Raw genomic sequence first — 55,371 nt, 5'->3', positions numbered from 1 at the left:
CGTAATGTGGGGCGAAATCACCCTATAATAAGGATCGAACCTTTTTCTGTAACTGTTGGCAAACTCATTAATCTCTGCAGATGGAAGAATGGCGATGCCGTACATCATATGGAATCCCTCCCTAAATTATGGTCGACTAGTTCTTATTATACCGTGTTTGCAGGCTCCTCACAATTTCATTTTAAGGCGATACATTGTCCGCGGGCGCCCATACCCCATCTTAATTGAAGTCATATACTGAACATATCGTGAAAGTTTAAGGGGAGAAGACCGTGAGACGACAAGTTCACAGCCGGGAGATTAAAAAAGTCGTGCTGCAAAGGCTGGCCGACCGGGGAGCGGGCCTGGAAGACATCGCAGAGATCGTATACGCCATGCAGGCGCCCTACCACCCCGGTTTATCGATGGATACGTGCATGCAGTCCATTAAGGCCGTTCTGGGCAAAAGAGAGCTTCAGCACGCGATTCTGGTCGGAACCGAACTCGATATGCTGGCTGAGCAGAAAAAGCTCACAGAACCGCTTCAATCCATTCTGGAAACGGATGAGAGTTTATTCGGGTGCGACGAAACGCTCGCGATCGGTTCCGTTTTCGGCTACGGCAGCATAGCCATCACGACTTTCGGCTACCTGGACAAAGAAAAGACCGGCTTGATCAAACGGCTGGATACGAAGAGCGGGGGCGCCGTGCATACCTTTCTCGATGATCTGGTAGCCGCCATTGCCTCGGCCGCTTCGGGAAGAATTGCCCATAGAAGCAGGGACGAAAACGAAAAAGGCGAACCCGGTGAAGACAACGAGTAGGTGTAAATTGCACACCTTGCTTCTTTTTTATGAAAAATCCCGCTGACGGTGTTGGCCTTCAAATAAGCGAATGCCTTTTTGGATATGCTATTTCTAGGCCAATAACATCATCAACGGAGTGAGGACCATGCAGTGGGTATATTGGGTAAAACTTTATGACAGTAAGTTTCAGGCAGGTGTCCTTGCCAAGCGGATGGAGGAAGACTGGTGGATTTACGGGTATGAATGCCCGTCCGAAGTCGAAGTTTTCAAGTCCAAAAAAGGACGTTTCGGTGTCAGGTATTCGGTTTATTAAAAAAGTCTTGACTTAACCGTACTTTGTATTGTATATTTATTTTTGTCGCTATACGACATTGCTAATTACTGACGCGGGGTGGAGCAGCCCGGTAGCTCGTCGGGCTCATAACCCGAAGGCCGCAGGTTCAAATCCTGCCCCCGCAATATATCAAATTTTTTTTGCCTGTTTTCAGCCTTACATTACATATCCGGGCCCTTAGCTCAGTTGGTTAGAGCGGTCGGCTCATAACCGATTGGTCGGGGGTTCGAGTCCCTCAGGGCCCATTATAAGCCGGAGTGGCGGAATTGGCAGACGCACAGGACTTAAAATCCTGCGGTAGGTGACTATCGTACCGGTTCGAGTCCGGTCTTCGGCATCATGGCAACAACGTTTAAACGAACAGAAAACTCCCTTCTTTCACTTATGCACACCGCAGAATGAGACAAGGGAGTTTTTTGCAGTTTATTTTTCCTGTTAACAAATGGTTGTATAACGGGTAAGGGTATTAAGTAGACAAATAAGTAAATAAGCGGGGAGGCGTTACCATGGCGATACCGTTTGAGATCGTAATGGATCAGAGCAATGTCATTCGCGGAGATTTTTATCCGGCGTCTTCTATAGCAAGGGGCATTCTCATTGTCTCGCACGGCTTTAAGGGATTTAAGAACTGGGGGATGTTCCCTTACGCGGCGGCGAAACTGGCCCAGGATGTGGATGTCATTACCTTCGATTTTACACATAACGGAGTGGGAGAGGACGGGCAGTCGTTCAGTGAACTGGAAAAATTCGCGAAAAACACGTACAGCCGTGAGCTGGACGACTTGTCGACCCTCATTTCCGTCTTGACGGATGAGTGGGATTTTAAAAACAAACTGCTGAAATCCGATCGGGAGAAGCCAATAGTTTTTTACCCTCATCACAGCAGGGGGATTAATCTTTCCAGTGAGGAGCATCAGCATAGAGGCTCCGCCAATCCGGTCAACAAGCTGCCGGTCTTTCTGCTCGGTCACAGCCGCGGGGCGGGCGTAAGCTTGATCTATGCGCTGGATCATCCTACGGAAATTGCCGGAGTTGTCAGCTGGAACGGAATTACGCAGGTGGATATTTTCGACGAAGCCGCTAAGGAGCAGCTGCGTAGGGAAGGGCGCACATATATCGCTAACGTGAGGACCAAGCAGCAGATGCCGCTCGATAAGGTCATCCTGGATGATATAGAGGCCCGCAAGGAGGAGTTTAACATTCTGGAACGGATGAGGGGGGCCGCTTTTCCGGTTGTGCTCATACAGGGTGAAGAAGATCACGCCAACCTGAGGGCAGGGTCGGAAAAACTCGTCGAGAACCAGCCGAAAGTCCAGTGGATTCAAATTCCCGGCGCCAATCATTCGTTCAATACGGTTCATCCGTTTGCAGGCACTTCCGCGGAGTTGGAGCAGGTCATCGAACATACGCTGCAGTTTCTGAAAAGCAGGGTAGTGCCGACAGCGTAAACGAGTAGAGGTCCCGGAAGGGACCTTTTTTAATTGGGTAATGGGGTGGAACGTTTTTTAAAAACAGCCTATAAACGGCAAAAAACCCTTACAGAGTAAGGGTTTTTCTTGTATGACCTGAGCCGGGCTCGAACCGACGACCCCCACCCTGTCAAGATGGTGCTCTCCCAGCTGAGCTATCAAGTCATGTTTGTAAAATCTTCAGTTGTCTTAGTGACAAGTAGTATAATACCAAGGATTCTCGACACTGTCAACACCTTTTTTATAAAACATTTACATAGTACAAAATAAACACGAAAAGTCGTCTGAACAAAATATCAGTAGTGACTTGATAAATATGAAGATTATCAATTATTGAAAAGATTCTAATGCTGAATTTTGGTGACGATTCTCTTACTGCCAATCACGGAATGACAGACTGAGTTTCCTCAGTCCATCGTATCAAAGACGGCATTCATAAAATAGGCGACCTCCAGCTCCGCCTCGGCAGCATCAAAACCAATAAAAACTAAAAAATTTTTGTACCGGTTATAAATATCCGGATCATTGTCAATACCACGGTGCTGGCGGTCATAGATCAAAAAATTATTGGTCATATTGCTATACATGGTTATCACCTCCGGTTTTATTATATAAAACAGATTTTGGTATGTATAGATAATTTAAGTTATTTTGGATATTAAAACTACAGGATTACATGGGAAGGTGTAGGGGGACCGCGTCCTGGCTCCCTTTACTCGCATACTGGTGTTTAGGAACGGTGGAGAAAACGAACACAGATGCAGGTGATGAAAAAGAAAGCAGGGGACAGCAGCCCCTGCTTTTTATACTACGAAATTGGCTATGAAAACCTAGAAGTGGTTATTAAACGATAACTTGAGTGAACGTTCGATTTCAAGGATAGAGGTTGAACTTGTTTCTGACTAAAGTTTAAATCATCTGTTATTGTCTGATTACCAAAATATCGCGAGGAGGAATACCGGTACTTTGGATCTCTTGAATTTGCGAGTTAGTAAGGTTACGTCCTACTAAAATGAGGGACGAAGTCAGATTGTTGAAGCTCCCCAGATTGGACACACTTTGACTTCCGCGAAACACGCGAAAAGATCCTTGGAAGTTAATCCGCGAAAATAAAACGAGTGTCACTGAATCCGTGGTAGACACATTTCTAAGACGAAAGCTGGAAAGGATGTTATCAAAACGAAACGCGCCTAAATCCCGAATCGCTACACCTCCACGTCTAAAAACAATCCGCCGATTTGTAAAATTAATGCCGGAGAATAATTGAAGCCTTACATCTTTGTTTGCCAAATCTATCACCCTTCCTTTTGAGATGATATATTCTATGTTATTTACGAGGAAAGGTGTGGACATGTTGAAGGGCGAAGCCACCATTTACGGGGAACCCTTTATCAAGTGCCGCTACTAGCACTGATTTATGAAATGTGCGATACTTTCGGACATGCAAAAGAAATAGGATTGATTATGAAGATGAGGTGATTTAAGCTGAAAACAGCGATACGATGATTAATTCGATTAATTAGCAGAGGGAAGGCTTGAAAAAATCTGTCTTATCAGATTGAATATTGACTTCTCAAGAGGTGAGAAATGAAGCGGATAATATCTTCCAGGCTGGCAGGCATTCTCCTGCTGGTCATAAATGCAGGTATGCTTTCGGTTCACGTTCTGATTCTGCTTAGGATTCTCCCTACTCATTTTATTTGGGGCGGACGAATAAATAACAAAACCGAGCTGATTATGCTGGAAAGTATCTCCCTTCTTATGCAGATCGTATTTATCGCCTTAATCGCTCTAAAAGCCGGCTATGTGCTGCCTGGCAGGTTCAAAAAAGCGGCACGGATCGGAATGTGGGTGCTGTTCGGATTCATGCTGCTAAATACGGCCGGCAATCTGGTCTCGATCTCCGGTGCCGAAAAGCTGTTCATGACGCCGCTCACCGTTGTGCTTGCCCTTTTATCGCTTAGATTGGCGGTAGAGAAATAGGCGGCCTGGAACACGGCCCGATTTAGATGGAGAAAGGAAGGAAAAAGGATGGAACGCTGGGAATATCAGACGTTGAAATTTTTTACAAAAGGTTTTTTTGTAGGTGGCAAGTTGGATCTGGATGAGTTTGATCAAGACCTTAACGAAATGGGGGCGCAGGGCTGGGAGCTGATATCCTGCTTTGATACAAGCCAGCATCAAGGATCTTCCAAAGAAGTAATTTGTGTTTTTAAAAGAAAGCTGTATTAACATGGAATTCCTGCTTCTCACAAAAAGCCCTCCTGCCGCTTATACGGTTTTGGAGGGCTTTTTGTCCAATCGGGAAGAGTCCGCTGCTCAGTCAATTAACGCTTATTTGACGGTTTTTCAGAAGAAGGACCGGTCGGATGCTCGCCGGAAAGATTGTCCATAATCTCTTCGACGACGTCGCTGACGGGATCGGTTGCGGCTTTGTCCTCGCGGTCAGGAGGAGTATTGATGCCGCCCGCTGTATTTGAAGTTTCATTATAGATACCGACATCATCGTTCGATCGCTTGTCCATGTGGAAAACTCCCTTCGAAATAAAGTAAGCGTACGTTTCTGACGTGACAGCCGGGTAACCGGTTTCGTCTCTTTAAGTTAACCGTTCCGGAGCTAATTTAAACCGTCACCGTATAATTATCTAAATTTTCAGATAATTTTGTTGCAAAGATTAGAAAGGTATTTTATAATGAAAACAGAAGGTAGAACAAGAGAAAGGGTGAAAACATATGATAATGATAGTCTGGTCTGCTGTAATCGTCTTTATTGTCCTTAGATTGGCCACAAGCGTGTATAACCCGCCAAAAAAGCGCAAAAACAAGTATCATTCTTCCGATTCCGGCAGCAGCGGTTATACGGATTCCGGATGGAGCTTCTGGGGCGGGAGTTCGGATTGTGACAGCGGCAGCGGAGGAGGCAGCGATTGTTCCGGAGGCGGAGACGGGGGAGGCGGCGGTGGCGATTGAAGCGCACCGGGCGCTTTTTTTAATGTGTAGGGACTTTTATTTAACGGGATATCAAAAACTTCTGAAGAAACCGCTATGAAAAGAAGCGGCTTTTTTGTGCTGCGTAAAATAACGGAAAATATAAGGAGCAAAACTTGCTTCGTCCTTTGTTTTGTCCCAAAATAAAGACAGAAAGAAGTTTGTCATACCGAGAGGAGCAGAACAAATGGCGGTTACAAAATTGGAGCATGTAGGGGTTATGGTTACGAACATGGAAAAATCGGTTTCGTTTTACGAATCCGTCGTAGGCTTGAAGCTGAAAGATACTGTGACTAACGGAGCGATGAAGCTTGCGTTTCTTGGCTTTGACGCTAAGGGTGAAACGGAAGTCGAGTTAATCGAAGGTTACGGCGGAAGTTTAACCGAAGAGGGCCGGGTCCATCATCTGGCTTTTACGGTTGACGATATCGAAGCGGAATTGGAACGGATCCGGAAGACGGATGTCGTTATGATCGATACGGAAATTACTACGCTGCCGAACGGATCGCGTTATTTCTTTTTTCACGGGCCGGACGGGGAATGGGTGGAATTTTTTCAAAGCACGCGTGGTTGACCACCGTCATGTGACTCCGAGCAACGCGCGGTGTGGAAAGGCTTGAATCTTCCATGCCTGTCCTGATTCATTAACGGCAGTCTGCGGAAATCGGAAGGTGGAGTTAATGTTGACAGCGTTTTTATTACGCGTTATGCTACAAGAAAGTTAATAACTGTGACGGAGACTATGGAGATTCATACGAAGCATCGGATTTTGCAATCCGGTTGGTTTGTCGTGAGTCTCTTTTTTTGCGGCGTCGGCCGGCGGTCTCTGAAGCTTTGCGCAAGCGTCGCGGCCCCGGGCCGACGAAGATTATTCTCACAGCAGGCAGGGAGGAGCGGACTCATGTCATCCTATATTATGTCCATCGATCAGGGGACCACCAGTTCACGGGCGATTCTGTTTAATCACGAGGGTCAAATCGTTCATACCGCCCAGCAGGAATTTACTCAGTATTTTCCCCGGCCGGGATGGGTGGAGCATAACGCCAACGAGATTTGGGCGTCGGTTTTGGCAGTCGTGGCAACCTGCCTGATCGAATCCGGAGTAAAACCGGAGCAGGTGGCGGGCATCGGAATCACCAACCAACGGGAAACCGCTGTCGTCTGGGATAAAGCAACGGGCGAGCCCGTGTATAACGCCATCGTCTGGCAGTCCAGACAAACCCAGCAAATTTGCGACGAACTCAAGCAGCGGGGGCTGGAGCAGAAATTCCGCGATAAAACGGGGCTTCTGCTGGATGCCTATTTTTCGGGAACCAAGGTAAAATGGATTCTCGACCATGTGGAAGGCGCCAGAGAGAAGGCGGAACGCGGAGAGCTGCTTTTCGGCACGATCGACACGTGGCTCATCTGGAGGCTGACCGTGGGAGAAGCCCACGTAACGGACTATACCAACGCATCGCGGACTCTGATGTACAACATCCACGAACTGCGCTGGGACGAAGAACTGCTGGAGCTGTTGACGATTCCGGCGGGCATGCTGCCCGAAGTCAGGTCTTCCTCCGAAGTTTACGCATATACGAGCGAGTCCCATTTCTTCGGCGCAAAAGTGCCCGTTGCGGGCGTCGCGGGAGACCAGCAGGCGGCTTTGTTCGGGCAGGCCTGCTTTGACAAGGGCATGGCCAAAAATACATACGGCACCGGCTGCTTTATGCTCATGAACACCGGAGAGCAGGCCGTTACCTCCAGTCACGGGCTGCTGACGACGATTGCCTGGGGTCTGAACGGCAAAGTGCAATATGCTCTCGAAGGAAGCATATTCGTTGCCGGTTCGGCCATCCAGTGGCTGCGTGACGGGCTGCGGATGATCAAATCGGCCAAGGATACGGAAACTTATGCGGCGCGCGTAGAATCGACGGACGGCGTATATGTGGTCCCCGCTTTTGTGGGACTGGGGACTCCCTACTGGGACAGCGACGTGAAGGGAGCCGTTTTCGGCTTGACGCGCGGAACGACCAAAGAGCATTTTATCCGCGCGACACTGGAAGCTCTCGCCTATCAGACGAAGGACGTGCTCGCGGCGATGGAGGCGGATGCCCGCACGAAGCTGAAGAAGCTGCGCGTGGACGGCGGGGCCGTGTCCAACGATTTCCTGCTTCAGTTCCAGAGCGATATGCTGGGCGTGCCGGTCGAGCGGCCGTTCATCAATGAAACGACCGCGCTCGGAGCCGCTTATCTGGCGGGGCTGGCCGTCGGGTACTGGAAAGATTGCGCCGAAATCGCCGCGCAGTGGTCGGTCGGCGGCACATTCGAACCGGGTATGCCGGCCCGGCGCAGCGAACAGCTGTACGAAGGCTGGCAGAAAGCGGTGCATGCCGCCATGGCTTTTAAATAAAGATCCCTTTGCGGTTCACATCAATAGGTCCTCCGGAGTCAGCTTGACAGATTGCGACACCGGAGAGACCTATTTGTGCGGGTGCGAAAACGCCTCCGGGGTCCGGCAGCAAGGACCAATTTCCTGTTTTTTACCAAAAACGTTTGATCCGAAGGTCATTACGGGTAAGAAAAAAGGAAATTGCCGCGTTTAGGCAGCGGCTTGTTGGCATATCCTAAATTATCGGATCAGGAGGTTTCATAATGCGAAAACCGATTCTTTCCCTGCTGCTTTCTGCGGCCGCCATAGTGGCGATCACCGGCTGCGGCAGCGGCAACAACAAAAACGCGGACCCGAACTCCACTATACCGCCGGAGGCGTTACCTACCGCCGCAACGGCGCCCTCCGCTTCGCCGGGCGCAACACCGTCCTCTTCGCCATCGTCCTCGTCCGGAGTCGAGATTGAGCTCAAGGACGGGCAAGGAAGCGTGGTCGGCACGGCAAAGTTTACCCAAGAGAACAAAGGGGTCCGCATCCAGGTTCAGGCTACGAAACTTGCTCCCGGAGAACACGGGATCCATGTTCATGAAAGCGGCGTATGCGCCGGACCGGATTTCAAGACGGCCGGGGGACATTTTAACCCCGACTCCAAAATGCACGGGATGGAAAATCCCCAGGGTCCTCACGTGGGGGACTTGCCGAATCTGAAAGCGGAAGCAAACGGAGAAGCCAAATTGGATACGGTCTCGGAAGCCTTTACTCTGGAGAAGGACAAGCCGAATTCGTTGTTGAAGCAGGGAGGAACATCGCTGGTCATCCATGAAAAGCAGGATGATATGAAGTCCGATCCGGCCGGAAATTCGGGTAACCGCATCGCATGCGGAACGATATCCGAAGGCAAATAGGCGATTAAGCTGGATGGAGGCAAGCAAGCATGATCAAGACCCAGGAACTTAAGCAGCAGATGGACGATCTGTCCAAGCAGAACGATATGCTTCTTGTGGAATTTGAACAATTAAAAAAAATGATTATGAACGGCGGATCTCAAAATTCCGGCGATAACTCCGGCGGTTCGGGCGGCGGCCAGCAGGAATCGGGCCAAAGTGAGGACGACGGACAGAAACAAAGTCAGCAGCAAGACGAGAATCAGGATCAGGGGGGAGCCGGAGGCAGCCACTCATCCAGACGCAGCGCTTCTTCGGGTAGGAGACAGCAAGCGCAGAACGGCCAGGGCCAGCAATCCCAAGACGGGCAAAGCGGGCAGGATTCTTCGGCCGGCAGCGGAAATGAGCAGGCTCAAAGCTCTTCCCGGCAGCAAAACGGCAATTCCGGCAATAACGGAAGTCTCCGCCGCCGTATCGGAAATGGCGGACGATCTTTATGTCATCAAAAACATGGTCGAACAGCTTGAGAGAAAAACGTCCCAGTATGTATCCGAGCAGACGAACCAGTCCTTGACGGAGAAGGATGTCGTGAATCTGATCTTATATCTGATGAACGGAATGATCGACTGGACCAGTGAATTTGTGGAAAAAAACCAGTCCTCATCGGGTTCTTCCGGACCTTTGCAATAGCGTGAAAGCCGTGAGAACGGCTTTTTTTCTTGCCTGAAAACGGGGAGGGCCATTGATTCATTCTTTAGAGAATTCGACAAGATACACTTATTTACAGTTCCCGGAAGTCCATATAAAGTAATGATAGTGTTGTTTACTTACAGAGGCTTGACCCGCAACAACCGGACTATTAGAGAGGATGAGCAGGGAGTATGAGAAACATCGATATTCGAGTCATGAGCAAGCAGCTTGGATTTGGTACCGGATTCTTGGATTCTTGGCTGGCCCAAGAGCGGCAGCAGGAACCGGAAAAACAGCCGGCTTACCATCCGGAAAGCCTCCGTCCTTGTTACGAGAACAGGCCGACGGATGAGTTTGTCTCTCTTTCCGTTTAACACGGATGTCAGCAGGATTCGGACCTCAATCTTCTTACTCTGCCACCTTCCTTCCTACAAACTCCCCCCGTCTTAATACATATCCGACTTCATACAAAAAGCCTCTCCGGGTAGGAGAGGCCGCGAACATCTTCAACCCGCAGCTTGCCGCTAAACGGGTGCCTGAAACATTTGTTTGGCACAGTATTCGATAATGTCACTGCGGCGCACAATTCCGATGAAATTACCTGCGTCATCCACGACCGGTACAAAGTTCTGCACCTTGGCAAGATCGATAAGATCTTCCATGTTTGCATGAATGTGTACCGGTTTATTTCTCATCCGGAGGGGAACTTCCTCCAGCGTATGCCGATGAGCGTTATCGAAGGTGATACCCGGAGAGTTTTTCAAAAACCAGAGCAGGTCGCCCTCGGTTACCGTTCCCATATATTTGCCATCCTCCGTAAGAATAGGAACCGCCGTATAGCGGTGGTATTCCATTCTTTCCAGGGTTTGTCTTAGTGTGGCATCAATCGTCGTTGTGATCACTTCGAGTTTGGGCAGAAGAAAAAAGGCAATATTCATGAATAATACTCCTTTGCGTAATAAGCGCAATTTATCATTTCTCACGATCTATTATACTATATCGGGGAGTCAGAAACGAATCCGCAGAGGGGAAAGTTTGGGGAGGCACCGGATGAGCCGGGCGGAGAAAAGGGCCGGATGCCGGGGATGTTCCGTCTGGACAAGGATGCGCGGATAAGCTATCATATCTCGTATCGTTTGGACGAAAGGGGAACAATGGCAGATGGAAATTATTCGCGTTACGACGGACGAACAGCTTAAAGAATGCCTGAGCGTCCGCAAAGAAGTCTTCGTTGACGAGCAGAACGTGCCGCTGGAACTTGAAATAGACGAGCTGGACGCATCTCACCGAAGCGGGCATCATTTTCTCATCCGGGAAGGGGGAAAAGCGATCGCGGCCGCCAGGTGGAAGCCCTATGAAGAAAACCGGGCGAAACTGCAGCGCATCGCCGTGCTCAAGGCGAACCGGGGTACCGGCCTCGGATCCGTTCTCGTGAAAGCGATGGAAGCCCACGCCAAAGAACTCGGCTATAAGGGAGCGGTTCTGGATGCGCAGTGCCAAGCCGAGCCTTTTTACAAAAAAATAGGGTACGAAACGATTCCCGGGGAGCCGTTCGATGACGCCGGTATTCCTCACGTAAGGATGGTCAAATCTTTATAAGCTTCACACCGCGTCCTTGCGGCAATTAAGCGGATAGCAGGAGGACGATTCGGACTCGGCTAGGGGGAAGGTCATAATAAACGTCGTGCCTTTGCCGATGAGGCTTTCCACTTCGATCGTACCGTTGTGATCCTGGACAATTTTGTGGCAGATGGACAGGCCGAGCCCCGTTCCGCTGTCTTTGGTCGTGAAAAACGGATTGAAAATCTGGCCCAGCTGTTCCACGGGAATCCCGCTGCCCTGATCTTCGATTTCGAGCACAGCATGGTGATCTCGCTCATAAAGGCGGATCGCCATTTTTTTATTGTCCTCCATAGATTCATACGCGTTTTTGAAGAGATTAATGAGCAGCTGCACCATCTTATCCTGGTCCATCCGAATATTCAGCGGTTTTTCCGGAGGATGATACACGATTTCATGACCCAGCCGGGACGTCTCGGATAAGGTCAGCGAAATGACGCGCTGAATGCACACTTGCATCGACTGCACCCTGAACTGTACGGCGTGGGGTTTGGAGAACTGCAGAAATTCGGCGGTCAATTCGCTCATTCTGCTGATTTCGTCCATAATCAGGGGGTACCAGGTTTCGATGTTGTAGCCGTTCGATTTCGAGATTTGCAGAAAACCTTTGATGGTCGTCAAAGGATTCCGGATTTCATGCGCCATGCCGGAAGCGAGTTCGCCGACGATTCTGAGCTTTTCCGAGCGGAGCATGTGTTCTTCGCGCTTCAGCCACATTTCCCGCTTCATGCCGAACAGGCTGTTTTCCGCAAGAAGCACGAGATCGTCCTTCGAAGCCCCGCCTTCGGGCATCACCGCAATCCCGTAGGTGATTTGGATCCCCGTCAATTTGGGGAGCTCCGAGCCGAGCTGCTGGTCGACATAGGCGAGCATCGTTTCTTTGTCTTCGTAGGTGACGGCTATCGCGAATTCGTCTCCCCCGTAACGGGAAATGAATGCCGCCTGGGAAAATTTAGTTTTCAGCAGCACCGTAATCTGCTTCAGGATCTGGTTGCCCGCGTGGAAGCCCTGCGTTTTGTTCATCGCTTTCAGATCCGTGCAGTCAATCAGGATAAACAGCAGCCGGGTTTCCTTGTCGACCAGGTTATGAAGCATCGCGTGGCACGCTTCGAAATTGGGGAGGCCGGTCAGAGAGTCGTGGGTCATCAGCTGTCTTCTTTCCACGGCCAGTTTGTCTCTTTGTCTGAATGTGTGGAATACGGTAAAGGCGAGTCCCATAAAGATGACGAAGTTGCTCAAGTAAAGCAGAACCATCCAGAAAGGCGGATACATGGAAAAAGCGGGTGCGGTAATCAGCGCGATAACCGGAAAGGTGATGAGATTGAGCGTTACCAGCATCCAGACGGTTTTGCGCGACTCGGACTGGTACACTTCCGAAGCGAGCAGGAGCAAATAAAGGGTGAAACACCAATCGGTCTGGCTGCTCCAGTGAAACAGCGTAAACAGCAGCAGTTTGACGGCTGAGAAGGTGACGGAGGATCTTTTAAGGCCGAGGACGGCGGCGGCGAGGAACAGGAGGCTTAACGGCAGCCACCCGGTAACGGATAATCCGAGGTTCCACGAAGCGATACTGATGACCGAGGCATAGAAGATAACGAACCATTTGTAAATCACACAATCCACCCCACTTGAAAAAGGCCGTGCCGCGCAGCGGGAGCCGGCGAACGGACCGGGCTCACAAGCGTGAAAGGCCAAAGTTTTTGGATTAGTACTTTAGTCCCGTCTTCATAAAAAACACGAAAACCAGGCAGGTCACCTGGTTTCTTAAAATGGATACGGCTTATAACGTATAAATTTGATGCTGCTTGATAAACGACATTTTTCCCGTTTTACCGACATAAGCGGGCATACTGTCCCCATAGTGCATAAGCCGGATCCTCGACTGGACCGACTCGGGCAGCGTGAGCAGCTCTTCGAGCGCCGCGTGAACGACGCCGGGCCCTTCCAGCTGGCAGTCGTGGAATATATGACGGCAGTCTCTTTTCCCGACGACTTCGTTTAAAAGCAGTTCGGGCTGGAAGATCATATCCGCGCTGTAGAAAATGGAGTCGTTAACGAACAGGGAAAAGCTGGGCTTGCCGCCGATATGTGGCGTCCGGATAATTTCGATCGAGAAGCCCGGATGAATTTCCAAGGGCCGGCCTTCTTCAAGAAGTTCGACGTCGAAATAATCGGCCAGACGGTTTAAATTTTCTCCTGTGTTCTCCATTCCGCCCTTGAGGGTGTGCTCCCAGATAGGAGCCTCCAGCGCCGCGGGCAGCAGCAGTCTGAGCTTGCGTCCGTATACGTAACGCATTTGCAGGGCCAGCTCTTCAAGCCCGCCGACGTGATCGGAGTGAAGATGTGTAATCAGGACAGCGTCCAGTTCATCCGGCTTCATATTCAGCTCGTGCAGAGCGCGCGGCGCCGTATTCCCGGCATCGACCAGGAGAGTAAAACCGCCGCAGGTCCAAAGTGCATTGTTGTTGAAATATTTCTTGGCGAACGCACTGCCGGTTCCGATCATTTGCAGTCTGCAAGCTCACAGAATAAGCCTCCGATCTGTAGAGTAACGTACTACCCACACTCTAGCACGGAAAAAGTTGGATTTCAACCGCTTTCATCTGCGGAATCCATGAGAGTTTGGAGTAAAACGGCTTCTTCCCAAAGCGAAGGAGTGGTATAATAAAGGATGAAAGAAAGCAGTTATGTGACGGAAGGAAGGGGAAGGAGTTGGCTTTCTCAGTGGGTTCGAATTTACAAGCGATTTCCCTGTTCGGAACGCTCGGCATGGCGCTTCTCGTAATCGCCATCCGGATGAAAGCTTCCAAACGGCCGGTAAACGCGATGAAAATATTAATGCCGCCCATCGGCATGAGCACGGGATTTCTTATGTTTGTCGCTCCGTTTACGCGGATACCGGTCTCTTGGGGGTTAATCGCTTTCGCGGTGGGAGCGGTTGTGTTCGCTCTTCCGTTAATCCGGACATCCGGATTTTCCAAGCAGGGCGATCATGTGTATCTTCATCGTTCCAAAGCGTTTTTGATCATCTTGATCGTCCTGCTCGCCATCCGTTTATTTCTGCATTCGTACGTGGAGGAATACATAACGGTGTACCAGACGGCCTCCGTATTCTTTATTCTCGCGTTCGGAATGCTGCTTCCTTGGCGGGTGGCCATGTACGTGCAGTACCGCAAACTGATGAACAGCTGAGTCGGCGAGCCGCTTCACGGCCTGAATAAGGTTAGGAGGCGGCCCGTTTTTTCATTCGTTCCACGATGAGGCCGTCGAGCTGCTGGCTGACTTCAACGACACGCGGATGATTTAATTCGTATTTGTATTGCGCGGCCATATAAGTCAGGACGCTTTTGAGGTATTCGATTTCCAGGTCAAGTGATCGGTTCATGGACATGAGCATGGGATCTCCTCCTGCATGATCGGATTTTTGTATAGCCGGACAACAGCGGCTGCAAACTAGATAGGTACGGAGAGTGAACGTATTGATATGGATCGTATGGGGCGTCCTTTTGCTCCTTTTAGCCGGGTTACTTGCTTCGGTCGGCATTGCCGCTTATGTAGGCTGGCAGCTGACTCATCCGAAAAGACAGCCTGTCGACGACTCGCCGCGGAATTACGGGCTTGTTTTCGAAGAGGTGGAGATAGGGAGCCGGACGGGCGGCATTCTGCTCAGCGGCTGGCATCTTCCTCCTCCGGATAAGGCGGTCAGGAAGAACCCGATGACTGTCGTTATGTCTCACGGATACGCCGGAAACCGGCTCGAACGCGGCCTTCCGGCACTCGCGTTAGCACGGGATCTCGTTACGGCGGGCTTTCGCGTGGTCATGTTCGACTTCCGTAATTCCGGGAACTCCCAGGGAAGGATGACCTCCGTGGGCTATTATGAAAAGCACGATCTGCTGGGCGTCATCGACTGGGTAACGGAGACGTACTCCGGTGAAGCCATAGGCCTTATCGGGTTTTCGATGGGAGCGACGACTTCTCTTTTGGCGGCTGCCGAACATGAGAAGGTTGCCGCGGTAGTGGCGGACAGTCCGTTTCATCATCTCAAAAAATATTTGAAAACCAATTTGCCGGTATGGTCGGGATTGCCGAACATTCCGTTTACTCCGCTTATCCTGCTGCTATTTCCGCCTCTGCTCAAAATCGATCCCGAGGGAGTCGATGCGGTCAAAGCGGTTGAAGCGATCTACCCGAGGCCCGTTCTCTTTATACACAGCAGCGACGACCGGGCTATCCCTCAAGCTTCTTCCGAAGAGATGTGGAGATGCCATCCCGACGCGTTCGATTTCTGGCGGACGGCAGATGCGCCTCACGTGGGCTCTTACCATTTAGAATCGGCAGAATATGCCCGGCGTGTTATAGCTTTTCTTGAGAAAACGGTTTCCGAAGAGTCGGCATATTCTTTTGAACCGATTTTATCCTGTAATTCCCATTAACCTCAATTGATTCCTTTTGAATCGGTCTGCCGATATTTTTGCAAAGCTTGGATTTATAAGGAAAAATCGGCTGAATACGGGCGTTTGACCTGCTCCGGTTTCCGTGATACGATACCATCGAAAGATGCAAATTTAAAACGAAACGAGGTTCTACAATGAGCGATCACAAACACGATCAGGATTGCGGCTGCGGACACGATCACGACCATGAGCATGAAGAAAGCGTGTTTATTGTAACGGACGAAGAAGGCAAAGAGCATGAAATGGTCATGGTGTACACGTTTGACTCTCAGGATCAGCTGTACGCGGTACTGCTGGACAGAAACGATCCCGAAGCAGACGGTGTTATCTTCCGTATAGAAGAAGAAAACGATGATGCCTACCTGGTGAACATCGAAGATGAAGCTGAATGGGAGCGCGTCGTAGCGGTCTACAATCAGATTATCGAGGAAGAAAACCGCGAATAGGTTCGTATTGAGCTTACATACGTACGGCATGCGTGCGAACGATAAAAAATCCCTTTTCCTGTATAAGGAGAAGGGATTTCTGCATTTCTTTTTTAAGTTTCATTATTTGCGGGGATTAAAGTACATGGTGCGGCCGTTGAACAGGTCCAATTGGGCTTTCCACTGGCGGGCCAAATATTTCCCGAGTTCGTTGGCTTTGGATTTGTCCCCGTGGGTAGCGGTATCCGGAAGAACGATCTGGACGTAATGCTGAAGAGTGTCTTCCCGCGTTTCGCTTCCGACACCGAGAACAATGCTGCGGTAACGAGGTGTGGTTCCTTTCAGGTAGAACCACCTGCCCTCCCCTTCGGGTTTCGTTTCCACCGTGTAGGGGAAGCCCGCCGAATCGTATTCCCAGCTCAACTGGCTGCCGGTTCTGGAAAGCTGCTCGCGGTAATGTTCGAGCTGGCCTTTCAGTTCGTCCAGGGTGGGGGAAGTCATTGTGGAGCCTGTGACAAAACGGATAAATGCGCTTTGACTCATTGCTTGGCACCTCCAAAACTGCAATCCCCCACATCATAGCATCCGTGGACAATTTTGACAATCTTGCGTTGTTTGGAGCAAAATTAGAAAATCGGCTGCGTTTCCACGATGACTTTGACGAATTGGCAGCTGCGGTCTTCGGGTCCTTTTACCGGAAGCCCGACTTCCACGTGCTCCACGATATAATCGATGTTTTCCTGCGAGATGACTTCACCCGGCAGCAAAATCGGAATACCCGGCGGGTACACGTAAATGAACTCGGCAATGATTCTTCCCGCCGACTCCTTGAACGGAACGACTTCCGTGTCGCCGTAGAAGGCGTCGCGGGGGATCAGGGAGAGCTGGGGGATTTCCGGGATGATCACGATCAAATCGTCCTCGGCATTGCCGGTGTAGTGCTCGGCGGACAATTCGCGCAGCGCCTGGAGAAGCATGTCGATGTTATCGGCGGTGTCGCCCGGCGTGACCAGACACAGAATATTGTACATGTCGCTCATCTCGACCTCGATATTATAGCGGTCTCTGAGCCAGTTCTCGACGTCGTAGCCCGTCAGTCCGAGATGACGGATATGGATCGTCACCTTGGTCGCATCGTAAGCGTACGTGGCTTCCGTGCCGAGAATCTCTTCCCCGAATGAATAAAGGCCGGGGATCTTGTTGATCTCGCCCCGCGCATATTCCGCGAGCCCGATTGTCCGCTCGGCCAGTTCATGGCCGTTCAGAGCGAGATGACGGCGGGCGGTATCCAGAGAAGCGAGCAGAATATAAGACGTCGAAGTGGTCGTCATCATACTCATGATCGTTTGAATGCGTTTCGGGTTGGCGCGGCTTCCCTGCACATTGAGCACGGAGCTTTGGGTCAGGGAGCCGCCGAGCTTATGTACGCTCGTAGCCGCCATGTCCGCACCGGCTTCCATTGCGGACATGGGAAGTTTATCATGGAAGTGGATAAGCACTCCATGCGCCTCGTCGACCAGAACGGGGATGTCATAGCTGTGAACGAGGTCGACGATCTCCTTCAAGTGCGTGCATACGCCGTAGTAGGTCGGGTTGATCACGAGAACCCCTTTGGCGTCCGGGTGCTTCTCCAGCGCACGGCGTACGGACTTGGTCGTAATTCCGTGGTCGATCCCGAGGTTCGCGTCACGGGCGGGCGAGATGAAGACCGGTTTGATTCCGGCGAAAATGATAGCGGCCATTACGGATTTATGCACATTCCGCGGTACGATGATTTTATCTCCCTGACCGGCTACCGACATGATCATGGTCATGATGGCGCCGCTCGTGCCCTGGACGGAGAAGAAGGTGTGCTCCGCGCCGAAAGCCTGCGCAGCGAGTTTCTGGGCTTCTTCGATAACGCCTGTGGGCTGGTGAAGGTCATCCAGCGGTGCGATATTGATCAAATCGATGGACAGTGCGTTTTCGCCGAGAAATTCCCGGTACTCAGGGTCCATCCCGACTCCTTTTTTGTGGCCTGGAATATGGAACTGGATCGGATTTTTCTCCGCATGCTTGCGCAAGGCCGAGAATAGGGGTGTGCGATGTTGATCCATCCGGCAACCCTTCCCTTCTGCGTGGAATTTCTGCGAATCGCTGATACGAATCACGAGATTGAACAAACAAAGTAGAGTATAACAAAAACGGACGGGCATGCAAGTATATTTTTTGAAAATAGTTTGTCCATCCCGGGGAAAACCTAACAAAAGAACGCTGCAAGAGAGGGGCGAGAGATAGCATGATGAATCTGGCCGGTTGGAAAAACAAGATGGGGGCGGCCGCGCCCTTTGTCGTACAGCTGCTGGTGATTATGTTTGTGGTGGAATTCGTAAAAGGGGCGCTTCTTCTGACGATTCTGCCCGTTTACATGAAAACGGTCCTGGGTGCCACGGCGTTCGTCGTAGGCTGGTCCCTGGCCGCCCAATATATCGGAGATAACGTGTTCCGCACGCCGGTCGGATGGCTGATCGACAAAGCCGGCTACCGGCTGTCCATGCTGATCGGCATTCTGCTCTCGGGGAGCTCCGTACTGATCATGGCGACTTTCACGCACCATGCCTGGATGGTGGCGGCATGCGCCATGCTGGGCGTCGGTACCGCTCCGCTGTGGCCGGCCGTTATAGCGGGAACGACCGAGGTCGCGGGAGACAAGGCGAAAGGAACGATCATGAGCGTGGTCTACATGGCCTGGCTCAGCGGTACGGGCCTCGGGCCTGTTGTGATCAATTTCTTTATTCACGGGTCGAATTACGGACCGGCGTACAGGCTGCTGCTCATTTCCATGAGCGTTGTGCTGCTGATCGCCCTGTTTCTGCCGCGCAAACCGCCGCTTCACACAGACGGGGAAGAGAGCCGGCACACTCCGGCTACGGCGGTATTCCCCACGGGAGCGGCGATGGAAGCGGGCGCCGATCCCCTCGGGGAGGCCGTCAAGGCCGGTGGAAGCGCGTCTGCCGCGGCTGCCATGCGGGCCGCCGATAAGAAGCCGCTGGGAGTGCGCATGCGTCTTTACATGATGGAAGTCCGCGCATCGCTAAAGGAGATGAACGTCAGCCGGCTGCTGTTTCCGGCCATGTTCATCCAGACGTTTGCGCTCGGAGTGCTGACTCCCATCCTCACGCTCTATGCCCGTGAAGTTCTGCATCTTTCGCCGGGACAATACAGCATGCTGCTCATTCTCGGAGGAGGCGCGGCGGTGGCCCTGCTCGTGCCGGTCGGAAAGCTCGTGGACCGCAAGGGCATCAAGGGACTGCTGACCGCCGGGCTTATTTGCAGCTCGGTCGCTCTGCTGGCGCTCGGGTTTATCAGGCAGCTCGCGGCCGTTTACGCCGTCGTCGGGCTGCTGGGAATCGGCTACGCGCTTATTATCCCGTCCTGGAACGCGCTTATCGCGTCCTGTGTGCCCAAGGAGAAGAGAGGCGCCGTCTGGGGCTTTTTTCTGACCATCGAGGGGCTCGGCATGATCGTGGGCCCCATCGTTTCGGGCAAGCTGTGGGATGCGTTCGGTCCGTCCGTGCCCTTCACGGTAAGCGGCTCGGTGCTGCTTCTCCTGCTTGTGCTCCAGTGGAGAATATTGGCGAAGAGCCGCGGATGAGCGGGCGGTAAAAAGCTGCTGCACTCCCGTGCGTTTGCCTGCCTGAATCCATAGGCGTTTGCATACGGCCGGCAAAGAGCCGTTCCCTAAAGGTCCCGCGTAAGCCGCGGGGCTTTTTTAATAAACGCAAAGCTCGCTGCCCATCTTCCATTCATGCTCCGCCATACTCCGTCTTGCAGGGGAGCAACTAAATTTGAATATCGTAAGAAAACCCATCCGGTGCTCCCGAAGCGGTGTGCTATACTGAAAGCAGCCGGAAGATAAAGGAGGTGAATAAAAGAAATTATTCGAATTATAAATGAAAGCGCTTAAACTTTCGATGTATTTATTTTAAAGGAGGCTGTTGTAATGAAAATTTTGTTCGCCCGGCAAAAAAAGCTGCGTAAAAGCCTGCTGTCCGCCATCCTGCTCGGCTCCGTGTTCGCACCCGCCTTGTATGCCGCCGTACCGCTTGAAACCGGGTTATCCGCGGACCGAGCAGCCGCAGGCATAGAAGAGCAGGCCGCAGCCGCGCTCCGTACCGTTTCGTGCTCGACCGTCTCGTGTCTTCAGAGTGCCTTGAAAAACGCCCTGCCGGGGGACCGCATCGTGCTTGCGCCGGGTACGTACAAGGGGACATTTTCCTCGGCCGTCAACGGCACGAAAGCGAACCCGATTACGATTGAAAGCCGGGACCCGGCCAATCAGGCGGTGGTATCGGGCACTTCGGCGGGAGGCGGTTACTGCCTGAAAATTACGGGCGACAACTGGGTGATCCGCAATCTCAAGTTTACGAACGCACAGAAAGGCATCATACTGGACAATTCGAACGATACGCTGATTTCGGGCGTCGAGGTGTACGGGATCGGTTACGAAGGCGTGCATTTCCGCGACGGAAGCTCGCGGGGGATTCTCGAAAATTCGTATATTCACGACACAGGTACCGTAAACAAAGGATTCGGGGAAGGCGTCTACGTGGGTTCCGCCGAAGGAGCCAGCTACAATCAGACCGTTAACGATACGATTATCCGGGGTGTACGAATCGGTCCCAATGTCACCGCCGAGCATATCGACATTAAAGAAAGAACGAGCGGAACGCTGGTCGAGAACTGTGTGTTCGACGGTACGGGCATCAGCGGCGAGAACTATGCGGACAGCTTCATCGACGTGAAAGGCAACAATGCCGTAATCCGCAACAATACGGGATCGAGGAACGGGAACAGTATAATCGTCGACGCTTTTCAGCTTCACCAGATTGTGGCGGGCTGGGGCGTGAACAATGATTTCTCGGGCAATACGGTCAACCTGGATCAGTCTTCCGCCTATGTGATTAACGCTTCTCAAGGGACGCAGGCCAAGGCTCACGGCAATGTGAGGAATCCGGCCGGGAACATGTACAAGGGCAATGTGACGACCTATTAAGAAATGTGAAACCGCAAAAAGGAGTGCCCCCTGGGGGCACTCCTTTTTTATCGTAAGGATTGAAGCGGTCGGACAGTCCGCGTACGCGGCGGGCAGAAGGTCACGAGTCCCGCGCCGGAACGCGCTGCTCGACATATTGTTCCAGATCGGGAGCGAGCAGGGCCTGGATGCGGCTGATGAGCTGGCTTTTCGTAATGCCCCTGCTTTCGGCAATCTGTTGAAGCGATTTGCCCTGCCGGAGCTCGCGGTGGAGCTCATCTTTGCTGAGCCCGATGGCCTGGGCGAGCTTTTCCTGATCGGGCTTGAGGCCGTGACGCATTTTTCCGTGGAGATGACGGTTATGATGTTCAAGCAGCGCCTTATCCTGCATCATCCGTTTAAGATGCTCGGCCATTCTCTCTTTCAAGGCCGCCGCGCGCCCGGCATCGAGCCGTCCTTCTTTTACGGCCTGATCGAGCTTCGAATCGCGGATCGCAAGCAGCTTCGCCGTCAGCTCCTTCTCGCCGATTCCTTTTTCTTTGGCCACGTCGGAGAGGCTCTTGCCTTTCTCCAGCGATTCTTTCAAAGAAGTGACGGTGGTGCCGAGAATAGAAGCGGCTTCCTCAAGAATCGGAAGACCGGGGACGCTGCTGTCTTTCGCGTTATGTGAGTCCTGGCGTCCGGGCACGCCCGCGGATGGAGTCGGCTGCCCGAGAACGGCTTCGTCGGGCAGTTCCTCCGGAGAGCCGAAGGCGGCGGCCTGTCTGGCGCCGAGGGATACCGAACCGAGCAGAAAAGCGAGTGCCAGCGTACCGGCCCATTTTTTCTTGGATGCTTGTAAAAACATAGGAAGAACCTCCTTTAGATCGGATGTCCTTCCTAGTATTTCCCAAACGGGAGCGGATTATTTGCGTGCCGCGGTTCTTTTTGAAATGACCGGCGGGTTCACACTTCGTGCGGAATTGCCGATATAGGGGATAGGACCGTCCAGCCGGCGGCTTATCCCCGGGCCGTCCGGTAGAAAGGCATCAGGGATTCGAATGTTTCCTTCGCCATTTGGATGAATGCGTCGCCCTTTTGCAAAATCGGGTCCTGCTGGTCAAAATGCCGTCCGACGAGAAACTCGGCTTTTTTCACATCCCGGAAACGGACAAGAGCATCGCCGAACGTTTCGGCCGTCAGGTCGCCTGCGGGCACGCTCCGTTTTTGCATATGATCGAACGATAATACATAATGCTCCGGGATGCTCCGGTACAGCTCGTCCCGGCTCGCGAGAAGCCGTCCGGCGATCGCCTTCTTGTCGGGCACCTCGTAGATCAGGGCGAACCAGAGGAAAACATGATCGTCGAACAATCCGATCTGGAAGTGAGGGTGCTGCTTGTATCCGCGTTTATTGGCGGCGATAGCCAGCCAGGTGTCTTTGGGCGGGTTAACGGTGCGCCGGGCGTGCTTCGCGATATGCAGGTGCATTTCGGTTCCGGCATGCAGGGCGATATCTTCGCACAGGGTTTCGCCGAGAATTTTGAATTTCGGCTGAATTCGTTCCTGGATCGCTTTCATTCGCTCGTCCAGACCGTCAATCGCAAACGTTTCGAAATCGGATGAATCAAACCCCTTGAAGTCGGGGCGGATGGTTGTGGAGTTGGACATGGGACCTCCCTGGCATGAATGCTCGTTAAAATTTAAGTAAGGCAGATGAAGCGTGCTTACGTAGTTTACTATACCATAAACGCTAGACGAGGCCATAACGGGGAAGACGCGGCCCGGCAGCAGCCGCCGTATTCAATCGAAAAGGAGACAGAACACATGCACATGTCGAGCAAAAAAATGATAGCCGCGGCAGCCGGAGTGCTGATGAGCGTTTCGTTCGCGGCCGGCGTTTACGCCGATGACTGGATTCAGAAGGTGACGGCTTATGTCCGCAGCGATTTTAAGGTAGTCGTCAACGGGACGCCGGCCAATTTAAGCAGCCCGGTTCTTATTTACGACAACAACAGCTATCTGCCGCTCAAGGAGATCGCTTCCCGCCTTAACGCGAACGTAAACTGGCAGGATTCCAATCAGACGATTTACGTGAACACCCGGCTGTATCCGCAGCAGCCCGAAACGGGCGACGTCACATACGACGAGATCGTGCTGGAAAATCCGACCGCGTACATCATGAAATATTTAGGCGGAGATTACCCGGTGCTCGTGACGCTCAGCAAAGGAATGTACTACCGGCAGAGCGACGTGCAGAAGATGGGCATGGATACGAAGGGCCTCCGGAAAGCCAAAGAAAAGTATACGGGAGAAGTCTACATCAATGAGACGGAGCTCCGGAAAATTTGGAAGGAAAATCCGATCCTCACGTACGGGGAGGAGATGCCTCCGATTATCGCGGGGGAGAAGGACGATTTCAAAATCCGCGCGCTGCGGGGATATGTCAAAGACATGTCGAATTACAAAATCGGCGATACGTACTTTTTCCACAATCCGATTTTTATCGAGAAGCTTGAAGAGGCCAACACGTACCGGTATCTGCTTACAGAAAACGGCCAGTATTATCAGGTTATCCTGAAACTGACCGAAATGCAGAAAGATCTTTATATTGTAGGCAGCTCTTCCAAGCAGCTGCTGGGCAAAACCGCCGTCGATCCGTATTGACCGGAGCGGGACCGTCCGGCGGAGCCCAAGTTTACGAGCGTGCCTGCTTCCAGTAAAAGATGGCGATTTGCGTCCGGTCTCGAAGCGCAAGTTTTCCTAAAATATCGGAAATATAGTTTTTGACCGTCCCTTCGCTCAGGAATAATTCCTGGGCGATTTCTTTGTTTGAGAGCCCGTCCGCGATTTTGGTCACGATCGTCTGCTCGGTCTGGGTCAGACCGTGAGCCGACAGCGCCGGACCGGGGGAGGCGGAAGCCGGTGCAACGGGCGCGGCGTGAATAAACCCCGTCAGCTTGCGGGCGATATCCGGATGGATCAGCATGTTGCCGTCTTTAACGGTTTTGATGCCCTGGACGATCCGGTCCGGTGGAATGTTTTTGAGCAGGTAGCCGCTTGCGCCGTTTTTAAGCGCTTCGATGATGAAGTCGTCGTCGTCAAATGTCGTGAGCACCAGAATTTGAACGGACGGGGCAAGCCGCTTCAGGCTCTTGGTGGCCTCGACGCCCCCGCAGCCCGGCATCCGGATATCCATGAGCATCACATCGGGCAGGCTGCCTTCCCGGACCGCTTCCAGCGCTTCCTCCCCGCTTCCGCTAGTGCCCGCCACTTCAATATCGGGGTCCATGGCCATCAGCAGTTTCAGACTTTCCCGGATAAAGGGATCGTCATCGGTAATCCATAATTTGATCATCATGCATTCTCCTGATTCTTCAGATGATTTGTTCCTTCCGGTAAGCGGGCAGCAGGGTGGTTACGGTAAAAGGAGCTTCCCCGCGGACGGAGAGCGTACCGCCTACGAGCCGGGTTCTCTCCCGCATCCCGCTTAATCCGAGCCCCGAAACGGGCGTGGCAAGGCTTCCGGCAGGGAGAGCGGCGCCGTTGTTGCTCACCGTCATGCGGACCTGCTCGCTTGCGTACTCCAGCTTAATCGCGACTTCCGTCGCATTTCCGTGCCGGACGGCGTTGGTCACCGCTTCACGGGCGTTTTTGTACAAAATGATCTCCAGGCTCGGATACAGGGGGTACGGAAGTCCCTCAATATCCAGCGTAATTCCGATGCCCGTTTCACGACCGATTTCATGGATCAGCCGGTCCAGGCTGTATGAACGCTCACCCGTACCGGGCTTCATTCTTTTGACCGTAGCGCGCATTTGTTCCATGCTCTCGGCCAGCTGATCCCGGACGGCCGTCAGCAGCTTCATTCCCTGCTCGGAGTTGACGGGGAGCGTCTGAATAGCCGCTTCCATCATCATTTTGCTGCGGATCAGGCGGTGGCCCAGATCGTCGTGCAGCTCGTGCGAGATACGGCTGCGTTCCTCGGCCTGTGCGGCGTTCTCCACCTTGCGGGCGTAATCGAGCAGCTGGTTTTTGGCTTCGTCGAGTTCGAAATGTTTCTTCCGCAGCTCGTCGTACAAATGAACGGCGGTCTGCCGATCGGTTGCGGCCGCGTTTAATCTGTCCAGCAGTACTGCCGTAAGAAGAAGAGTGCCGTTCGCGGCGATCAGCAGCCTCGGGTCCAGCCCGTACAGAGCCGTGTTCAAGGCAAGCAGATGAACACCTAGAAAAATGACGCGCATTCTCGGCACAGAAAAGGAAGCGTACGAAAACACGGCCGAGAGCGCGCTGAAATACAAAATGCCTCCATAATGACCGCAGAGCCAGGCTCCGTACCCGATTTCGGCGAGCAGAAGAAGCCCCTGCAAAGGCTGCGGTCCGGCGAACGGTCTCAGCACGACGAGCAGGAACAGCACAAGCACCAGCAGGGTGTAAATTCCGTAAGCGGTAAAACTTTCGAGATACATGGAAGCGACTGCCGGAACGAAAATAAGCATGTACCGGACTTTATTGAGCGACAGATGCAGCACGGTAACCGTCCTTTTCCGGATAGGATTTTTCCCACAGTATAGCACAGAGGTGCGGAGGCCGGATTCCCCCTTCATCGAGAAAATGACTTTCGTCACCCCGGATTGGTGACTCCGTATACCTTTCGGCCGGCCGTCCTTCCTCTACAATAGGAGTATCGAAACCAAAACTGGAACAGAAACGGGGGAGAAGACGATGAGTCTCATTGAAATTAAGGATGTCGTCAAAAGATACGGGGCGAACTTGTCGGTCGATCATTTAAACTTGTCTGTCCGCGAAGGCGAAATCTTCGGCCTTCTCGGTCCGAACGGAGCCGGGAAGAGCACGACGATCAAGATGATCAGCGGCCTGCTGAAGATGGACCAGGGGGAAATTACCGTCGACGGGATTTCCGTCGCCTCCAGACCGCTTGAGGTTAAAAAGCGGATCGGGCTTGTGCCGCAGGACCTTGCCCTGTATGAAACGTTGTCGGCCGCGGACAATGTCACGTTTTTCGCCCGGCTGTACGGGTTAAGGGGCAAGCTCCTGAAGGAGCGGGTACAGGAGGCGCTGGAGTTCGTCGGCCTGCAGGACCGCGCGAAGGAAGAACCCCGTACGTTCTCCGGAGGAATGAAACGGAGGCTGAACATCGCCTGCGCCATCATGCATCGACCGAAAGTGATTATTCTGGACGAACCTACGGTCGGGATCGATCCGCAGTCGCGCAACCATATTCTCGAATCCGTGCGCACGCTGAACAAAATGGGCTCCACGATCATCTATACGAGCCATTATATGGAAGAGGTGGCGGCCATCAGCGACCGCGTCGCCATCGTGGACAAAGGCCATGTGATCGTTTGCGGAACCCAGGAGGAGCTGCGCGAGAAAGTGGCCCAGGAGGAAGTGATCCGCATCCGGGTGCACGCAGTCGTGGACAGCGCGGTCGAAGAGCTGAAGCGGCATCCCCGGATCGGCCGGCTGACCGTGGAAGGGACGCAGCTTGATCTTCATGTGCCCTCTTCCCAGACCGATTTGCAGGATATTTTATTCGTCTGCGCCAAGCACAATATGGGCATTCATTCGCTAACGATCGAAGAGCCTGATCTGGAGACGCTTTTCCTGAATCTGACCGGCCGTACGCTGAGAGACTAGGGGGAAGATGCCATGAACAGCTTGGTCATTGCCGTATACGAAGTCCGGAGACTGATCCGGAGCCGGGGCGTGCTGGTGAACTTGTTTCTGCTGCCTCTGGTGCTTATTTTTTTGCTGGGCTCGGCTTTATCGGGGATTTTTAATGCGACGGAGCTGCCTGGCGGGACCGTCAAAGTTGCCGTCGTCGGCGAACGCACCGAACCTGCTCTTAAGATGTTTGAGACTTACGTCTCCGAACCTGAAGTCGCCAAGCGGATCCGCACGGAAAAAGCCGCTTCCCGGCAGGAAGCGGAGGAAATGCTCCGCAGCGGATCGGCGGATTATGCGCTCCTCTTTCCGGACGGCTTCGGTTCCGCCGTGCAGCGCGGAGAGGGCGCAGGCGTGACGCTGCTGCCCGGCAAAGACCGGTCGCGGAACTTGACCGCCGGACTTGTGCTTGGCTCCTTCGTCGAAGAGATCAATTACCGGCAGGCGGCGGCAATAGTAGGGGGCCCGGAAGCGGCTGTTTCGGCTGCCGCTCCGGCGGGGACAGCCGCTGCTGCGGCGCCGCGTTCCTATGTACAGCCCGGCCAGCTGGGCGAGGGGATAGAAACTTACTCCGCGTCCCAGTACTATGCGGCGGCGATGCTGATCATGTTTCTGTTTTATTCGGGGATGGCCGTCAACACCAGTCTCAACCTGGAAAAAAGCGGACACACTCTCCAGAGGCTTCATTCGCTGCCCGTCGCCTACTCGTCTGTTTTTGCCGGTAAATTGCTGGGAAACGGATTCGTAGCGGTTATACAGGCGCTCGTTATTATCGGGTTCTCCCGCTTTGCGTACGGGGTGGATTGGGGAAATCGTCTGCCGCTCGTTCTGCTCATTGCCGGCCTGGTGATTCTGGTCTCGATGTCGCTGTCCGTCATGCTGTCCCTTCTTTTCCCTAACGGTGCCACGGCGAAAGCCCTGCTTCAGGTGCTCATCATCGCGATGACGTTTTTGAGCGGCGGGTTCTCGCCCATGCCCGGAGAGGTTATGCGCCAGTTGAGTCTGTTTACCGTTAATCACTGGGCTTTCCAGGGACTTTTGCGGATTATGCTGGCCGGGGAACTGAACGGGATTATGTCCAGTATAGTGCCTTTGTTATGGATTACGGCGGCGTGCATGCTGCTGATGGTGGTCGTTTATCGGAAGGTGGGGTACCGTGAATAGCTTTTATATCGCCTGGAATATGGTGAAGCGGACGCTCGGGAGCAAAAAAGGGTTTATGGCGTTCCTGCTCATTCCTTCTCTGGTCGTATCCGCTGCGATCGGTTTTATCGGGAGAGAGGAAGGGCGCGTGAACATCCTGGTCGTCAATGAAGATCAGGGAAGTTTCGGCGGACATGTGTTGAGAGAAATGGCGGCCAGACCGGAGTATACGATCGAGGTGCTGGACAATGCCGGAGAGCTTAAGGAAGCGATTATCGAAAAACGGGGGCAGGCCGGATTTGTTCTCCCCGCCGGCTTCAGCCGGGAACTGCTTGAAGGAGGCAGCCCCGTCATTCAAACGTACGAACTGAATGTGAACGAAGCGACGGCCGTCATGAACGTTCGTCTCAACGAAATTACGGGAAGGATGGTGTCCGCGGCGGCAGCGGCGAAAGCTTCTACAGGCAGTGCGGAGGACCGCGACACAGCGCTCGCAAACATCCTTGCCGAGGCCGGCAAGCATACGGTAAGCGCGGAGACCGGCGATCTGAAACTGGCCCCGAAGCCGGGTCTTAACAATATCACCGGCTTTACGCTGATGTTTCTGATGAGTCTCGTGCTCAGCACGGTGTCTCTGGTTATAGAGGACCGTGCGAAAATGACGATGGCCCGCATGTATACGGCTCCGGTCAAGGCTGCCGAAATCGCGGCGGGGAATTTTTTGGGCAGCTTTGTTGTGGGAAGCCTTCAAATCCTGTTTGTGCTCGTGATGACCCGGCTGGTAATCGGCTACGACTACGGCGTGCCTTTTCTTTCCCAGTTCGTGGTGCTTGCCGCATTTATGCTCGTCAGCCTCGGACTGGCAAGCACGGTAGCCGGCATTATCAAAAACCCGGGCAACGCGAGCATGATCAATTCGATGGTCGTGACGCCGACCTCCATGCTGGGCGGGTGCTTCTGGCCGATATCCATTATGCCGGATTACCTTCAGAAGCTGTCCAACTTCATGCCGCAGACGTGGACCATTCAAGCCATCGAGAAAATGGCGGCCGGAGCCTCCCTGACCGATGTTCGCCTGCCCCTCGCGATTTTGGCCCTTATGGCGGTTGTGCTGCTCGCCGTCGGTTCGGCCATCTTACGGCCGAGTGAAAACAAGGTGAGAATGTAGGCCGCGGCAGGACCCGATCCGGCTTAAACAGGCTGCGCGGCATGCCCGAAAAAGGCGCTCTTTTCCCGGCGATAAAATTCGTTGGGGAGAGAGCGTTATTTTTATTCGGAATTCGGGTAAAAAATTGTCAATATCCAAGTTGCGAAAACATATGAATCATAATAAGATAAAGTAAACTTGAAGTTGTCTGAAATTTCTGTCAAAGCAGCCAATCGAAGCCTTCGGGAGGGGATTGCCGTGAGCAAAAATCACGAAGTCGAATACTGCAATCTGGAACTGAGATTCGACCGCCGGCTCATCCGGCAGTTTATTAAAGCGTTGATTCAAGAGGGATATTCCCTTTACTGGAATGAAAATGACCACCAGTTTGTCATTTCGATCCGCTCCGGAAGAAAATTAGTCAAGCTGAAATTCGAACGCATAGGCGAACGGTATAAAATTGTCGGCAACTATTCTTTTAAAGATGAGAAGCTTGCCGAAATGATGGAAAAACTGATCGGAGACACGCGGGGGCATGCAGTCGTCAAGCGTTTTAAAGACCGTCAGATCCTGATCGAAAATATCATGTTCGGTGAAATCATCCGCATGGTCGAGATTTCGGGGATCGAACATAAGGTGCTGTTTCAGAAAGAGCCTCTCGTCACATTCGAGGAAATTCTCCAGGCTTTCCGGTCCAGACGGACCGAGGAGCGGATTCCCGTTCTGCGGCTTGAGCTTGATTATGAGCTGGCCGTGCTGAACGAAGCGATTCGGAAGGGCGATGTCCAGGCTGTAGTTGATTCTAAAGAGAAGCTGACGGAACTGCGCCAGGAGATGCTCCTGCTTGAAATGTAGCTTTCCGGAAAGCCCCTTTAGCCGAAATGTAGACTTTATGGAAAATATTGTTGTCAAGCTGTGCCGGGTGTGCTATCTTAAAAAAGAACTGAATGAACCGGTGCGGAAGAACCGCCCATGAGTATGCTTATCTGCATACCGTGGGCGGTTTTTTGTGCTGCCGCCGGGAAACAGCAAAAGGGGAGAAGCCAGCGGTGAAAACCGATCCATGCCGGCTGTATGCGGGAGATATTCTCGGCAGCCGCTACAGAATCGTTTCAGTCGCCGGAAGAGGCGGGATGGGAACCGTGTACCTGGCCGAGGATCTGAAACTGAAAGGAAAGCGGTGGGCGGTCAAGGAGACTCTTCGGCATGCGCGGGATTATCAGCGGTTCATAGACGAAGCGGAAATGCTGATCCGCCTTCAGCACGTTCATCTGCCGGGCATTGTGGATTACTTTCCTCCGGACGATGAGGGCTTCAGCTATCTGGTGATGGATTATATCGAAGGGGAGACGCTGGTCGAACGATTCGACCGCACGGGAGGCCAAGTGGGGGCTGCGGCTGCGGTGAATTACGCGCTGCAGCTTTGCGATCTGTTCCACTACCTCCATGACGAGCTGCCGGTACCGATGATTTATCGGGATCTGAAGCCTTCCAACATAATGATCGATGGACAGGAGCAAGTCAGACTGATCGATTTCGGCATTGCCCGGCACTTCAAAAACGGCAGCCCCGCCGATACGGTCCGGGTGGGTACGGTCGGATTTGCCGCTCCGGAGCAGTTTCAGCAGCTTCAAACCGACCGCAGGACCGATCTGTATTCATTGGGTGCAGTCCTGTATTACCTTCTTAGCGGAGGCAAATATCCGTATTCCTCCACGGTTTCGCTGGCGCGCTTGAATAAAGAAGTGCCGGAAAGCTTGTCCGCCGTCGTGGGGAAGCTGCTGGAGCCAGAACCGGACAACCGCTATCCGAACGCGGGAAAACTGCGGGCGGATTTGGCCGAAGTTTACGCGGAATTATGCGGCGACGAGGGGCAGCCTGCCCGTTCGGGCGGGTTTCTCGGCCCGGTTGTAATCGCGGTCTGCGGGACTGGACGCGGCGTAGGCTGCACGCATACGGCCGTTCTGCTGGCCCATTTCCTTGCGCGTAAACGGCGGAGCGTCGTATTGGCAGAGGCGAACGCGTCGGGCCATTTCGGCCGCATCGAGGCCGTGTACGAAGGTTCGGACGAGCCCCTCCCGGGAAGCGCCGCATTTGATTTGCGGGGAGTGCGGTACGCCAAGGCGGGCGACGGGCTGGACATGATCGGGACATTGTCCGGATCGTACGAATTCGTCGTGCTGGACCTCGGAAGCTACGACGAAACGGAGTGGTTCGGGGAATTTATGCGCGCCGCCGTCCAGGTCGTCGTAGGTACGGGATGCGAATGGAAGCGCCGGGACATCGCGAAGTTTTTCCGCAGCCATTTCGTACCGGATCCCGCCAAGTGCAGCTTGTTCGTGCCGCTGGCGACCCCGCAGATGGCGAGGGATATCCGCCGCATGCTGCCGGACGTGCGGCTTGTCGCCCTTCCGGCGCATACGGACCCGTTCTGCCATCAGCAGGAAACGTCCGAACTGCTCGACGGCTGGCTGGGATTCTCCGAACCGCTTAAGCGGGGGGCGGGCTCGTTCATGCGGAGATGGTTCCGTGCGCAAGCATCAAAATAACGAAAGGAGAGAGAATGTGTCCATTATCCGCCAGCGAACGAAACATCTGATCTACTCGGGGTTGATAGGAGCTTTGACGGCTGGCCTGCTTGCTTCGGGAGGATTTGTGTATACGGCTTTTCAGCACCGGAATAAGCTCACTGAGCTTGAGTATCGTTATCAGGCCGATCTGTCGGAAGCTAAATCTGCGGACGCTAAGACTGAAAGGAGGAAAGTAGTCGTTTTGACCCGGGATATCAAAGCGGGAACAAGACTGGGAGACGAAGACATTAAGTATCTGGAAATGAATGCGGCGGATGCCCCCGAAGGAGCGGACCTTGATCTGCGGCAGGTGGCCGGCAAAACCTTCAAGCTGGCCGGTGTCAAAAACACGCCCGTACTTTCTTCCATGCTGTATGAGGAAGGCGTGCTGTCCAAGGATGTCCGTCAGGAGGAATTCAACGTAATCGGACTTCCGAGTCTGCTGAAGAAGGACGATTTCGTCGATGTGCGCATCAGCTTTCCGACCGGCCAGGATTATATCGTGCTGGCCAAAAAAAGAGTGGACAACGTCTCGGAAGGCACGGTGTGGCTTAAGCTCGGCGAGAGGGAAATTCTCGATATGTCGAGCGCTGTCGTGGATGCTTACTTGCACGGAGCGAAGCTCTATTCGCTTCCTTACGTGGACCCCCAGATGCAGGACAAAGCCGAGCCTACCTACCCGGTCAACGCCAAGGTGCTTGAGCTGATCCGAACGGACCCGAATGTGCTGGAGACGGCCAAGCTTGAACTGATGAGAAATATGAGGCAGCTGCTGGATAAGGATCTGCAAAATATGGACGAGACTTCGAAGCAGAAAATAACGGCCGCCGCAGGCTCGGGACGAACAGACGGTAACCGTACCGGAATTGGCGTCGCTCAGCGGGAGGAGCCCCCTTCGGTCACCGGGCCTTCTACCCGGCCGCAGGCCAAACCTGAGGCGGGCGCAGAACCCGGCGGATTCTCGACCGGGTTAACCGGATCGTCCGGGAACAATCCGGCGGTTAACGCCGGGCCCGAAACGCCTCCTTCCGAAATCAGGGAGAGGCAGGAAGATATTTTCCGGGAAGCGGTGCAGCCATGACCCGATCGGCTCATAGAGGAGGGATTCGCACATGAAACTGCTTTGTGTTGGAGCGAAGGAACACAGCGACCTGCTTCTCGGCATCTGCCGGGTGGCGTCGGTTGCGGGAAGACGCGTGCTGCTTATAGACGGGACGGCATCCCGCAGGCTGAGCTGCCTCGTCGCCCACGGCCCGGAACCCGAACTGGTTCAGTATGACGAAGTTGATGTGGCCTGTCATTTCAGCCGCATGTATGAAGCTTTGGAACACGCATCCGCAAGCGGAGCGGTTTTGCAGGATTACGATCTCGTGATGGTCGACACGGACAGGGCCGAATTTCTGGGAAAGGAATGCGTGTATCCGTTCGAAGGTTTCTTTCTGACAACGGCTTATGACAAGTATACGATGCGAAGAACGGAGGAACTGATTCGTTCACTGAATGAGGTCTGCCAGATAAACACCCTTACAAGCACGGTCGTCATACGGGATGCGGTAGAATGCGGCATTGATGAAGAATATGTGGATAAGGTGCTGACTCCTCTGCCGCTCCTAACGCCTGACGACTATTACAAACTGCCTGTTGACGAAGTGGATCTTGCTGTGCGCATCGAAAATGAGTATCAGGGAAAAATCGGAATCCGGCGCATGTCCAGAACGTACAGAAATGTGCTTCTGGCGGTTACGAACGAAATAACGGGAGAGGACAAAGCTGTTCTCAAACGGACGATCAAACAAGCCATTAGGAGGAAAACGGGATGAGTCAGGTAGCGTTTTGGGCCCCGGTCAGGGGACACGGAGCCGCAACATCGAATGTGCTCGCCGTCTCTACGATGCTTGCGCTCGATTATTACGCACGGATTATGGTTACGCATACGAAAAGAACAAAAACGGCGCTGGAAAACGCTTTTGGGAGGCCCTCTTCACCGGGCGACAACCTGCTGTCGTTTAGCGAGTACGGGCTGGATGCTCTGGAAAGGCTGCTGCAAAGTAACAAGCTGACGCCCGAGTCAATCCAGGACTACACCAAACCGATCGTAAAGGACCGGCTGGACCTGCTTCCCGGATCGAGGAAGCCGCTTGCGGATCCGGATTGTTTCCGGGAAGAGACTCTGCCGTATATCGTAAACAGTGCCAGCCGTTACTATGATCTTACCTTTGTTGACGTCGGGGACGGATATAAGGAGGGCAGCTCCGAAGCCATTCTTCGCAACTCGGATCTGATTGTCGTCAATCTCAGTCAAAATCTCGAGCTGCTGGAGCGTTATTTTAACAAGGAGCTATGGACGGAATCTCTGCAAAATAAACCGCTTCTGCTCGTTCTGGGCGATTATGACAAAAACTCCCGCTTTAGTGCGGTTAACCTGGCCCGGAAATTTAAATGGAAGCAGACGCTCTATACCATTCCGCACTGCACCGGTTATTTGGATGCCTGCAGCGATAAAAATCTGCTTGAGTTTTTTCTCAGGAGCCGAAATGCGGGCCCGGATCATTCTTCCTACGCATTCATTACGGAGGTCAGGAAGCTGATCAAAGCTCTTCTCAACCGGCTGGGCCTCGATTCGAAGCTGATGCAGGAAAGGGGAGCCTAGCCGTTTATGCCGACAGACAGGTTGAATTTCATTTTGATCGCCCTAGCGGTCGTTTTTGCGGCCATATGGCTTTTTACTAGAACGGGAGGCTGGCGCGGCAGAAAATCTTTGGGTTCAAAAACCGGGAAAAGTTACTCTATAGAAGCGATGACGAGATTTGTTAAAGAAGCTTTTGCCGAGATGACGGCGGGCGAGTTAGGCGAGCTGCGAATGTCCGAGGAGGAATACCGGCGCAGCCGGAACAAGAGGCTTCAGCTGAAGAGAGCTTTGAAGGGCTGCGGACACGGTGATCTGCAGGATAAAAGATTTGTGAAATCGGTCATGATGGATCTGTTGACGCGGGTTTATGGACTTAGCGAAACGACTGTCCACTTCTCTCTGCCTTTTCACGAGCCCGAGCAGTTTACGGCGCAGGACCGGTTTGCCATACTCCTTTATCTGTATGGCAAGAAATACGGATATGAAGGACTTCACGAGCTTATCCGGAAGCATAAGCTGGATGCCGTTAAACAGGTAATTGAGGACGGCCGCACGCCTTCCTATATCGTTACGGCGGAAGATATCGGCCGTGTATTCCGCAAGGAAGTCGGGCTATTGTCGTTCCAGGATAAACTGGAAATTGTAGTCCAGCGGATCTATCAGCATTACAAGGGTTTCGGTGTGATCGATTCCATCCGCGAGATGCATATCGACGGTGTTTCGGGAGGCGTTTCCGGAGCGCTCCCGGACAGTGCCGGCTATCATGGAGGTCCCCTAGCGGAGCGAGTCGCTGAAGGGATTCACGGGCATAGGGAAGAGTATATTACATCGTACGATAGCGTATGGATTTTTTACCGGGGAAAATCCATTCACCTTTCGTTTCTCAGTTTCGGTACTCATGAAGAGCTGCGGCGTGTTTGTCAAAATATCTACAAATACAATTATCCGGGTCAGCTTTCCGAAACGAACGGATACAAAGTGAACGATATGAAGGACGGTTCCCGTGTCGTAGTGGTCCGGCCTCCCTTTTCGGAATCATGGGCGTTCTTCGTCCGCAAGTTCGATCTGCCGAACGCCTCGCTTGACCAGCTTGTTCAAGGCGGCAATGCCGGACTGGCAGTCGGGCTCATCCGCCACCTTGTCAAAGGCTGCCGGATCACGGCTGTGACGGGGGCGCAGGGCAGCGGGAAAACAACCCTGCTGATGGCTATGGTGCAGTCCATTTCCGCGACATTGACCCTCCGTGTACAAGAAATGGCGTACGAACTTCACCTGAGAAACTTATACCCCCAGCGCAATATTTTAAGTTTCCGGGAAACGGATCACATTACGGGGCAGCAGGGGCTCGACGTGCAGAAAAAAACGGACGGTGCCGTCCATATTCTGGGGGAAGTGGCAACCGACACGGTAGCCGCGTGGATGATTCAAATGGCTCAGGTAGCCAGCTTGTTCACACTTTTTACCCATCATGCCAAAACCTTTTCCAGCCTTATCGACTCGCTCCGCAATTCTCTGCTCAAAACGGGAATGTTCCAAGATGAAATCATGGCCGAAAAGCAGGTAATCCGTGTGATTCATTTTGACATCCATCTGCGTAAAAGTGCCGACGGCACGCGTTTTATAGAACGCATAACCGAATGCGTCCCGCTCGAAAGCGGTTTGTACCCGAGTGAACAAAAGCACTCGTCCGGCGAAGAACCGCTTGAACTTCGGGGCTTTCTCGATGATGCCTCCGAATTTTTCCGGCGGACAACGGACCGTAAACTTTACGAACAGCGAAACATTGTAGAATACCGGGACGGTGCTTACCGGGTCTGCGCTCCGATCAGTCTCCGCAATGCCGGGGAAATGCTGGACCATATGACACCCGCGGATGCCCGGGCATTCGAAATGTTTTTGGAAACGCACTGGGGAGGCGATGTGGTTGCCGCTTCGTGATTGGCTGCTTGGGATCGCTTTAACCAGCGCCTGTGCCGCATGCGTTATCTGGCTTCTATACATATACGCGGTAAAAAGACGTTCTAAGCTGAGCGGCTACGGGGAGCATGACCTTCAAAAGCTGCTCTCCCCTTTAAAAGGGGATGGAAGAAAACGGATCGAACTGCTTTACGGAAATTTATATATCATGGCGGTTAAAACCCCGGTAATTTCCCGCTATACGCAGCGTGTACGCCGGAGGATAGCTCCGTTATACTCTTACGACGAGAGCATGATACGTATGGAAGCCGGACGAATTACGCTGTTTGCTTTCCTTATCGCCATGCTCACGCTCGTACTGATTATTCTTTTCTACCCGGATGTTTCGTACATGCTCATGATATTGCTCGGAACTCTTGTTCTCCACAGTATTCTTACCGATACGCTTGTTCACCGGTCCGAAGATCGGCTCCTCCGGCAAATGACCGAATTTTTATCGGATGTCCGCCACTATTATCACCAGCACGGGATGGTAGATGAAGCGGTTTATGACGCCGCCCAGATCGCACCGAGACAGCTATCGCCCCATGGAGAGGCGGTGTACGGCACGTTAACCTCCGACCATCCCGAGCGCAGCCTGGAAATTTATTACGAGCATGCGCCGAACCGTTTTCTGAAAAGCTTTGCGGGCGTCTCTTTTCTGGTCAGGGAATTTGGAGACAAGCTGCTTCCGCACGGTTCCATGTATTTGCATGCCCTCAGCAAAATCACCTCGGAAATCCGCCTTGAAATACTCCGTAAAGAGAAACTCCATTACCTCTTAAAAGGACTCTCCGTTATTGCGATCACCCCGATTATGGCTGCCAAACCCATTGAAATGTGGGCGCGGCATAACTTTCCGGCGATGGATGAATTTTATACGGGGGCCGCGGGATTTGCGGTCAAAACAGGCATTTTCGTGCTGATCATCGTCTGTTTTATCCTTCTCAGAAAGCTCCAGGACACGGCAGATGAAGCGGGAATCCGCAGATCAGGGCGGAAACCGCCTGAGCGAAAATGGCTGAATAACCGGCTGGTGAACGCGATCACGCAGAGATTCATTCCCGAAGTCCGTTCCGTCGAACGCGTCAGGATGCAAAAGCTGCTTAAGGAGGCCGGTTCTCCATTGCTGCTTGAATGGCTTACACTCCGCCGCCTCGTTACGGGACTGGCTTGCTTTCTTCTCGTACTTGCCGTGTGTCTTGTTATGCAGAAACTGACGCTTCAGCAAGTTTATTTTTCTCCGGACCGGAATCAGGCGATGTTCGGCAGCCTCTCTCCAATGGAAAAACGGAAAGCGCTGGAAGCGGCGGCCTTTGACCGGAACGTCATTGAGAAATTGAAACGGTCCGGCAGAGAGCTTCGTGAAACGATAGCCGAGGAGATAAGGCAGCAAGGAATTCAGCCTGATCCGGCCGCCCTTAACAAGGCGGAAGAACGTATCAAAGAAAAGCTGGACCGGATTTCGAAAGCTTACTTTAACTGGCGGGAGCTTGTGTTCTCTTTTATTGCCGGATGGGCGGGCTACCATAGTCCGGTTTGGCTGCTGCACTTGCACAAACGAATGCGGAGGATGGACATGAAAAACGAGGTGGATCAGTTTTATACCCTGCTGACCATCCTGGCTCATTTCGAACGCATGTCTGTCGAGCACATACTGGAATGGCTGGAGCGTTTTGCCGTCCTGTTTCAATCTCCGCTCTCCGCATGTCTGCTCGATTATGAAGCGGGGGCGGATGAAGCGCTCGAAAAGCTGAAGGAGGAAGCTCCGTTTACTCCGTTTGTTCGTTTGGTTGAGCGGCTTCAGGCTGCGGTTAACCATATTCCGGTCAAGCAGGCGTTTGACGATCTGGAAGCGGAGCAGCAGTATCACTTCGAACAGCGCAAGCAGGATTATGAACGGTTAATCGAAACGAAAGCCGGCTGGGGACGCTGGATCGGTTTTGCCCCCATGTATGCTCTTGTGTTCCTGTACCTGGTCATTCCGCTCGTTTATATGAGCATGCAGCAGATGAATTTGTATTATCAGCAAATCGGTAGAATCTCTTAATAACAAAGGAGCCGGATTACGATGGGAAATGCACAGAAAGCACTGATAATGGCGGCAGGTTTTTTTCTGGCGATCGCGCTGATTACGATTGCCGTGGTGATGTTTATTTCCGCACAGGATGCCACGAAAGCGGCACAAAACAATTTTTCGGATATTCAGACGGAGCTTTCTCAAACGGCTTTTACCGTATACGACAATACCGTGGTTTCGGGCAGTCAGGTTGTCAATGCGCTGCGTAAATTTGCCGATAAAGAGCAGTTCGGCATTCAGGTACAAACCGGCAAAAATCCGGTAGGTTCCTGGTATACGAACAAAATCGATACCGCTTCACCTTCAAGCAGTAATTACGGTACGGTAATCGCCTCGATATCCAGGGATGCCGTTACGAACGCCACTCTGGAGTCTCATGTCGATTACGTGAATCCGAGCGGTAAATTCAAAGCGCGCATTATTAAGGACAAAAGCAATGTAATCCGTGCGCTTGAGTTTATGCAGCAGTAAGCGAAGCGGTGAACAATGCAGTCCGTTCCATGCTTTTTGCCGGTGTTTCAGTCTGCATGTTCCTCTCGGCTGTAGTCTCGGGGATGATGCTGCTTCAAAACGTAAGGGAAGCCGCTGCGCATACTTATTTATCCCGCAAGCTTCTCGATTATAACCAACAGCCCGCTAGCGCTGGGCTTGAAGAGCCCGCCGTGAAAGGGTCGGATCTGATTATGTCCCTTTATTTGAATGCCGGAGAATCGTACGACGTTGAGGTGAACGGCAAACGGTACCCGGGCGGGCGGTCCAAAGATGATACGAATACGGCCGGAATAGATCCGGCAGCGGTTTATCGTTCGCATACGAAGCACGATGCCGATGGAATGCTGGAAGTAATCGTGTACACGACGCCCTGATCGCTAGGGTGAGAAGGGGAGAGAAAAGGTGGATACGATCAGCAAGGCCTTTGTGCTCATTTTAGCGATTCTGCTGTTGTACATTTATCCGCTGTCGGATTCTGCCGCCAGAGAGGGCGATCTGACACGTGTAGTCGCTTTTGAGACCCTTACACGTTTTGTCGACAATGTGCGTGATAAAGGGGTCCTGACACCGGCCATGTACGGACAGTTTCAAAAGGAGCTGGCCGCATCAGGTCAGGAGTTTGACATACGGATAGAGCATAAACACAAGCGGTACGTGCCGGTATACGATGACCAAGGCCGATTCGCTGAGAAATACACGGCGGAAGACGAAATCTTTTACAACGCGCAGATACTTCCCGTGCTGTTTCCGGAAAACCCGCTTCCGTCCGAGCATACGGACCGCATGTACAGACTCGGCACGGGCGACTTTTTCGCCGTGTCCTTACGGAGTCTGAACCGTACTCCGGCAGAGGTCTGGCAGGACGCTTTAAACGGGACGAATACGCCCGGCGGACAGCTTTTTATGCCGTACGGGGGAATGGTTCGCAATGAAGACAGCTAAACTGGTCATTTTCTTTGTCCTCATTTATATGCCCTTCGCCTGGATGAATAAATTCGATACACATGCCCAGTTTCAAATGCTTTTTTTGGAAACGAAATACGATGCCGCCGTAAACGCGGCCGTCCAGGACGGCGCTGCGGCCCTGACCGTCAATGAGAAACAGGAGGACGAAGCGCGGTATGAATCCTTGAAGAAAGTCCGGGTAAACCGGAAGGCGGCGGTTGACAGTTTCTATAAAACCCTGTATTTGAATTTCGGTGTGTCGGAGGATGCGGCGGGGCGGCAGGTACTCGATTCCTATCTTTCGGCTCTTCTCATTGTCGGCTATGACGGCTGTTACTCCTACACCTTCGAAACCTACACGGGAGAGGACGGCCTCAAGAGAAGCCGAAGGCTGGAGGGACCGAAACGCCCTTACGCCTACAAGGATGAGACGGGAGAAGTTATCGCCTTTACGCTGGATGAATACGTAACCGTAAAAAACGCTTCCGGAACGGGCTGGACAGAAGGCTTCCGCAGCGAGATCGAGAATCAAACGCAAGCGGCGGTTTTAAAGCCCGGGGGACGCTTTGACGAAGTCAGAAGAGGCGCGATTATAGAAACGATCCGGCGCGAACTCGAAAACACGATCCGGGAACACAATGTTCAATCGCGCCGGATGGGGGCGGCTTATACGTTCACGCTTCCCCTCCTGTCGGGCGAAGAATGGAGCAATACGATTGACGATGTGGGAATACTCGCTTTTGTACAAGGGATACCGGTCGGATACAGGACCTATAACAATTATGCGCTGGGAGGGGCAAAAATTGTGAAGCGGCCTGTTTATTACGGCTACCGCCAGAATAACATTTCTTATTTCACAAGCAGCCGATGTCCGCGTCCCGCGGATATTCTGGAAACCTTCGCAAGCCCCAAAGCCGCTGCGGCTGCCGGTTATTATCCGAAGGAATGTACCAACGGACGGAAGTAACTCCCGCTTTTTCCGCACGGAACCAAGAAAGCGCTCTACCGAAAAAGATTGTCCGATAAAATTGACATCCCCTCCGTGGAACGTTTATCATCAAGTCAACGATGAGTTCGATGCGGTTTCCGCACATTTTGTGATGCCGCGTTTCGTTTATGACTGCAGTGGTTTAACGTCATAATGCGGTTCGCGGGCGGAATCAGCCTGTTGGGCGGTTAGCCGGTTTATGCTATCGGGGCGCACGGGTACATAAAAGAACGGCAACATGAGGCATGCGGAATTAGGCGCAGATGCTTTGGGAAATCTACGGGAATGTGGAAAACACCGGGCAATGTGCTTTTTTTCACACAAGCTTTCGTCAGTTCTTAAACGTGTACTGTCCCGAATCTTGCCGGCAGACGCAAGCCTGGAAGCTTTGCCTCGAGCCGGGGGCAGCGGTTCCTGCATGGTCCTTTAAAGGAGAATGCCGCCGTTAATCCCGAGCGGGTCGAATCCATCCTTCGGCAGCCGTTCTGACACCAAGTGGGAGCGGTGACGATCTAATATGAGAGGAAAGGGTGTTAGATTCATGTCCAAACAGCAAATTGGTGTAATTGGTCTTGCGGTCATGGGTAAAAACCTGGCGCTTAACATCGAGAGCCGCGGCTTTACCGTTTCCGTTTTTAACCGCTCGCCTGAGAAAACGAAAGAACTTCTTGAAGAGGCGGCCGGACGCAACCTGGTCGGCACTTTCAGCATGGAGGAATTCGTGCAGTCGCTCGAAACTCCGCGCAAAATCTTAATTATGGTCAAAGCCGGCCAAGCGACCGATGCGACCATCGAACAGCTCGTTCCGCTTTTGTCCGAAGGAGATATCCTGATCGACGGCGGTAACGCCTACTTCCCGGATACCCAGCGCCGCAACAAAGAATTGGAAGCACGCGGCATCCGGTTTATCGGCACGGGCGTTTCCGGCGGCGAAGAGGGCGCGCTTAAAGGCCCGTCCATCATGCCTGGCGGACAGAAAGACGCGTATAAGCTCGTGGAACCGATCCTGACGGCCATCTCGGCCAAAGTGAACGGCGATCCTTGTTGCACGTATATCGGTCCCGACGGAGCCGGCCACTACGTTAAAATGGTACATAACGGCATTGAATACGGCGATATGCAGCTGATCTGCGAAGCTTATCAACTGCTTAAAGACGTGCTGAATGTCAGCACGGAAGAGCTTCACGAAATTTTCACGGAGTGGAATAAAGGGGAGCTGGACAGCTACCTGATCGAAATTACCCGTGATATTTTCACGAAGTACGACGAAGAGACCGGCAAGCCGATGGTCGACGTTATCCTCGACTCGGCCGGACAAAAAGGCACGGGCAAATGGACCAGCCAAAGCTCCCTGGATCTGGGCGTTCCGCTTTCCATCATTACGGAATCCGTATTTTCCCGCTTCCTGTCCGCAATGAAAGAAGAGCGGGTAGCCGCAAGCAAAGTGCTGAACGGTCCTGCCGTGAAGCCGTTTGAAGGCAGCCGCGAAGAGTTCATCGAAGCGGTCCGCAAAGCCCTGTACGCGAGCAAAATCGCTTCGTATGCGCAAGGCTTCGCTCAAATGCGCGCAGCTTCCGAAGAATACAACTGGAATCTGAGCTACGGTGAAATCGCCATGATCTTCCGCGGCGGCTGCATTATCCGCGCCCGCTTCCTGCAAAACATCAAGGATGCGTACGACCGCGATCCGGAACTCCGCAACCTGCTTCTGGACGAATATTTCAAAAACATCGTGGAAAATTACCAGGATGCTTGGAGAAACGTCGTTTCCGTAGCCGTAACGCGCGGAATTCCCGCACCGGCTTTCGCCTCCGCGCTGGCTTATTACGACAGCTACCGCACCGAGCGCCTGCCGGCTAACCTTCTTCAGGCACAGCGCGATTATTTCGGCGCGCATACGTTCCAGCGTGTGGATAAAGAAGGCACCTTCCACTACAACTGGCTCGGCAACTAAAAACGGAACCCGAACCGAGCTCCGTTTCGCTTTTCCGGACATTGCGTCCGATTTTGCGGCTTACAGACGGGAAACGGCAGCGTCCGTGCTTCCCTAATCGTTTGCCGGTTAGGAATCCCGCTTCGAAGGGGATTCATTTTCGAAGAGACCGTACGAAGCCTCTTTCAGACAGCTTTTGATCCGGTCGGCTTCCTGATCGAAGGCGCTTCTGCGATGGACAAGCATCATGGACACTTCGGCGAAAGATTCAAAGTTTTTCAATAGACGCGGCTGAGTAAGTTCCTTTAACCGGGGATCCTGCTCAGCCATTTTTTTACGTATAAACTCTAGCGCCCAGACTACGTCGTCTCTGCACAGCATGTACGAGGGCTGAAGCATCTGATTCAAGCGGCAGGAAGCGTTCCGGCCGGGATTGGGGATTCCGGGATGAGGCATCAATCTGACATCGCTCCTTGTAATCTACTGATCCTTCTACGGATTACGTACGTACTCTCATTTTTGCTGTCTTTGAAAAGGTTTATTCACTATACCATATGAAATTGATGCAATTTGTATTCATCCGGGGCTTTTGCTGTGATATGATAGTGGAAAGTTTAAACCGAGAGAGGATCGACGGGCACGATGAGCACACAACCGGGATCAAATATAGTGCTGATTGGTTTTATGGGCACTGGCAAAACGACTGTCGGGTTAAAGTTGGCTGATCGGCTGGGTTGGCCTATGATAGATACCGATGAGGAAATAGTAAAAAAAGCCGGAATGTCGATTCCGGAGCTGTTCGCCGCGCACGGGGAGGCTTATTTCCGGACTCTGGAGCGTGAGGTCATCCGGGAGACGCTGGCCGGCAGCCATTGCGTAATTTCAACCGGGGGCGGTGCCGTACTGGCGGAAGAAAACCGGGCGCGCATGAGCGAGCGGGGCTTTGTCGCGGCTTTGTCCGCAAGTTTGGAAACTATCGTGGAGCGGGTTAAAAACGACTCCAACCGGCCTTTGCTGCAGGGAAGCGGACTGGAAGAAAAGGTCCGTACGATGCTCCAGGAACGTCAAGATGCGTACAGGTTTGCCGACCTTACAATCGATACGTCACCGCTTGCCGCGGACGACATTGCCGAACACATCTTTAACGCCTGGGCTAAGGAACGGATGAAGCGGGAAGAGCTTTCGGGCTGACCGGGCCTCTTGCCCGGCAGCGGCTTAAAGCTGTTCCCAGGCGAGCATTCCGCCCTCCATGTTTTTCAAATTCGCGAAGCCCTGGGACTCCAGGAAATCGTATGCTTTCCCGCTCCGGTTGCCGCTGCGGCATACCAGAATGACTTCGCCTTCTTTAGGGATTTCGTGAAGACGGGTGTGAATTTCCATCAACGGAATCGATTTGGCACCGGCAATTTGGCCGGCCGCGACTTCTTCGGGCTCGCGTACGTCGATCACGCACAGCGGCTCACCCGCCGCAAGCCGGGCTTTCAATTCCGAGGGTTGAATCTTATTCATATAAAGCGCACCTCCTGTGTTCTCGTTTTCCCTGTAACTATACAAAACCCGGAAGCACGGAGTCAAACCGCTCCTGACTTCCCCAAAATCTTTCATTAAAGCAATGCGGGACAGAATAGGTGGCTTGCTCATGAAAAGTTGGATAATCGGAACGGCCGGCGTGTTCGGAGCCCTGTCCCGGTACGGGTTATCCGTTCTCTGGAACGAAGGGGACGGTTCCTTTCCGTGGGGCACGCTGGCCTGCAATATGACCGGCTGCCTGCTGATCGGTTATTTCAGCGAAGCTCTGCTGCCGAAATGGCGGCAGGAATTGCGGGCGGCGGTTACGACAGGCTTTATCGGCGCTTTCACGACGTTTTCCACTTTTAGTGTAGAAACGGTCCGGATGCTCCAGGATCAGCGAGTGTTCCTCGCCCTGCTGTACATCGGCGTCAGTCTGCTCGGAGGACTCATCGCCGTCAATCTGGGCACGGCGGCCGCGCACCGCGGGAAGAGGAGAGCCTTATGAACGCGGGCTGGATGAATGTGCTGCTCGTGGGGGCCGGAGGATTCGTCGGCTCCATTGCCAGATACAAGCTGGCGGGCTGGATCCAGAGCCGTAGCGCTTCCCCGTTCCCTTTCGGCACGTTAACCGTTAATCTTACCGGCTGTTTTTTTCTGGGCTGGCTGCTCGGGCATGTGACGGACGCCGCCTTGTTAATCGGACTGGGCACAGGCTTTACTGGCGCCTTCACGACGTTTTCCACTTTAAAGCTGGACAGCTGGAAGCTGAGAAAGAATAAGCGGTTTAATCTGGAGCTGATCTACCTGGCCGTGAGTTATTTGGCGGGAATCGGGTTGGCTTTTGCCGGCTTTTACATATAAACAGAAGACCGTACACAGACCATTCATCGATCAAAAGGAGAGAACAACCATGAATTCCATGAAAGCCATTGTAAAAGCGACACCGAGCCTGCAGGGAGAAATTCAGGCGCTGTCTTCTAAAAATTACACGACCCGCTACCTTCTTATTGCGGCGCTGGCCGAAGGTACGAGCACCATTCATTATCCGGCCCACAGTGAAGACAGTGACGCCATGCGGCGCTGCATCCGCGATTTGGGAGCGGTTATCGAAGAAGACGAGCATAAGATGGTCATTAAGGGATTCGGCAAAAACCCTCTTCCGGTCAAAGAATTAAATGTCGGAAACGCGGGAGCGGTTCTCCGTTTTTTGATGTCTACCGCAGCACTTTGCCAAAGCGAAGTGACTTTCATTAATCAATATCCGGAATCGCTGGGCAAGCGGCCCCATCTGGATCTCATTCATACGCTGAAACAAATGAACGTCGAAGTCGAACATAATGAAGGCCGTCTGCCGATAACTATTAAAGGGGGACAACCGCGCGGAGGCAAAATCACCGTGTCGGGCAGCGTAAGCTCGCAGTTTTTGAGTTCCCTGTTGTTTTTGACTCCTCTGCTTCAAGAAGACAGCGAAATCGAAGTGCTTCACGATCTGAAGTCCAAAGTCATTGTCGGACAAACGCTGGAAGTGCTCGAACAAGCAGGGATTCGCGTGGAGGCCAGCGAAGATCTTATGCATTACCGGATTCCCGGCAATCAGTTCTACCGTGCGCAGGAGTATGTCGTACAAGGGGATTACCCGGGGTCTGCCGCGATACTGGCGGCGGCCGCGGTTACCGATTCGGATGTAACCGTGCACCGGCTGGACGAAAACAGCCGTCAGGGCGAGAAAGCGTGCGTGGATGTGCTTCGTGCCATGGGCGTCTCGCTGACTCATCAGGATGGAATCGTACGCGTACAAGGTACGGGCCGTCTGAAAGCCGGTGAATTCGACGGCGATCATTTTACGGATGCGGTGCTTGCTATGGTAGCGGCCGCTGTGTTTGCGGAAGGCACCTCGCGTTTTTACAACGTGGAGAATCTCCGCTACAAAGAGTGCGACCGGATCACGGATTTCCTGAACGAACTGCGCAAAGCCGGAGCCGACGTGGAAGAGCGTCAAAGTGAAATCATTGTCCACGGCCGGCCGGAAGGTCTTGAAGGCGGCGTGGAAATTAACGCGCATTATGACCATCGCGTCATTATGGCCCTGTCCGTGGCAGGTCTGCGGAGCAAGCAGGGGCTTGTTATCCGTGACGCCCACCATGTGGCCAAATCTTATCCGCAGTTTTTTGATCATATGATTTCACTCGGAGCGCACATCGAATTAACGAACGAATGAATGGGTGAATAGGATGCGCATTATTTGGAGGGGCATGAAAGTAACATTCGGTTTCTTTCTGATCCTCGGGTTATTGTTCTCAGGCGGTTTCATGTCTGTGATGCTATATGCCAAAATAAGCGGGCAGGACGTTCAGACCGTCATGGCCATGGACGCCAAACTTGAAAAACAGCCGGGACCGGAACCGGAGCAGCAGCCGGCGGAACAGGTTCAAGAGCAGCCGAAAACGAAGGCCATGATCGATGCCCCCGTTATCGCGCAGAAACCCGAGCTGCCGTCCGGCTGTGAAATTACGTCGATCGCGATGATGCTTCATTATAAAGGCATCAAGCTGGACAAAATGCAGCTGTACAACGAAATGCCGAAGGATCCGACTCCGATCGTCTGGAACAAGGACGGAACCATCGCCTCCTGGGGACACCCGAACATCGGCTACGTGGGAGACGGTACCGGTAAGTCCAAAGGCTTCGGAATTTACCACAAGGCGTTGTTTCCGCTGTTAAAATCGTATATTCCTTCCGCCGTAGATTTAACGGGCGAATCTTTTGACATGTACGAAAAACAGATCGCAAACGGCCGTCCGGTCGTCGTCTGGACAACCATCGGTTTCGTAATGCCGACCCGCTGGTCCGAGTGGAATACATCCATCGGTCCGATCCGCGCGACATTCTCGGAACATGCGGTCCTAATGGTCGGTTACGACGAAACGTCCGTATACGTGAACGACCCGTGGACGGGCAGCAAAAATGTCCGGCTGGATAAAAAGCTGTTCATCGGCATCTGGGAAGCGATGGGCAAGCAGGGCCTGTCCTATACGGCTGATTAAGTTCAGACAACGCGGCAATGCCTGGGTTTTATACTACCGAAAAGGAGTGTTTTTCATGCCTTTTGAAAATCCGTCCAGAGACGAAATCAAAACATTGCTGGCTTCCGCCGGGCCTATTGCCGTAGTCGGTTTGTCCGACAACCCGGAAAGGGTGTCGCATATGGTATCGGCCGCGATGAAGTCCCGGGGATACGAAATTATTCCGGTCAATCCGAATGCGGAAGAGATTTTGGGCGGCAGGAGCTATCCCAGTCTGTCCGATATTCCCGGAAATGTGGATATCGTCAATGTTTTCCGCAGAAGCGACCAGGTTGTGCCGATTGCGGAGGAAGCGGTCCGCAAGGGAGCCAAAGTTTTGTGGCTTCAGCAGGGCGTATATAACGAGGAAGCGGCTGAAATCGCCAAGCGCGGCGGTCTGACCGTCGTTATGGACCGCTGCATCAAAGTCGAAGATGCGATTTTGAATCCGAGAGGAAACTGAACCGTTACAGTTCGGCTCCTGTGTAAAGTATGAAAACCCGACTAAAGCGAAAGCTGTAGTCGGGTTATATTTTTTTTCTTAAAAATTTTCTCGGGCGGGTTCATAATTTTCGCGGGTCCTGCAAACAATAGGGGAGGCTCCAGAACAAGGAAAGACTTGTCTGGAAGACTCATTAATTCCTTAAAGGAGGAACTCCGCATGTACAACCAGTATCAAAATCAAGCTGGTCTCGGCTCTCAATCCCAGTACCAAAACAAGTTCCAGCCGACCGGTTATGTTCAATCTTCGTACGGTCAAAACCAGTTCCAAAACTCCCAATACGGCAGCTACCAAAACCCGCAATCGTTCCACACGGCTAACTACCGCGGCAACCAACCGGGCCATGACAGCTACCTGCGTTCGGATTCCCAAACGCCTGCGCAGCAGCAAGGGTTCGGACAAGGCTCCTACGGCCTGACTCAATCTTACGGTTCCCAAGCTTTCGGCAACCAAGGAAACCAATCTTACACGAGCCAGCAACAAAGCTACGGCCAATTCGCTTCCCCTCAGTCTTATCACACGGCTAACTACCGTGGCGATCAGCCGGGACACGACAGCTACCTGCGTTCGGATTCCCAAACGCCTGCGCAGCAGCAAGGTTTCGGCCAAACTTCTTTCGGTCTGAGCCAGTCCGCTATCGGCCAAGGCTACGGCTCCCAGAACTTCGGTTCCCAGTCTTTCGGCCAAGGCTACGGTACGCAAAGCTACTCCCAAGCCGCTTCTCCACAGTCTTACCACACGGCTAACTACCGCGGCGACCAGCCGGCTCATGACAGCTACCTGAATTCCGATTCCCAGACTCCTGCACAGCAGCAGTTCGGCGGCGGTTTCTCCAGCAGCGTAGGTTCCGCTCAATCCGGCCGTATCAACTCCGGCCTTCCGTACACGACAGGTACGTTTTAATCAAAAGCTGACGATCGCTCACGGCATCGTTAGGCAGCAAGTGCCAGCAAGCGGGTCTTCGGACCCGCTTATTTGTTTTTGACAAAAAGTGCGGCAGCCATTAGGATCGAAATAGAGAGGAGGCAGGGCTTAAGTTGAACTGGATGGGAAATTTGCAGCAATTCGGGCGTTCTTTAATGCTTCCGATGATTACGCTCCCTGTTGCCGCAGTACTTATACGACTGGGAATCCTGCCATGGGACAGTATGGGGGCGGCATGGCTCGGCGATATGATGCTGCTTGCGGGTCATACTATTTTTACATATTTACCGCTCGTATTCGCGGTTGGCGTAGCGCTCGGGTTGACGGAGAACGCGGGCATTGCCGGGCTTTCCGCACTGATGAGCTATTTTTTATTCACCGTACTGACCCAGCATCAGCTGGGCGAAACGTTCCAGCTCGGCGTCGCGGGAGGGATCCTGATCGGTCTGCTCTCGGCGGTCGCGTACCACCGGTGCAAGCGAATCCAGCTCCCCGAATACGTTCAGTTTTTCGGAGGGCCGAGGATGGTGCCTCTCATTATGGGGGTCGTTACGCTTGTATTGTCTATCTTGATGATCAAGCTGGGCCCCCTTCTGGAGAGCGGAATGGAGCAGCTTACAGCCTGGGTTCTCAGCCTTGGCGGATTCGGCGCTTTCTTGTACGGCATCGCGCACCGGCTGCTGGTGCCTTCCGGGCTTCATTATATCCTTAACAATTTCTTCTGGTTTCAACTGGGCGCTTACAAAGAACCGAACGGAGATATGGTTTACGGCGATCTGCCCCGCTTCTTCGCGGGGGATCCCACGGCCGGGGCCTACATGGCCGGATTGTATCCGATTATGATGTTCGCGCTTCCCGCGATCGCCTTTGCCATTATTCACGAGGCCCGGGAAGATTTAAAGCCGCATGTACGGGTAACCTTTTTGACCGCGGCGCTGACATCCTTTCTGACCGGCGTCACGGAGCCGATTGAATTCGCCTTCTTGTTCGTCGCGCCGTACTTGTTCGTGATTCATGCCATTTTATCCGGTTTTGCCATGTGGATCGCGTATGCGCTTAATATTTCGCACGGATTCTCTTATTCCGCCGGAGCTATCGATTTTGTTATTAACGAGCATTTGTCGCGCAACGGGTGGATGCTCATTCCGATCGGGCTTGTGTTCGGAGCGGTCTACTATGTCATGTTCAGGTACGCCATCCGGCGTTACCGCATCCCGACCCCGGGACGGGAAGAAGGCTCATCCCTCGAAGAATGGGCGGGCGACATTCCTTACCGGGCGCCGCTTATCGTCCAAGCGCTCGGAGGCAAGGGGAACATCAAGAAAATCGAAGCCTGCATTACAAGGCTGCGGCTGACTCTTGAATCCGACCGTCTCATGGATATAGCCGCACTGAAGCACTTGGGGGCGGCCGGAGTCATCCGTTTGGGAGGCGGCAACGTACAGGTTGTTTTCGGCACATTCTCGGAATTGATCCGGGAAGAAATCATGAAGCTGCTGCGTAAAGATATCCAGCTCGTGCTTTTCAGCTCCCCTATGACGGGGAGAATGATTCCGCTGGAAGAAGTTCCGGACCGTATTTTCGCCGGAAAAATCGTCGGCAGCGGGGTTGCTTTCATACCGGACAAAGGGGAGCTGTTGTCGCCGGTCGCCGGTAAAATCATGCACGTCTACCCGACGATGCATGCGCTTGGAATTCAGACAGAGGAAGGACTTGAAGTTCTGCTGCACATCGGCATCGACACATCTACATTGACCGGAAATTTCTTCGAGGCCCAAGTGCAGCCCGGAGACGAGGTGGAAGCGGGGCAGCTGCTGATCCGTTTTAACTACAATCAGTTAAAAAAGCATGCCAAATCGCTGGCCACCCCTATGGTGATTACCAATTCGGACCGTGTCAAATCATGGAGCTTCGCCCCTTATAAATCCGTTAAAAAAGGGCAGGCGTCCGTGATGTCCGTTGTGCTGAAAAAACCGGAACAGAGCGGAGGGACTTCAAATGTTTAAAGGGATAGGAGCTTCATCGGGGATCGCCATGGGTCCCGCATACGTGATCCCCGCCTGGGACTGGGAGTTCCCGGATAAAATGGTGGATGCCACGGATTTGTCGTTTGAATTCGAGCGGCTGTATGACGGGATTCGCTCGTCCAAAGACGAGTTGGAACATATCAAGCAAGAAATCCGGGACGTCCTGGGCCAAGAGCAGTCGTACATTTTCGACGCTCATCTGGCGATTTTGGAAGATCCCGTGTTTATGAACGAAATTCAGGGCATTATCAGCCGGCAGTACAAAGCCGCGGAGGTGGCCGTCAAAGAAGTGATCGACAAATTCGTCGAAATGTTCGACGTGCTGGACGATGACTATATGAAAGAACGGGCCATGGACATCAAAGACGTAGGCAACCGTCTGCTGAAGCATCTGCTCGGCAGCGGGGACGATACCCCGCCTCCTGTGGACCACTCGTACGTTCTGGTGGCAAAAGAGCTTACCCCTTCCCAGCTCGTACATCTCGACCCGGCCCGGGTTCTCGGCATCGTCACGATGATGGGCGGGCTTACTTCGCACACGTCGATTATGAGCCGCGCCATGGGAATCCCTTTCGTGCTGGGACTGGAGGGCAAGCTTATCCGGCCCATTCAGAACGGAGATTTGATGATTGTGGACGGCGAGGAAGGGATCGTCTATGTGAACCCGGACAGCGCCACCGTGGAGTTCTACGAGTCGCGCAAGACGGACTGGCTGATGCACCGGGAACGGCTGCAGGAAATCGCCCATGTCCCGTCCATGACTCAGGACCATAAACAGGTCCGGCTGGCGGCGAACATCAGCTCCATCAAAGAAATCGACCAGGTGCTCAAAAACGGCGCCGTCGGGGTCGGCTTATTCCGTTCGGAATTTTTGTACATGGACCGCGACTCGCTTCCGGACGAAGAGGAGCAGACCGAGGTGTACAAACAGGCGGCGGTCAAGCTGGACGGCAGGCCGCTCATCATCCGCACGCTGGATATCGGCGGTGACAAGAAGCTGGATTATCTTCCGCTTCAGGTAGAAGAGAATCCGGCACTCGGTTGCCGGGCCATCCGGATTTCCCTGGAGCGGCGCGAGCTGTTCAAAACCCAGCTCCGCGCGATTTTGCGGGCCTCGCACTTTGGTCAAGTAAAGCTTATGTACCCGATGATCTCTTCTCTCGGGGAGCTTAGGCAGGCCAACGCGCTGCTGGCCGAAGCCAAGCAGGAGCTTAGAAGCCGGGGCAAGCCGTTTAATCCCGACATCGAGGTGGGCTTGACCATCGAAGTGCCGGGCGCGGCCCTGATTGCTGATGTTCTGGCCAAAGAAGTCGATTTCTTCAGCATCGGAACCAACGATCTTACCCAGTTCGTGCTGGCGGTCGACCGGATGAACGACAGCATCGCTCATTTGTATAATCCGTATCATCCCGCCGTTATCCGTCTGCTGAAGCTGACCATTGATGCGGCCAAGGCGGCCGGTATCCCCGTCGCCGTATGCGGCGAGTTCGCGGGGGACATCCGCGCGCTGCCTATATGGCTCGGTCTCGGCATCGAGGAGCTGAGTATGGCTGTTCAGCTTATTCTTCCGATCAAGCACCGCCTGCTGACGAGCAATCATGCCGAAAGCGAACGCCTGCTTCAGGAAGTGCTGAAATGCGGATCCAGCGAGGAAATCGAGCAGGTGCTGCGGCAGGCGGATTCCAGATCAAGCGCTTCTTAACCCGTTTTCACTAAACAAGGAGGGATTTACTATGACCGTACAGGATTTGAAAGGCCAGCGCATACTGGCGTTTGTCGATGAGGAATTCGAGGATCTGGAAATGTGGTACCCCGTTCTGCGCCTTCGCGAAGCGGGAGCAGTCGTCGATATCGCGGGACCTAAAGCGCGGGAAATTTATCACGGCAAATACGGCGTGCCGATTACGACGGATGTCGCCTTCGGAGACGTAAGCGCGGCCGATTATGACGGGCTGTATGTGCCTGGCGGCTGGGCACCCGATAAACTGCGCAGATATGCCGATGTTCTGAAATTTACCCGCGAGATTCACGAAGCGCAAAAACCGATCGCGCAGATTTGTCACGCGGGCTGGGTTTTGATATCGGCCAAAATCGTGGAAGGCTATACGATGACCTCCACGCCCGGCATCCGGGACGATCTTGAAAACGCCGGAGCGATCTGGGTGGACGAGGAAGCCGTGGTCGACCGCAATATCGTTTCGGGACGGCGCCCCCCGGATCTGCCCGCTTTTATGAAAGCTTTTATCGAGGTGCTGATTCAGAAGAAAGCCTCGAATTAGCGTTTTGCACATAAGATTATGCCGTTTGCGAAATAAATATAATTTTTCATAAAAGGGAATATGTGACAGTGCCCGAAAAGCAGGAATATCATTCACCCGGATAGAAGTAGCTTAAGTAAGACGAAGACAGCAAGTTTCTATCGGCTGCTAAAGGAGTGAGTGATTATGCAAAAAGGGTACTGCTGCGGACAACCGGTTCATCTATGTCTTAGAACCGTCGTGTTTCAACAAAAGGTTGAGATTGAAAACGTACCCATCTACTCATGCGAAGCATGCGGGAAAAGCGTTGTTTATTCGAGCGTAAAGCCTAAAGTGACGGAATTGATCGATACGCTGGGTCCGAAACCGGAAAAACAGATCCTGCGGTTTGAAGACGTGTCCGAAGTGGCTTGTCTCATCGTCCGGCTTGCCTGTTCCTCCGAGGAAGGGTACGGATTCAAGCAGGCTGTGGAGGAAAGGGTCAATGAGCTGTTGGATCTATTGCTTCTGGCTACCTCCGTCGGGGATATGGGCTGGGCGGGGGAAGTCCGCGGCAGACTTGCTCAAATCAGCGAGCATATGCTGACGGACGACCGGCTGCAGGAAGCTTTTGCGGATAAGACAAGAAGCTGACCGCGGTGGCGATTTTCCTTACAAACACGCCCGCCGGATGCGCTTGAACGGATTTCAGCTGATTACTTAGCCAACTTGAACGATGAGATTCCTGCCGGAGCGGGTAAGATCATCGCCGAGTTGGCTTTCATGCGTATTTTTTGCTACTATTAGGTGTGAAAGTGTTTTAATTGCGAAAAGGGAAATAATGTCGTATGATAGTCTGTAATATGGCAAGGACGACGAATATTCGAATAAATGGAGAGAGTGACCGTGACCGTTACTATTTATGACGTAGCAAGAGAAGCAGGAGTATCGATGGCCACGGTTTCGCGTGTCGTCAACAATAACCCGAACGTGAAGCCGCAAACAAGGAAGAAAGTATTCGAAGCAATCGAACGGCTCGGTTACCGCCCCAATGCTGTTGCCCGGGGACTTGCATCGAAGAAAACAACGACAGTCGGCGTGGTTATCCCTGATATTTCAAACTCGATTTTCGCGGAAGTGGCACGCGGAATCGAAGATATCGCCAACATGTACCATTACAATATTATTTTGAGCAACGCCGACAAGAAGAAGGAGAAAGAAATCCGCGTCATCAACACCCTGCTGGAGAAGCAGGTGGACGGGCTTCTCTTTATGGGCGGCGTGGTGACGGAAGACCACATCAACGCGTTCCGGACTTCCTCCGTTCCGGTTGTGCTCTGCGGCACCGCCGACGAGCAGAACGTAATGCCGTCCGTCGATATCGATCACGAGAAAGCGGCCTACGATGCCGTGCAGCTTCTGATCGAGAGCGGCCACCGTACGATCGCCATGATCTCCGGCCCGCTTCAGGACCCGGCTAACGGCTTTGCCCGCTACCATGGCTATAAGAAGGCACTGGAGAACGCAGGCATCGAAGTGAACGAAGATTACGTAAGACTGGGCAACTACCGGTATGAATCGGGAATCGATGCGACGGATTATTTCCTGAAGCTGCCTACGCGCCCTACCGCTATTTTCTCGGCGACGGACGAAATGGCGATCGGCGCCATTCACAAAATCCAGGACGAAGGGCTTTCCGTACCGAAGGATATTTCCGTGATGAGTATCGATAACATCCGGATGGCTTCTATGGTGCGTCCTCAACTGACGACAGTGGCACAGCCCATGTACGATATCGGCGCGGTGTCCATGCGTCTTCTTACGAAGTTGATGAACAAGGAAACGATGGAACTTACTCAAGTCGTTCTCCCGCATGAAATCATTAAGCGCAGCTCAGTGGCTCCTCGTTGAGCCGCTTTTTGTTGAGCGGAAAGTAGAGGATACACAAGAATGATCAATAAAATCGGTCTCATCGGTGCGATGAATGAAGAAATCGAGCTGCTTGTCGGCGGAATGAGCGGCGTAACCGAAACGACGAAAGCCGGCATTACATACAGGGAAGGCCAGTTTGAAGGCAAAACGGTCGTGGTTTGCAAATCGGGAGTAGGCAAGGTGAATGCGGCTGTCTGCACGCAAATTCTGATTGACGGCTTCGGCGTAGACGCCGTTCTGTTTACGGGCGTTGCCGGAGCGTTGGATCCCGAGCTGAACATCGGTGATATCGTGATCTCCACGTCCTGTATGCAGCATGACATGGATGTAACACCCCTTGGTTTCCCGCGCGGAGTAATTCCTTACGAGGAAATCTCAGTCTTCCAGGCGGACCCTGGCCTGGTTGAGCTGGCGGATGCGGCGAGCCGCGAGCTGTTCGAGGGAAGAACGAAGCAGGGGCTTGTCTTGTCCGGAGACCAGTTCGTCGCTTCGCGCGACAAAGTGGCGGAGCTTCACCAGGAGCTCGGCGGGACCTGCACGGAGATGGAAGGTGCGGCCGTGGCGCAGGTTTGTTCCATGAACAAAGTG

62 protein-coding genes and 4 tRNA genes (1 of these 66 only partly in view) are annotated in these 55,371 nt (G+C 53.0%); 50 read left to right on the top strand and 16 right to left on the bottom strand.

Annotation, left to right across the window (positions count from 1 at the left end; all coding sequences use genetic code 11):
* The first annotated feature begins 272 nt into the window (after positions 1–272).
* From ABC395_RS17550 to ABC395_RS17525, 6 genes are all read left to right on the top strand, one after another.
* Positions 273–803, top strand: a complete 531-nt coding sequence (locus ABC395_RS17550) for a phosphatidylglycerophosphatase A family protein (RefSeq protein WP_413005047.1) — start codon at positions 273–275, stop codon at positions 801–803.
* Between the two features lie 127 nt (positions 804–930).
* Positions 931–1,098, top strand: a complete 168-nt coding sequence (locus ABC395_RS17545; RefSeq protein WP_009671780.1) for a hypothetical protein — start codon at positions 931–933, stop codon at positions 1,096–1,098.
* 72 nt (positions 1,099–1,170) lie between these two features.
* Positions 1,171–1,244: transfer RNA gene (locus ABC395_RS17540), tRNA-Met, on the top strand.
* A 46-nt stretch (positions 1,245–1,290) separates the two neighbouring features.
* A tRNA-Ile gene (locus ABC395_RS17535) sits at positions 1,291–1,364 on the top strand.
* Between the two features lie 6 nt (positions 1,365–1,370).
* Positions 1,371–1,456 (top strand) — tRNA-Leu (locus ABC395_RS17530).
* A gap of 169 nt (positions 1,457–1,625) precedes the next feature.
* Positions 1,626–2,567, top strand: a complete 942-nt coding sequence (locus ABC395_RS17525; protein WP_413005045.1) for an alpha/beta fold hydrolase — start codon at positions 1,626–1,628, stop codon at positions 2,565–2,567.
* Between the two features lie 113 nt (positions 2,568–2,680).
* Here ABC395_RS17525 and ABC395_RS17520 read toward each other — a convergent pair.
* The 3 genes from ABC395_RS17520 to ABC395_RS17510 all read right to left on the bottom strand — a co-directional run bounded on the left by ABC395_RS17520 (position 2,681) and on the right by ABC395_RS17510 (position 3,878).
* Positions 2,681–2,753, bottom strand: a tRNA-Val gene (locus ABC395_RS17520).
* Between the two features lie 242 nt (positions 2,754–2,995).
* The gene (locus ABC395_RS17515) at positions 2,996–3,175 is read right to left on the bottom strand and encodes a hypothetical protein (protein WP_413005043.1); all 180 of its coding nucleotides are present in this window, start codon (positions 3,173–3,175) and stop codon (positions 2,996–2,998) included.
* 334 nt (positions 3,176–3,509) lie between these two features.
* Positions 3,510–3,878 (bottom strand): hypothetical protein, encoded by a 369-nt coding sequence (locus ABC395_RS17510; protein ID WP_413005042.1) that lies wholly within the window; start codon positions 3,876–3,878, stop codon positions 3,510–3,512.
* A gap of 297 nt (positions 3,879–4,175) precedes the next feature.
* Between ABC395_RS17510 and ABC395_RS17505 the strand changes: the two genes are divergently transcribed.
* Positions 4,176–4,571, top strand: coding sequence for a hypothetical protein (locus ABC395_RS17505; protein WP_413005040.1), 396 nt, complete (start codon positions 4,176–4,178; stop codon positions 4,569–4,571).
* A gap of 48 nt (positions 4,572–4,619) precedes the next feature.
* Positions 4,620–4,820, top strand: coding sequence for a DUF4177 domain-containing protein (locus ABC395_RS17500; RefSeq protein ID WP_103993657.1), 201 nt, complete (start codon positions 4,620–4,622; stop codon positions 4,818–4,820).
* Positions 4,821–4,915: 95 nt separating this feature from the next.
* Here ABC395_RS17500 and ABC395_RS17495 read toward each other — a convergent pair whose 3' ends face one another.
* The gene (locus ABC395_RS17495) at positions 4,916–5,113 is read right to left on the bottom strand and encodes a hypothetical protein (protein WP_413005038.1); all 198 of its coding nucleotides are present in this window, start codon (positions 5,111–5,113) and stop codon (positions 4,916–4,918) included.
* A 208-nt stretch (positions 5,114–5,321) separates the two neighbouring features.
* Here ABC395_RS17495 and ABC395_RS17490 point away from each other — a divergent pair, with 208 nt between their 5' ends.
* From ABC395_RS17490 to ABC395_RS17460, 7 genes are all read left to right on the top strand, one after another.
* On the top strand, positions 5,322–5,558 hold the full coding sequence (locus tag ABC395_RS17490) for a hypothetical protein (protein ID WP_413005036.1): 237 nt from the start codon (positions 5,322–5,324) through the stop codon (positions 5,556–5,558).
* Positions 5,559–5,763: 205 nt separating this feature from the next.
* Complete coding sequence (locus ABC395_RS17485; protein ID WP_413005035.1) at positions 5,764–6,150, top strand: VOC family protein; 387 nt, start codon at positions 5,764–5,766, stop codon at positions 6,148–6,150.
* 327 nt (positions 6,151–6,477) lie between these two features.
* A complete protein-coding gene (gene glpK, locus ABC395_RS17480) occupies positions 6,478–7,968 on the top strand; it encodes a glycerol kinase GlpK (RefSeq protein ID WP_413005033.1) in 1,491 nt (496 codons plus the stop codon).
* 242 nt (positions 7,969–8,210) lie between these two features.
* Positions 8,211–8,852: a superoxide dismutase family protein gene (locus ABC395_RS17475; RefSeq protein ID WP_413005032.1), complete on the top strand. Its 642-nt coding sequence runs from the start codon at positions 8,211–8,213 to the stop codon at positions 8,850–8,852.
* A 29-nt stretch (positions 8,853–8,881) separates the two neighbouring features.
* Positions 8,882–9,358, top strand: a complete 477-nt coding sequence (locus ABC395_RS17470) for a hypothetical protein (protein ID WP_413005030.1) — start codon at positions 8,882–8,884, stop codon at positions 9,356–9,358.
* Positions 9,342–9,521 carry a hypothetical protein gene (locus tag ABC395_RS17465; RefSeq protein ID WP_413005029.1) on the top strand — a complete coding sequence of 60 codons (180 nt, stop codon included), beginning with the start codon at positions 9,342–9,344 and terminating at the stop codon, positions 9,519–9,521. Before ABC395_RS17470 ends, ABC395_RS17465 begins: the two co-directional genes overlap by 17 nt.
* A gap of 191 nt (positions 9,522–9,712) precedes the next feature.
* Positions 9,713–9,895 (top strand): hypothetical protein, encoded by a 183-nt coding sequence (locus tag ABC395_RS17460; RefSeq protein ID WP_413005027.1) that lies wholly within the window; start codon positions 9,713–9,715, stop codon positions 9,893–9,895.
* 150 nt (positions 9,896–10,045) lie between these two features.
* Here the strand turns inward: ABC395_RS17460 and ABC395_RS17455 are convergent, their stop codons facing one another.
* Positions 10,046–10,459, bottom strand: a complete 414-nt coding sequence (locus ABC395_RS17455; RefSeq protein ID WP_009671848.1) for a CBS domain-containing protein — start codon at positions 10,457–10,459, stop codon at positions 10,046–10,048.
* 223 nt (positions 10,460–10,682) lie between these two features.
* On the opposite strand from ABC395_RS17455, the gene ABC395_RS17450 reads away from it, so the two are divergent.
* Positions 10,683–11,120 carry a GNAT family N-acetyltransferase gene (locus tag ABC395_RS17450; RefSeq protein ID WP_413005025.1) on the top strand — a complete coding sequence of 146 codons (438 nt, stop codon included), beginning with the start codon at positions 10,683–10,685 and terminating at the stop codon, positions 11,118–11,120.
* A 3-nt stretch (positions 11,121–11,123) separates the two neighbouring features.
* Here the strand turns inward: ABC395_RS17450 and ABC395_RS17445 are convergent, their stop codons facing one another.
* Positions 11,124–12,755, bottom strand: coding sequence for an ATP-binding protein (locus ABC395_RS17445; RefSeq protein WP_413005023.1), 1,632 nt, complete (start codon positions 12,753–12,755; stop codon positions 11,124–11,126).
* A gap of 166 nt (positions 12,756–12,921) precedes the next feature.
* Positions 12,922–13,647 carry an MBL fold metallo-hydrolase gene (locus ABC395_RS17440; RefSeq protein ID WP_413005021.1) on the bottom strand — a complete coding sequence of 242 codons (726 nt, stop codon included), beginning with the start codon at positions 13,645–13,647 and terminating at the stop codon, positions 12,922–12,924.
* Positions 13,648–13,865: 218 nt separating this feature from the next.
* Between ABC395_RS17440 and ABC395_RS17435 the strand changes: the two genes are divergently transcribed.
* Positions 13,866–14,333, top strand: a complete 468-nt coding sequence (locus ABC395_RS17435; RefSeq protein WP_413005019.1) for a CcdC family protein — start codon at positions 13,866–13,868, stop codon at positions 14,331–14,333.
* 31 nt (positions 14,334–14,364) lie between these two features.
* On the opposite strand, the gene ABC395_RS17430 is transcribed toward ABC395_RS17435, so the two are convergent.
* Complete coding sequence (locus tag ABC395_RS17430) at positions 14,365–14,538, bottom strand: aspartyl-phosphate phosphatase Spo0E family protein (protein WP_413005018.1); 174 nt, start codon at positions 14,536–14,538, stop codon at positions 14,365–14,367.
* Between the two features lie 73 nt (positions 14,539–14,611).
* Between ABC395_RS17430 and ABC395_RS17425 the strand changes: the two genes are divergently transcribed.
* Together ABC395_RS17425 and ABC395_RS17420 are read left to right on the top strand one after the other, a co-directional pair.
* Positions 14,612–15,577 carry an alpha/beta hydrolase gene (locus tag ABC395_RS17425; protein WP_413005016.1) on the top strand — a complete coding sequence of 322 codons (966 nt, stop codon included), beginning with the start codon at positions 14,612–14,614 and terminating at the stop codon, positions 15,575–15,577.
* A 155-nt stretch (positions 15,578–15,732) separates the two neighbouring features.
* Complete coding sequence (locus ABC395_RS17420) at positions 15,733–16,044, top strand: DUF1292 domain-containing protein (protein ID WP_413005014.1); 312 nt, start codon at positions 15,733–15,735, stop codon at positions 16,042–16,044.
* A gap of 102 nt (positions 16,045–16,146) precedes the next feature.
* Here ABC395_RS17420 and ABC395_RS17415 read toward each other — a convergent pair whose 3' ends face one another.
* Positions 16,147–16,566 carry a DUF1885 family protein gene (locus ABC395_RS17415; protein ID WP_413005012.1) on the bottom strand — a complete coding sequence of 140 codons (420 nt, stop codon included), beginning with the start codon at positions 16,564–16,566 and terminating at the stop codon, positions 16,147–16,149.
* An 83-nt stretch (positions 16,567–16,649) separates the two neighbouring features.
* Positions 16,650–18,119 carry an aminotransferase class I/II-fold pyridoxal phosphate-dependent enzyme gene (locus tag ABC395_RS17410; protein WP_413005010.1) on the bottom strand — a complete coding sequence of 490 codons (1,470 nt, stop codon included), beginning with the start codon at positions 18,117–18,119 and terminating at the stop codon, positions 16,650–16,652.
* Between the two features lie 182 nt (positions 18,120–18,301).
* Here ABC395_RS17410 and ABC395_RS17405 point away from each other — a divergent pair, with 182 nt between their 5' ends.
* Both ABC395_RS17405 and ABC395_RS17400 read left to right on the top strand, forming a co-directional pair.
* Complete coding sequence (locus ABC395_RS17405) at positions 18,302–19,657, top strand: MFS transporter (RefSeq protein WP_413005008.1); 1,356 nt, start codon at positions 18,302–18,304, stop codon at positions 19,655–19,657.
* 348 nt (positions 19,658–20,005) lie between these two features.
* Positions 20,006–21,058: a right-handed parallel beta-helix repeat-containing protein gene (locus tag ABC395_RS17400; protein WP_413005007.1), complete on the top strand. Its 1,053-nt coding sequence runs from the start codon at positions 20,006–20,008 to the stop codon at positions 21,056–21,058.
* Between the two features lie 100 nt (positions 21,059–21,158).
* Here ABC395_RS17400 and ABC395_RS17395 read toward each other — a convergent pair whose 3' ends face one another.
* Positions 21,159–21,884, bottom strand: a complete 726-nt coding sequence (locus tag ABC395_RS17395) for a hypothetical protein (protein WP_413005005.1) — start codon at positions 21,882–21,884, stop codon at positions 21,159–21,161.
* 152 nt (positions 21,885–22,036) lie between these two features.
* Entirely contained in the window at positions 22,037–22,687 is a 651-nt protein-coding gene (locus tag ABC395_RS17390) for a YktB family protein (RefSeq protein WP_413005003.1), read from the bottom strand.
* 156 nt (positions 22,688–22,843) lie between these two features.
* Here ABC395_RS17390 and ABC395_RS17385 point away from each other — a divergent pair, with 156 nt between their 5' ends.
* On the top strand, positions 22,844–23,683 hold the full coding sequence (locus ABC395_RS17385; RefSeq protein WP_413005001.1) for a stalk domain-containing protein: 840 nt from the start codon (positions 22,844–22,846) through the stop codon (positions 23,681–23,683).
* 31 nt (positions 23,684–23,714) lie between these two features.
* Here ABC395_RS17385 and ABC395_RS17380 read toward each other — a convergent pair whose 3' ends face one another.
* Together ABC395_RS17380 and ABC395_RS17375 are read right to left on the bottom strand one after the other, a co-directional pair.
* Positions 23,715–24,374 carry a response regulator transcription factor gene (locus ABC395_RS17380; protein WP_413006763.1) on the bottom strand — a complete coding sequence of 220 codons (660 nt, stop codon included), beginning with the start codon at positions 24,372–24,374 and terminating at the stop codon, positions 23,715–23,717.
* 19 nt (positions 24,375–24,393) lie between these two features.
* Positions 24,394–25,644: a sensor histidine kinase gene (locus ABC395_RS17375; RefSeq protein WP_413004999.1), complete on the bottom strand. Its 1,251-nt coding sequence runs from the start codon at positions 25,642–25,644 to the stop codon at positions 24,394–24,396.
* A gap of 97 nt (positions 25,645–25,741) precedes the next feature.
* Between ABC395_RS17375 and ABC395_RS17370 the strand changes: the two genes are divergently transcribed.
* From ABC395_RS17370 to gndA, 15 genes are all read left to right on the top strand, one after another.
* A complete protein-coding gene (locus tag ABC395_RS17370; RefSeq protein ID WP_413004997.1) occupies positions 25,742–26,677 on the top strand; it encodes an ABC transporter ATP-binding protein in 936 nt (311 codons plus the stop codon).
* Positions 26,678–26,689: 12 nt separating this feature from the next.
* On the top strand, positions 26,690–27,868 hold the full coding sequence (locus ABC395_RS17365) for an ABC transporter permease (protein WP_413004995.1): 1,179 nt from the start codon (positions 26,690–26,692) through the stop codon (positions 27,866–27,868).
* Positions 27,861–29,015 carry an ABC transporter permease gene (locus tag ABC395_RS17360; protein ID WP_413004993.1) on the top strand — a complete coding sequence of 385 codons (1,155 nt, stop codon included), beginning with the start codon at positions 27,861–27,863 and terminating at the stop codon, positions 29,013–29,015. The genes ABC395_RS17365 and ABC395_RS17360 overlap by 8 nt, the downstream gene beginning before the upstream one ends.
* A gap of 237 nt (positions 29,016–29,252) precedes the next feature.
* Positions 29,253–29,849 (top strand): hypothetical protein, encoded by a 597-nt coding sequence (locus tag ABC395_RS17355; protein ID WP_413004991.1) that lies wholly within the window; start codon positions 29,253–29,255, stop codon positions 29,847–29,849.
* 194 nt (positions 29,850–30,043) lie between these two features.
* Positions 30,044–31,543: a serine/threonine protein kinase gene (locus tag ABC395_RS17350; protein WP_413004990.1), complete on the top strand. Its 1,500-nt coding sequence runs from the start codon at positions 30,044–30,046 to the stop codon at positions 31,541–31,543.
* On the top strand, positions 31,524–32,645 hold the full coding sequence (locus ABC395_RS17345) for an SAF domain-containing protein (protein WP_413004988.1): 1,122 nt from the start codon (positions 31,524–31,526) through the stop codon (positions 32,643–32,645). Before ABC395_RS17350 ends, ABC395_RS17345 begins: the two co-directional genes overlap by 20 nt.
* 31 nt (positions 32,646–32,676) lie before the next feature.
* Positions 32,677–33,384 (top strand): hypothetical protein, encoded by a 708-nt coding sequence (locus ABC395_RS17340; protein ID WP_413004986.1) that lies wholly within the window; start codon positions 32,677–32,679, stop codon positions 33,382–33,384.
* Positions 33,381–34,214, top strand: a complete 834-nt coding sequence (locus tag ABC395_RS17335; RefSeq protein WP_413004984.1) for a CpaE/TadZ family protein — start codon at positions 33,381–33,383, stop codon at positions 34,212–34,214. The genes ABC395_RS17340 and ABC395_RS17335 overlap by 4 nt, the downstream gene beginning before the upstream one ends.
* A gap of 6 nt (positions 34,215–34,220) precedes the next feature.
* The gene (locus ABC395_RS17330; RefSeq protein WP_413004983.1) at positions 34,221–36,131 is read left to right on the top strand and encodes an ATPase, T2SS/T4P/T4SS family; all 1,911 of its coding nucleotides are present in this window, start codon (positions 34,221–34,223) and stop codon (positions 36,129–36,131) included.
* Positions 36,118–38,199: a hypothetical protein gene (locus tag ABC395_RS17325; protein ID WP_413004981.1), complete on the top strand. Its 2,082-nt coding sequence runs from the start codon at positions 36,118–36,120 to the stop codon at positions 38,197–38,199. The genes ABC395_RS17330 and ABC395_RS17325 overlap by 14 nt, the downstream gene beginning before the upstream one ends.
* A 21-nt stretch (positions 38,200–38,220) precedes the next feature.
* Complete coding sequence (locus ABC395_RS17320) at positions 38,221–38,700, top strand: ABC transporter permease (protein ID WP_413004979.1); 480 nt, start codon at positions 38,221–38,223, stop codon at positions 38,698–38,700.
* An 8-nt stretch (positions 38,701–38,708) separates the two neighbouring features.
* Positions 38,709–39,095 (top strand): hypothetical protein, encoded by a 387-nt coding sequence (locus ABC395_RS17315; protein ID WP_413004977.1) that lies wholly within the window; start codon positions 38,709–38,711, stop codon positions 39,093–39,095.
* Between the two features lie 28 nt (positions 39,096–39,123).
* On the top strand, positions 39,124–39,663 hold the full coding sequence (locus tag ABC395_RS17310) for a hypothetical protein (RefSeq protein ID WP_413004975.1): 540 nt from the start codon (positions 39,124–39,126) through the stop codon (positions 39,661–39,663).
* Positions 39,650–40,633 (top strand): hypothetical protein, encoded by a 984-nt coding sequence (locus ABC395_RS17305; RefSeq protein WP_413004973.1) that lies wholly within the window; start codon positions 39,650–39,652, stop codon positions 40,631–40,633. Before ABC395_RS17310 ends, ABC395_RS17305 begins: the two co-directional genes overlap by 14 nt.
* Before the next feature lie 562 nt (positions 40,634–41,195).
* Positions 41,196–42,608 (top strand): NADP-dependent phosphogluconate dehydrogenase, encoded by a 1,413-nt coding sequence (gndA, locus tag ABC395_RS17300; RefSeq protein WP_413004971.1) that lies wholly within the window; start codon positions 41,196–41,198, stop codon positions 42,606–42,608.
* A gap of 108 nt (positions 42,609–42,716) precedes the next feature.
* On the opposite strand, the gene ABC395_RS17295 is transcribed toward gndA, so the two are convergent.
* Complete coding sequence (locus ABC395_RS17295) at positions 42,717–43,043, bottom strand: hypothetical protein (protein ID WP_413004969.1); 327 nt, start codon at positions 43,041–43,043, stop codon at positions 42,717–42,719.
* 186 nt (positions 43,044–43,229) lie between these two features.
* Between ABC395_RS17295 and ABC395_RS17290 the strand changes: the two genes are divergently transcribed.
* Positions 43,230–43,778 carry a shikimate kinase gene (locus tag ABC395_RS17290; protein ID WP_413004967.1) on the top strand — a complete coding sequence of 183 codons (549 nt, stop codon included), beginning with the start codon at positions 43,230–43,232 and terminating at the stop codon, positions 43,776–43,778.
* A gap of 24 nt (positions 43,779–43,802) precedes the next feature.
* Here the strand turns inward: ABC395_RS17290 and ABC395_RS17285 are convergent, their stop codons facing one another.
* A complete protein-coding gene (locus ABC395_RS17285; protein WP_009672581.1) occupies positions 43,803–44,096 on the bottom strand; it encodes a rhodanese-like domain-containing protein in 294 nt (97 codons plus the stop codon).
* A 130-nt stretch (positions 44,097–44,226) separates the two neighbouring features.
* On the opposite strand from ABC395_RS17285, the gene crcB reads away from it, so the two are divergent.
* The 12 genes from crcB to ABC395_RS17225 all read left to right on the top strand — a co-directional run.
* Positions 44,227–44,604: a fluoride efflux transporter CrcB gene (gene crcB / locus ABC395_RS17280; protein ID WP_413004965.1), complete on the top strand. Its 378-nt coding sequence runs from the start codon at positions 44,227–44,229 to the stop codon at positions 44,602–44,604.
* Positions 44,601–44,960 carry a fluoride efflux transporter FluC gene (locus ABC395_RS17275; protein ID WP_413004963.1) on the top strand — a complete coding sequence of 120 codons (360 nt, stop codon included), beginning with the start codon at positions 44,601–44,603 and terminating at the stop codon, positions 44,958–44,960. Before crcB ends, ABC395_RS17275 begins: the two co-directional genes overlap by 4 nt.
* Before the next feature lie 58 nt (positions 44,961–45,018).
* Complete coding sequence (gene aroA, locus ABC395_RS17270) at positions 45,019–46,317, top strand: 3-phosphoshikimate 1-carboxyvinyltransferase (protein ID WP_413006762.1); 1,299 nt, start codon at positions 45,019–45,021, stop codon at positions 46,315–46,317.
* A gap of 34 nt (positions 46,318–46,351) precedes the next feature.
* Complete coding sequence (locus ABC395_RS17265; RefSeq protein ID WP_413004962.1) at positions 46,352–47,143, top strand: C39 family peptidase; 792 nt, start codon at positions 46,352–46,354, stop codon at positions 47,141–47,143.
* Positions 47,144–47,198: 55 nt separating this feature from the next.
* Positions 47,199–47,624, top strand: a complete 426-nt coding sequence (locus tag ABC395_RS17260; protein WP_413004960.1) for a CoA-binding protein — start codon at positions 47,199–47,201, stop codon at positions 47,622–47,624.
* Positions 47,625–47,822: 198 nt separating this feature from the next.
* The gene (locus tag ABC395_RS17255) at positions 47,823–48,566 is read left to right on the top strand and encodes a hypothetical protein (RefSeq protein ID WP_413004959.1); all 744 of its coding nucleotides are present in this window, start codon (positions 47,823–47,825) and stop codon (positions 48,564–48,566) included.
* A 134-nt stretch (positions 48,567–48,700) separates the two neighbouring features.
* Positions 48,701–50,593: a glucose PTS transporter subunit IIA gene (locus tag ABC395_RS17250; protein ID WP_413004957.1), complete on the top strand. Its 1,893-nt coding sequence runs from the start codon at positions 48,701–48,703 to the stop codon at positions 50,591–50,593.
* The gene (gene ptsP / locus ABC395_RS17245) at positions 50,586–52,316 is read left to right on the top strand and encodes a phosphoenolpyruvate--protein phosphotransferase (RefSeq protein WP_413004955.1); all 1,731 of its coding nucleotides are present in this window, start codon (positions 50,586–50,588) and stop codon (positions 52,314–52,316) included. The genes ABC395_RS17250 and ptsP overlap by 8 nt, the downstream gene beginning before the upstream one ends.
* A gap of 31 nt (positions 52,317–52,347) precedes the next feature.
* Positions 52,348–52,893 (top strand): type 1 glutamine amidotransferase domain-containing protein, encoded by a 546-nt coding sequence (locus tag ABC395_RS17240; RefSeq protein WP_413004953.1) that lies wholly within the window; start codon positions 52,348–52,350, stop codon positions 52,891–52,893.
* A gap of 165 nt (positions 52,894–53,058) precedes the next feature.
* A complete protein-coding gene (locus tag ABC395_RS17235) occupies positions 53,059–53,505 on the top strand; it encodes a hypothetical protein (RefSeq protein WP_413004951.1) in 447 nt (148 codons plus the stop codon).
* A gap of 237 nt (positions 53,506–53,742) precedes the next feature.
* The gene (gene ccpA, locus ABC395_RS17230; RefSeq protein WP_103993708.1) at positions 53,743–54,762 is read left to right on the top strand and encodes a catabolite control protein A; all 1,020 of its coding nucleotides are present in this window, start codon (positions 53,743–53,745) and stop codon (positions 54,760–54,762) included.
* A 39-nt stretch (positions 54,763–54,801) separates the two neighbouring features.
* A protein-coding gene (locus ABC395_RS17225; protein WP_413004949.1) for a 5'-methylthioadenosine/adenosylhomocysteine nucleosidase crosses the window boundary here: on the top strand, positions 54,802–55,371 show its 5' portion. The gene runs 129 nt beyond the window's last position; the window shows 570 of its 699 coding nt (coding positions 1–570); it begins with the start codon at positions 54,802–54,804; the stop codon falls past the right edge of the window.

It is taken from the genome of Paenibacillus canaveralius, from assembly GCF_047238265.1.
Classification (GTDB): Bacteria; Bacillota; Bacilli; order Paenibacillales; family NBRC-103111; genus Paenibacillus_F.
This window is presented reverse-complemented; position numbering and strand designations above follow the sequence as displayed.

Excerpts from the sequence above, each read along its gene's own strand:
- ABC395_RS17410 (WP_413005010.1), bottom strand. The coding sequence starts at position 18,119 with ATGGATCAACATCGCACACCCCTATTCTCGGCCTTGCGCAAGCATGCG.
- ABC395_RS17440 (WP_413005021.1), bottom strand. The coding sequence starts at position 13,647 with ATGATCGGAACCGGCAGTGCGTTCGCCAAGAAATATTTCAACAACAAT.
- ABC395_RS17470 (WP_413005030.1), top strand. The coding sequence starts at position 8,882 with ATGATCAAGACCCAGGAACTTAAGCAGCAGATGGACGATCTGTCCAAG.
- ABC395_RS17485 (WP_413005035.1), top strand. The coding sequence starts at position 5,764 with ATGGCGGTTACAAAATTGGAGCATGTAGGGGTTATGGTTACGAACATG.
- ABC395_RS17320 (WP_413004979.1), top strand. The coding sequence starts at position 38,221 with ATGGGAAATGCACAGAAAGCACTGATAATGGCGGCAGGTTTTTTTCTG.
- ABC395_RS17305 (WP_413004973.1), top strand. The coding sequence starts at position 39,650 with ATGAAGACAGCTAAACTGGTCATTTTCTTTGTCCTCATTTATATGCCC.
- ABC395_RS17330 (WP_413004983.1), top strand. The coding sequence starts at position 34,221 with ATGCCGACAGACAGGTTGAATTTCATTTTGATCGCCCTAGCGGTCGTT.
- ABC395_RS17515 (WP_413005043.1), bottom strand. The coding sequence starts at position 3,175 with ATGTATAGCAATATGACCAATAATTTTTTGATCTATGACCGCCAGCAC.
- ABC395_RS17495 (WP_413005038.1), bottom strand. The coding sequence starts at position 5,113 with ATGGACAAGCGATCGAACGATGATGTCGGTATCTATAATGAAACTTCA.
- ABC395_RS17365 (WP_413004995.1), top strand. The coding sequence starts at position 26,690 with ATGAACAGCTTGGTCATTGCCGTATACGAAGTCCGGAGACTGATCCGG.
- ABC395_RS17460 (WP_413005027.1), top strand. The coding sequence starts at position 9,713 with ATGAGAAACATCGATATTCGAGTCATGAGCAAGCAGCTTGGATTTGGT.
- ABC395_RS17260 (WP_413004960.1), top strand. The coding sequence starts at position 47,199 with ATGCCTTTTGAAAATCCGTCCAGAGACGAAATCAAAACATTGCTGGCT.
- ABC395_RS17450 (WP_413005025.1), top strand. The coding sequence starts at position 10,683 with ATGGAAATTATTCGCGTTACGACGGACGAACAGCTTAAAGAATGCCTG.
- ABC395_RS17390 (WP_413005003.1), bottom strand. The coding sequence starts at position 22,687 with ATGTCCAACTCCACAACCATCCGCCCCGACTTCAAGGGGTTTGATTCA.
- ABC395_RS17505 (WP_413005040.1), top strand. The coding sequence starts at position 4,176 with ATGAAGCGGATAATATCTTCCAGGCTGGCAGGCATTCTCCTGCTGGTC.
- ABC395_RS17240 (WP_413004953.1), top strand. The coding sequence starts at position 52,348 with ATGACCGTACAGGATTTGAAAGGCCAGCGCATACTGGCGTTTGTCGAT.
- ABC395_RS17340 (WP_413004986.1), top strand. The coding sequence starts at position 32,677 with ATGAAACTGCTTTGTGTTGGAGCGAAGGAACACAGCGACCTGCTTCTC.
- ABC395_RS17385 (WP_413005001.1), top strand. The coding sequence starts at position 22,844 with ATGCACATGTCGAGCAAAAAAATGATAGCCGCGGCAGCCGGAGTGCTG.
- ABC395_RS17295 (WP_413004969.1), bottom strand. The coding sequence starts at position 43,043 with ATGCCTCATCCCGGAATCCCCAATCCCGGCCGGAACGCTTCCTGCCGC.
- ABC395_RS17285 (WP_009672581.1), bottom strand. The coding sequence starts at position 44,096 with ATGAATAAGATTCAACCCTCGGAATTGAAAGCCCGGCTTGCGGCGGGT.
- ABC395_RS17265 (WP_413004962.1), top strand. The coding sequence starts at position 46,352 with ATGAAAGTAACATTCGGTTTCTTTCTGATCCTCGGGTTATTGTTCTCA.
- ABC395_RS17290 (WP_413004967.1), top strand. The coding sequence starts at position 43,230 with ATGAGCACACAACCGGGATCAAATATAGTGCTGATTGGTTTTATGGGC.
- ABC395_RS17335 (WP_413004984.1), top strand. The coding sequence starts at position 33,381 with ATGAGTCAGGTAGCGTTTTGGGCCCCGGTCAGGGGACACGGAGCCGCA.
- gndA (WP_413004971.1), top strand. The coding sequence starts at position 41,196 with ATGTCCAAACAGCAAATTGGTGTAATTGGTCTTGCGGTCATGGGTAAA.
- ptsP (WP_413004955.1), top strand. The coding sequence starts at position 50,586 with ATGTTTAAAGGGATAGGAGCTTCATCGGGGATCGCCATGGGTCCCGCA.
- glpK (WP_413005033.1), top strand. The coding sequence starts at position 6,478 with ATGTCATCCTATATTATGTCCATCGATCAGGGGACCACCAGTTCACGG.
- ABC395_RS17400 (WP_413005007.1), top strand. The coding sequence starts at position 20,006 with ATGAAAATTTTGTTCGCCCGGCAAAAAAAGCTGCGTAAAAGCCTGCTG.
- ccpA (WP_103993708.1), top strand. The coding sequence starts at position 53,743 with ATGGAGAGAGTGACCGTGACCGTTACTATTTATGACGTAGCAAGAGAA.
- ABC395_RS17235 (WP_413004951.1), top strand. The coding sequence starts at position 53,059 with ATGCAAAAAGGGTACTGCTGCGGACAACCGGTTCATCTATGTCTTAGA.
- ABC395_RS17275 (WP_413004963.1), top strand. The coding sequence starts at position 44,601 with ATGAACGCGGGCTGGATGAATGTGCTGCTCGTGGGGGCCGGAGGATTC.
- crcB (WP_413004965.1), top strand. The coding sequence starts at position 44,227 with ATGAAAAGTTGGATAATCGGAACGGCCGGCGTGTTCGGAGCCCTGTCC.
- ABC395_RS17545 (WP_009671780.1), top strand. The coding sequence starts at position 931 with ATGCAGTGGGTATATTGGGTAAAACTTTATGACAGTAAGTTTCAGGCA.
- ABC395_RS17465 (WP_413005029.1), top strand. The coding sequence starts at position 9,342 with ATGGTCGAACAGCTTGAGAGAAAAACGTCCCAGTATGTATCCGAGCAG.
- ABC395_RS17370 (WP_413004997.1), top strand. The coding sequence starts at position 25,742 with ATGAGTCTCATTGAAATTAAGGATGTCGTCAAAAGATACGGGGCGAAC.
- ABC395_RS17405 (WP_413005008.1), top strand. The coding sequence starts at position 18,302 with ATGATGAATCTGGCCGGTTGGAAAAACAAGATGGGGGCGGCCGCGCCC.
- ABC395_RS17455 (WP_009671848.1), bottom strand. The coding sequence starts at position 10,459 with ATGAATATTGCCTTTTTTCTTCTGCCCAAACTCGAAGTGATCACAACG.
- ABC395_RS17430 (WP_413005018.1), bottom strand. The coding sequence starts at position 14,538 with ATGCTCATGTCCATGAACCGATCACTTGACCTGGAAATCGAATACCTC.
- ABC395_RS17500 (WP_103993657.1), top strand. The coding sequence starts at position 4,620 with ATGGAACGCTGGGAATATCAGACGTTGAAATTTTTTACAAAAGGTTTT.
- aroA (WP_413006762.1), top strand. The coding sequence starts at position 45,019 with ATGAAAGCCATTGTAAAAGCGACACCGAGCCTGCAGGGAGAAATTCAG.
- ABC395_RS17420 (WP_413005014.1), top strand. The coding sequence starts at position 15,733 with ATGAGCGATCACAAACACGATCAGGATTGCGGCTGCGGACACGATCAC.
- ABC395_RS17415 (WP_413005012.1), bottom strand. The coding sequence starts at position 16,566 with ATGAGTCAAAGCGCATTTATCCGTTTTGTCACAGGCTCCACAATGACT.
- ABC395_RS17475 (WP_413005032.1), top strand. The coding sequence starts at position 8,211 with ATGCGAAAACCGATTCTTTCCCTGCTGCTTTCTGCGGCCGCCATAGTG.
- ABC395_RS17525 (WP_413005045.1), top strand. The coding sequence starts at position 1,626 with ATGGCGATACCGTTTGAGATCGTAATGGATCAGAGCAATGTCATTCGC.
- ABC395_RS17255 (WP_413004959.1), top strand. The coding sequence starts at position 47,823 with ATGTACAACCAGTATCAAAATCAAGCTGGTCTCGGCTCTCAATCCCAG.
- ABC395_RS17380 (WP_413006763.1), bottom strand. The coding sequence starts at position 24,374 with ATGATCAAATTATGGATTACCGATGACGATCCCTTTATCCGGGAAAGT.
- ABC395_RS17395 (WP_413005005.1), bottom strand. The coding sequence starts at position 21,884 with ATGTTTTTACAAGCATCCAAGAAAAAATGGGCCGGTACGCTGGCACTC.
- ABC395_RS17490 (WP_413005036.1), top strand. The coding sequence starts at position 5,322 with ATGATAATGATAGTCTGGTCTGCTGTAATCGTCTTTATTGTCCTTAGA.